49 protein-coding genes (1 of these 49 running past the window's edge) are annotated in these 57,671 nt (G+C 74.5%); 19 read left to right on the top strand and 30 right to left on the bottom strand.

Features of this window, described 5'->3' with window-relative positions; all coding sequences use genetic code 11:
- The first annotated feature begins 1 nt into the window (after position 1).
- The gene (locus OH807_RS34345) at positions 2-1,468 is read left to right on the top strand and encodes a sugar porter family MFS transporter (protein ID WP_406207162.1); all 1,467 of its coding nucleotides are present in this window, start codon (positions 2-4) and stop codon (positions 1,466-1,468) included.
- A gap of 135 nt (positions 1,469-1,603) precedes the next feature.
- Positions 1,604-3,013: a nitric oxide synthase oxygenase gene (locus OH807_RS34340; RefSeq protein WP_406207160.1), complete on the top strand. Its 1,410-nt coding sequence runs from the start codon at positions 1,604-1,606 to the stop codon at positions 3,011-3,013.
- Here OH807_RS34340 and OH807_RS34335 read toward each other — a convergent pair.
- On the bottom strand, positions 2,956-3,714 hold the full coding sequence (locus tag OH807_RS34335; protein WP_406207157.1) for a TetR/AcrR family transcriptional regulator: 759 nt from the start codon (positions 3,712-3,714) through the stop codon (positions 2,956-2,958). The genes OH807_RS34340 and OH807_RS34335 overlap by 58 nt on opposite strands.
- A gap of 133 nt (positions 3,715-3,847) precedes the next feature.
- On the opposite strand from OH807_RS34335, the gene OH807_RS34330 reads away from it, so the two are divergent.
- The 4 genes from OH807_RS34330 to OH807_RS34315 all read left to right on the top strand — a co-directional run bounded on the left by OH807_RS34330 (position 3,848) and on the right by OH807_RS34315 (position 8,747).
- The gene (locus tag OH807_RS34330) at positions 3,848-4,996 is read left to right on the top strand and encodes an acyl-CoA dehydrogenase family protein (RefSeq protein WP_406207156.1); all 1,149 of its coding nucleotides are present in this window, start codon (positions 3,848-3,850) and stop codon (positions 4,994-4,996) included.
- 107 nt (positions 4,997-5,103) lie between these two features.
- Complete coding sequence (locus tag OH807_RS34325; protein WP_406207153.1) at positions 5,104-6,291, top strand: thiolase family protein; 1,188 nt, start codon at positions 5,104-5,106, stop codon at positions 6,289-6,291.
- A gap of 139 nt (positions 6,292-6,430) precedes the next feature.
- Positions 6,431-7,189, top strand: coding sequence for a 3-oxoacyl-ACP reductase FabG (fabG, locus tag OH807_RS34320; protein WP_406207150.1), 759 nt, complete (start codon positions 6,431-6,433; stop codon positions 7,187-7,189).
- A 196-nt stretch (positions 7,190-7,385) separates the two neighbouring features.
- Positions 7,386-8,747, top strand: coding sequence for a S8 family serine peptidase (locus OH807_RS34315; protein ID WP_406207148.1), 1,362 nt, complete (start codon positions 7,386-7,388; stop codon positions 8,745-8,747).
- A gap of 122 nt (positions 8,748-8,869) precedes the next feature.
- Here the strand turns inward: OH807_RS34315 and OH807_RS34310 are convergent, their stop codons facing one another.
- Together OH807_RS34310 and OH807_RS34305 are read right to left on the bottom strand one after the other, a co-directional pair.
- Entirely contained in the window at positions 8,870-10,801 is a 1,932-nt protein-coding gene (locus OH807_RS34310; protein WP_406207145.1) for a hypothetical protein, read from the bottom strand.
- 505 nt (positions 10,802-11,306) lie between these two features.
- Positions 11,307-11,732, bottom strand: coding sequence for a winged helix-turn-helix transcriptional regulator (locus tag OH807_RS34305; protein ID WP_406207142.1), 426 nt, complete (start codon positions 11,730-11,732; stop codon positions 11,307-11,309).
- Between the two features lie 76 nt (positions 11,733-11,808).
- Between OH807_RS34305 and OH807_RS34300 the strand changes: the two genes are divergently transcribed.
- Positions 11,809-12,774 carry an NAD(P)H-binding protein gene (locus OH807_RS34300; protein WP_406207139.1) on the top strand — a complete coding sequence of 322 codons (966 nt, stop codon included), beginning with the start codon at positions 11,809-11,811 and terminating at the stop codon, positions 12,772-12,774.
- 27 nt (positions 12,775-12,801) lie between these two features.
- Here the strand turns inward: OH807_RS34300 and OH807_RS34295 are convergent, their stop codons facing one another.
- Together OH807_RS34295 and OH807_RS34290 are read right to left on the bottom strand one after the other, a co-directional pair.
- Positions 12,802-13,617 carry a response regulator gene (locus tag OH807_RS34295; protein WP_406207136.1) on the bottom strand — a complete coding sequence of 272 codons (816 nt, stop codon included), beginning with the start codon at positions 13,615-13,617 and terminating at the stop codon, positions 12,802-12,804.
- Positions 13,614-14,921, bottom strand: coding sequence for a sensor histidine kinase (locus OH807_RS34290; RefSeq protein WP_406207133.1), 1,308 nt, complete (start codon positions 14,919-14,921; stop codon positions 13,614-13,616). Before OH807_RS34290 ends, OH807_RS34295 begins: the two co-directional genes overlap by 4 nt.
- 88 nt (positions 14,922-15,009) lie before the next feature.
- Here OH807_RS34290 and OH807_RS34285 point away from each other — a divergent pair, with 88 nt between their 5' ends.
- From OH807_RS34285 to OH807_RS34270, 4 genes are all read left to right on the top strand, one after another.
- Positions 15,010-15,222, top strand: a complete 213-nt coding sequence (locus tag OH807_RS34285; RefSeq protein ID WP_406207130.1) for a hypothetical protein — start codon at positions 15,010-15,012, stop codon at positions 15,220-15,222.
- A 34-nt stretch (positions 15,223-15,256) separates the two neighbouring features.
- Entirely contained in the window at positions 15,257-15,868 is a 612-nt protein-coding gene (locus OH807_RS34280; protein WP_406207128.1) for a hypothetical protein, read from the top strand.
- A gap of 777 nt (positions 15,869-16,645) precedes the next feature.
- Positions 16,646-17,416: a hypothetical protein gene (locus OH807_RS34275; protein ID WP_406207125.1), complete on the top strand. Its 771-nt coding sequence runs from the start codon at positions 16,646-16,648 to the stop codon at positions 17,414-17,416.
- A gap of 59 nt (positions 17,417-17,475) precedes the next feature.
- A complete protein-coding gene (locus OH807_RS34270) occupies positions 17,476-18,627 on the top strand; it encodes a PIN domain-containing protein (protein ID WP_406207122.1) in 1,152 nt (383 codons plus the stop codon).
- Positions 18,628-18,805: 178 nt separating this feature from the next.
- Here the strand turns inward: OH807_RS34270 and OH807_RS34265 are convergent, their stop codons facing one another.
- The 18 genes from OH807_RS34265 to OH807_RS34180 form a co-directional block, all read right to left on the bottom strand.
- The gene (locus OH807_RS34265) at positions 18,806-21,403 is read right to left on the bottom strand and encodes a TniQ family protein (RefSeq protein ID WP_406207120.1); all 2,598 of its coding nucleotides are present in this window, start codon (positions 21,401-21,403) and stop codon (positions 18,806-18,808) included.
- Positions 21,400-22,536, bottom strand: coding sequence for an AAA family ATPase (locus tag OH807_RS34260; RefSeq protein ID WP_406207118.1), 1,137 nt, complete (start codon positions 22,534-22,536; stop codon positions 21,400-21,402). The genes OH807_RS34265 and OH807_RS34260 overlap by 4 nt, the downstream gene beginning before the upstream one ends.
- Entirely contained in the window at positions 22,533-24,353 is a 1,821-nt protein-coding gene (locus OH807_RS34255) for an integrase (protein WP_406207115.1), read from the bottom strand. The genes OH807_RS34260 and OH807_RS34255 overlap by 4 nt, the downstream gene beginning before the upstream one ends.
- Before the next feature lie 17 nt (positions 24,354-24,370).
- On the bottom strand, positions 24,371-24,721 hold the full coding sequence (locus OH807_RS34250; RefSeq protein ID WP_406207112.1) for a hypothetical protein: 351 nt from the start codon (positions 24,719-24,721) through the stop codon (positions 24,371-24,373).
- Positions 24,718-25,470, bottom strand: a complete 753-nt coding sequence (locus OH807_RS34245) for a TnsA-like heteromeric transposase endonuclease subunit (protein ID WP_406207109.1) — start codon at positions 25,468-25,470, stop codon at positions 24,718-24,720. The genes OH807_RS34250 and OH807_RS34245 overlap by 4 nt, the downstream gene beginning before the upstream one ends.
- A gap of 175 nt (positions 25,471-25,645) precedes the next feature.
- A complete protein-coding gene (locus OH807_RS34240) occupies positions 25,646-29,641 on the bottom strand; it encodes a BTAD domain-containing putative transcriptional regulator (protein ID WP_406207106.1) in 3,996 nt (1,331 codons plus the stop codon).
- Positions 29,641-30,024 (bottom strand): hypothetical protein, encoded by a 384-nt coding sequence (locus OH807_RS34235; protein WP_406207103.1) that lies wholly within the window; start codon positions 30,022-30,024, stop codon positions 29,641-29,643. Before OH807_RS34235 ends, OH807_RS34240 begins: the two co-directional genes overlap by 1 nt.
- A gap of 293 nt (positions 30,025-30,317) precedes the next feature.
- Positions 30,318-30,716, bottom strand: a complete 399-nt coding sequence (locus tag OH807_RS34230) for a TadE/TadG family type IV pilus assembly protein (protein ID WP_406207101.1) — start codon at positions 30,714-30,716, stop codon at positions 30,318-30,320.
- Positions 30,717-30,847: 131 nt separating this feature from the next.
- Positions 30,848-31,222, bottom strand: a complete 375-nt coding sequence (locus tag OH807_RS34225; RefSeq protein WP_406207099.1) for a TadE/TadG family type IV pilus assembly protein — start codon at positions 31,220-31,222, stop codon at positions 30,848-30,850.
- A gap of 35 nt (positions 31,223-31,257) precedes the next feature.
- The gene (locus OH807_RS34220) at positions 31,258-31,536 is read right to left on the bottom strand and encodes a hypothetical protein (RefSeq protein WP_406207097.1); all 279 of its coding nucleotides are present in this window, start codon (positions 31,534-31,536) and stop codon (positions 31,258-31,260) included.
- A gap of 68 nt (positions 31,537-31,604) precedes the next feature.
- Complete coding sequence (locus OH807_RS34215; protein ID WP_406207095.1) at positions 31,605-32,483, bottom strand: hypothetical protein; 879 nt, start codon at positions 32,481-32,483, stop codon at positions 31,605-31,607.
- Complete coding sequence (locus OH807_RS34210; RefSeq protein ID WP_406207093.1) at positions 32,480-33,487, bottom strand: type II secretion system F family protein; 1,008 nt, start codon at positions 33,485-33,487, stop codon at positions 32,480-32,482. Before OH807_RS34210 ends, OH807_RS34215 begins: the two co-directional genes overlap by 4 nt.
- On the bottom strand, positions 33,484-35,115 hold the full coding sequence (locus OH807_RS34205; protein ID WP_406207091.1) for a CpaF family protein: 1,632 nt from the start codon (positions 35,113-35,115) through the stop codon (positions 33,484-33,486). The genes OH807_RS34210 and OH807_RS34205 overlap by 4 nt, the downstream gene beginning before the upstream one ends.
- Positions 35,105-36,352, bottom strand: a complete 1,248-nt coding sequence (locus OH807_RS34200) for a hypothetical protein (protein WP_406207089.1) — start codon at positions 36,350-36,352, stop codon at positions 35,105-35,107. Before OH807_RS34200 ends, OH807_RS34205 begins: the two co-directional genes overlap by 11 nt.
- A 1-nt stretch (position 36,353) precedes the next feature.
- Positions 36,354-37,091, bottom strand: a complete 738-nt coding sequence (locus OH807_RS34195; protein WP_406207086.1) for an SAF domain-containing protein — start codon at positions 37,089-37,091, stop codon at positions 36,354-36,356.
- A 108-nt stretch (positions 37,092-37,199) separates the two neighbouring features.
- Positions 37,200-38,132 (bottom strand): hypothetical protein, encoded by a 933-nt coding sequence (locus OH807_RS34190; RefSeq protein WP_406207084.1) that lies wholly within the window; start codon positions 38,130-38,132, stop codon positions 37,200-37,202.
- On the bottom strand, positions 38,126-38,569 hold the full coding sequence (locus OH807_RS34185) for a hypothetical protein (RefSeq protein ID WP_406207082.1): 444 nt from the start codon (positions 38,567-38,569) through the stop codon (positions 38,126-38,128). Before OH807_RS34185 ends, OH807_RS34190 begins: the two co-directional genes overlap by 7 nt.
- A 318-nt stretch (positions 38,570-38,887) precedes the next feature.
- On the bottom strand, positions 38,888-39,757 hold the full coding sequence (locus OH807_RS34180; RefSeq protein WP_406207079.1) for a hypothetical protein: 870 nt from the start codon (positions 39,755-39,757) through the stop codon (positions 38,888-38,890).
- Positions 39,758-39,996: 239 nt separating this feature from the next.
- On the opposite strand from OH807_RS34180, the gene OH807_RS34175 reads away from it, so the two are divergent.
- The 3 genes from OH807_RS34175 to OH807_RS34165 all read left to right on the top strand — a co-directional run bounded on the left by OH807_RS34175 (position 39,997) and on the right by OH807_RS34165 (position 42,723).
- Positions 39,997-40,428 carry a pyridoxamine 5'-phosphate oxidase family protein gene (locus OH807_RS34175; RefSeq protein ID WP_406207077.1) on the top strand — a complete coding sequence of 144 codons (432 nt, stop codon included), beginning with the start codon at positions 39,997-39,999 and terminating at the stop codon, positions 40,426-40,428.
- A 115-nt stretch (positions 40,429-40,543) separates the two neighbouring features.
- On the top strand, positions 40,544-40,996 hold the full coding sequence (locus tag OH807_RS34170) for a MaoC family dehydratase (RefSeq protein ID WP_406207075.1): 453 nt from the start codon (positions 40,544-40,546) through the stop codon (positions 40,994-40,996).
- 329 nt (positions 40,997-41,325) lie between these two features.
- Positions 41,326-42,723, top strand: coding sequence for an MBL fold metallo-hydrolase (locus OH807_RS34165; protein ID WP_406211339.1), 1,398 nt, complete (start codon positions 41,326-41,328; stop codon positions 42,721-42,723).
- A gap of 75 nt (positions 42,724-42,798) precedes the next feature.
- Here the strand turns inward: OH807_RS34165 and OH807_RS34160 are convergent, their stop codons facing one another.
- From OH807_RS34160 to OH807_RS34150, 3 genes are all read right to left on the bottom strand, one after another.
- Positions 42,799-43,746: a DUF389 domain-containing protein gene (locus OH807_RS34160; RefSeq protein ID WP_406207073.1), complete on the bottom strand. Its 948-nt coding sequence runs from the start codon at positions 43,744-43,746 to the stop codon at positions 42,799-42,801.
- Positions 43,747-43,939: 193 nt separating this feature from the next.
- Positions 43,940-46,657, bottom strand: a complete 2,718-nt coding sequence (locus OH807_RS34155; RefSeq protein ID WP_406207071.1) for a DUF6493 family protein — start codon at positions 46,655-46,657, stop codon at positions 43,940-43,942.
- Positions 46,654-48,039: an SWIM zinc finger family protein gene (locus OH807_RS34150; protein WP_406207069.1), complete on the bottom strand. Its 1,386-nt coding sequence runs from the start codon at positions 48,037-48,039 to the stop codon at positions 46,654-46,656. Before OH807_RS34150 ends, OH807_RS34155 begins: the two co-directional genes overlap by 4 nt.
- Before the next feature lie 136 nt (positions 48,040-48,175).
- Between OH807_RS34150 and OH807_RS34145 the strand changes: the two genes are divergently transcribed.
- The 4 genes from OH807_RS34145 to OH807_RS34130 all read left to right on the top strand — a co-directional run bounded on the left by OH807_RS34145 (position 48,176) and on the right by OH807_RS34130 (position 52,179).
- Positions 48,176-49,087: an acyl-CoA thioesterase gene (locus tag OH807_RS34145; protein WP_406207067.1), complete on the top strand. Its 912-nt coding sequence runs from the start codon at positions 48,176-48,178 to the stop codon at positions 49,085-49,087.
- A 182-nt stretch (positions 49,088-49,269) separates the two neighbouring features.
- Entirely contained in the window at positions 49,270-49,920 is a 651-nt protein-coding gene (locus tag OH807_RS34140) for a TetR/AcrR family transcriptional regulator (protein ID WP_406207065.1), read from the top strand.
- Positions 49,921-50,194: 274 nt separating this feature from the next.
- Entirely contained in the window at positions 50,195-51,835 is a 1,641-nt protein-coding gene (locus OH807_RS34135) for a BCCT family transporter (protein ID WP_406207063.1), read from the top strand.
- Between the two features lie 164 nt (positions 51,836-51,999).
- Entirely contained in the window at positions 52,000-52,179 is a 180-nt protein-coding gene (locus OH807_RS34130; RefSeq protein ID WP_406207060.1) for a hypothetical protein, read from the top strand.
- A gap of 44 nt (positions 52,180-52,223) precedes the next feature.
- Here OH807_RS34130 and OH807_RS34125 read toward each other — a convergent pair whose 3' ends face one another.
- A complete protein-coding gene (locus tag OH807_RS34125; RefSeq protein WP_406207057.1) occupies positions 52,224-54,125 on the bottom strand; it encodes a DUF2398 family protein in 1,902 nt (633 codons plus the stop codon).
- A 309-nt stretch (positions 54,126-54,434) separates the two neighbouring features.
- Between OH807_RS34125 and OH807_RS34120 the strand changes: the two genes are divergently transcribed.
- Positions 54,435-55,184 (top strand): lysoplasmalogenase, encoded by a 750-nt coding sequence (locus tag OH807_RS34120; protein WP_406207054.1) that lies wholly within the window; start codon positions 54,435-54,437, stop codon positions 55,182-55,184.
- A gap of 89 nt (positions 55,185-55,273) precedes the next feature.
- Here OH807_RS34120 and OH807_RS34115 read toward each other — a convergent pair whose 3' ends face one another.
- From OH807_RS34115 to ggt, 3 genes are all read right to left on the bottom strand, one after another.
- Complete coding sequence (locus tag OH807_RS34115; RefSeq protein ID WP_406207051.1) at positions 55,274-55,885, bottom strand: hypothetical protein; 612 nt, start codon at positions 55,883-55,885, stop codon at positions 55,274-55,276.
- A 167-nt stretch (positions 55,886-56,052) separates the two neighbouring features.
- Entirely contained in the window at positions 56,053-56,856 is an 804-nt protein-coding gene (locus tag OH807_RS34110) for an exodeoxyribonuclease III (protein WP_406207048.1), read from the bottom strand.
- A 146-nt stretch (positions 56,857-57,002) separates the two neighbouring features.
- Positions 57,003-57,671: the final stretch of a gamma-glutamyltransferase gene (gene ggt, locus OH807_RS34105; protein ID WP_406207045.1), read on the bottom strand. 1,122 nt of this gene lie beyond the right edge of the window; 669 of the gene's 1,791 nt are visible here — the last part of the coding sequence; its start codon lies beyond the right edge, outside the window; it ends in the stop codon at positions 57,003-57,005.

The raw sequence follows: 57,671 nt of genomic DNA, 5'->3' as shown, positions 1-57,671 counted from the left end.
CGTGAGCGTCACCCAGCAGCCCGACGGGCCCACGAGGCCGACGGGGTCCACGAAGCCGGCCGAGCCCGGGGCGGCGGAGGTCGCGTCCTCCGACCGCCTCGGCTTCGTCGTCTTCATCACCGCCGCCGCGGCCCTCGGTGGCTTCCTGTTCGGCTACGACAGCTCCGTGATCAACGGCGCCGTCTCCGGCATCCAGGACCGCTTCGGCGTCGGTGACGGCGTGACCGGCCTGATCGTCTCCTCGGCACTCCTCGGCTCGGCGCTCGGCGCCGCACTGGCCGGCCGGTTCGCCGACCGGTACGGCCGGATCAAGGTCATGAAGGCCGGCGCGCTGCTCTTCGCCGTCAGCGCGGTCGGCTCGATGCTCCCGTTCTCCGCCTGGGACCTCGCCGGCTGGCGGATCCTCGGCGGTGCGGCGATCGGCATCGCCTCGGTGATCGCCCCGACCTACATCGCCGAGGTGGCGCCGACCCGCTACCGCGGCCGGCTCGCCTCCTTCCAGCAGGCCGCGATCGTCCTCGGCATCGCCATCTCCCAGCTGGTCAACTGGGTGCTGGCGGACGCCGCCGGCGGCGACACCCGCGGCCGCCTGCTCGGCCTGGAGGCCTGGCAGTGGATGCTGGGCATCTGTGTGCTGCCCGCCGCCGTCTACTTCGTGCTCGCCTCGATGATCCCGGAGTCCCCGCGCTACCTGATCGCGGCCGGCCGGCTGGACGAGGCCCGCGCCGTCCTCGGGGACGTCGAGGGCCGGACCGCCGACGCCGACGCCCGGATCGCCGAGATCCAGGGCCTGATCGCCTCCGACCACCGCCCGCGCTTCGGCGACCTGCTCGGCGGCCGGTTCGGCCTGCTGCCGATCGTCTGGGTCGGCATCGGCCTCTCGGTCTTCCAGCAGCTCGTCGGCATCAACGTGATCTTCTACTACTCGTCGATCCTCTGGCAGTCGGTCGGCATCGACCAGAGCAACTCGCTGCTGATCAGCTTCATCGGCTCGGTCATCAACATCCTCGGCACCGTGGTCGCGATCCTGCTGGTCGACCGGATCGGCCGCAAGCCGCTCGCCCTGATCGGCTCGGCCGGCATGGCGATCGCGCTGGCCGCCTGCGGCTGGGCGTTCTCCTCGGCCACCGGCAGCGGCGACGCCGTCGTCCTCCCGGACCTCCAGGGCACCGTCGCGCTGATCTCCGCCAACGCCTTCGTGCTGTTCTTCGCGATGTCCTGGGGCGTGGTGGTCTGGGTGATGCTCGGCGAGATGTTCCCCAACCGGATCCGCGCCGCCGCGCTCTCCGTCGCCGCCTCGGCGCAGTGGATCGCCAACTGGGCGATCACCGTGTCGTTCCCGTCGCTCGCGCGCTGGAACCTGTCGGCGACGTACCTGGCCTACGCGGGCTTCGCGGCGCTGTCGGTCCTCTTCGTGGCACGGTTCATGAAGGAGACCAAGGGCATCCGCCTGGAGGACATGGGCTGATCGGACCGTCCTACCGTCCTACCGTTCGGCCCCCGCACCCTAGCGCCCCCGGCGCCGGTCCGGGGGCCGAATCGTTCACTCCCTGCGGCGGGCCGCTCACCTCCGGTACTCCTGGTGGCCAGGAGGGATGAGTCCTTGATCTTCAACCGGCTTCGCACCCGCAGCGCCCGCAGGCCGACGGCCGCACCGGCCACCGCCTGCCCGTACGCCCACGCCCACCCCGCACACCCCGCGCACCCCACGCACCCCGCACCGGCGGCCGAGCCCGGTCCCGGGCCGACAGCCGGACCTGCCGGACCTGCCGGGCCTGCCGGGCTGGACCGCGCCGCCGACCGCGCCGCCGACCACCCGGTCGGCCGGCCGACCGGGCACGGCACCGGATCGCTCACCCCCCACGACACGGCGCCGGGACCGGGTGGCGGCCCGGGTGGCGGCCCGGGTGGCGGCCCGGGCGGCGATCACTTCACCGACCCGGGCGCGGCCGCCGACTTCGTCCGGCAGTACCACCGCGAGCAGCCCGCCGCCGGCGACCCGGCCGCCCGCCTGCGGGCCGTCCTGGACGAGATCGACCGCACCGGCACCTACGAGCACACCCCCGCCGAACTGGCGTACGGCGCCAGGCTCGCCTGGCGCAACGCCGCCCGCTGCATCGGCCGGCTGTACTGGCGCAGCCTGGTGGTCCGCGACCTGCGGCACCTGGCGTCGGCCGACGACATCGCCACCGAGTGCTTCGAGCACCTGCGGCTGGCCACCAACGACGGCCGGATCCGCCCGGTGGTCTCGGTGTTCGCCCCCGACCGGCCCGGCCGCCCGGCCGCCCGGATCGTCAACCAGCAGCTGGTCCGCTACGCCGGCCACCCGGGCCCGGACGGCGGCTGGACCGGCGACCCGGCCGGGGCCCAACTGGCCGCCCGGGCCCGGGACCTCGGCTGGAAATGCGGCGAGGAGCGGTTCGAGGTGCTGCCGCTGCTCGTCCAGGAGCGGCCCGGCGAGCGCCCCGAGTGGTACGAACTGCCGGACGACAGCACGCTGGAGGTCGAGCTCGTCCACCCCGACCACGCGTGGTTCGCCGAGCTGGGCCTGCGCTGGTACGCGGTGCCGGCGATCAGCGACATGACGCTGGAGATCGGGGGTGTCCGCTACCCGACCGCACCGTTCAACGGCTGGTACATGGGCACCGAGATCGGTGCCCGCAACCTCGCCGACGGCGACCGGTACGACATGCTCGCGACGGTCGCCGCGGGGCTCGGCCTGGACACCTCCCACGACCGCACGCTCTGGCGCGACCGGGCGCTGGTGGAGCTGAACGTGGCGGTGCTGCACTCGTTCCAGGAGGCCGGGGTGACGATGGCCGACCACCACACCGAGTCGGAGCGGTTCCTCAAGCACGTCGCCCAGGAGCGGCGGCTCGGCCGGCCCACGCCCGCCGACTGGAGCTGGATCGTGCCGCCCGTCTCGGGCGGGCTGACCCCGGTCTACCACCGGTACTACGACCCGGTGGACCCGGCGCTCCGGCCGGCCTTCGTGGCCCGCGAGCCCTGGTGAACGCGGCCGCGCCCGGGGGCCGTGCGCTCGAAGCGTAGGGCCAGACCGTCGAGGAGCGCCTCCAGCCCGGTCTCGAAGGCGCCCTCGTCGATCGCGCTCCGGTGCTCGGCCAGCCGGTGGGCCTCGCCGAGGTGCGGGTAGTCGGCGGCGTCGTACACCCCGGCGTCCTCGGGGAAGCCCGCCGCGAACGAGGCCAGCGCCGAGCCGGCGACGAAGTACCGCATCAGCGCACCGATCCGGGTGGCCTGACCGCGCGGCCAGCCGGCCTCCACCAGGCAGCCGAAGACGGCGTCGGCCAGCCGCAGGGCGTTCGGCCGGCGCCCCGGGCCCTGCGCGAGGACCGGGACGATGTTGGGGTGTGCGGCCAGCGCCGCGCGGTAGGAGCGGGCCCAGTCGCGCAGCGCCTCCGGCCAGGGCGCGGCCGCCGGGCCGGCCACCGCTTCAGGGTCCGCCACCGGCCCCGGGCCGGTGGCGCCGCGCGCGAACATCGACAGGTCGACCTCGCCGATCACGCTGTCCACCACCGCGTCCAGCAGGTCGTCCTTGGTCGCGAAGTGGTTGTAGAGCGAGGGCCCGCTGACCGACAGCTCGGAGGCGAGCCGGCGGGTGGAGAGCGCGGCCAGCCCCTCGGCGTCGATGAGCCGGAGCGCCGCCGTGACGATCCGCTCGCGGCTGAGCAGGGGGGTGCGCGGGCGGGCCATCGGCGTGGTTCCTCCGGTCGGGTGGGTGCGGACCGATTCTGGCAGGTGCCCCTTCCCAGCGTGCCCCGGTCGGGGCTACAGTCCCCGTAAAACTTGCAGCGCTAGTTTAACGGCCGCGGCCGAAGGGGTGTCGATGAACCTGGAGCTCTCCGAGGAACAGGCCGCCCTCCGCGACCTCACCGCCACCTTCGTCGACCGCGAGATCGCCCCGCACGCCGCCGCGTGGGACCGCGCCGAGTCCGTCGACCGCGCGATCGTCGGCAGGCTCGGCGCACTCGGCCTGCTCGGCCTCACCCTCCCCGAGGAGTACGGCGGCAGCGGCGGCGACCACCTCGCGTACTGCCTGGCCCTGGAGGAGCTGGGCCGGGGCGACTCCGCCGTCCGCGGCATCGTCTCGGTCTCGCTCGGCCTGGTCGCCAAGTCGATCAACGGCTACGGCACCGAGGAGCAGAAGCGTCACTGGCTGCCCCGGCTCACCTCCGGCGAGGCGCTCGGCTGCTTCGCCCTCACCGAACCCGGCACCGGCTCCGACGCCGCGAACCTCACCACGAGGGCCGTCCGGGACGGCGGCTCCTGGCTGATCAGCGGCACCAAGATGTTCATCACCAACGGGACGTGGGCCGACGTCGCCCTGGTCTTCGCCCGCACCGGCGAGCCCGGCCACCGCGGAGTGACGGCCTTCCTCGTCCCCACCGACCTGCCCGGCTTCGGCCGCACCGAGATCCACGGCAAGCTCGGCCTGCGCGGCCAGGCCACCGCGGAACTCTCCCTCGACGCCGTCCGGGTGCCCGACTCCGCCCGGCTCGGCGAGCCCGGCAAGGGGTTCACGGTGGCCATGGCCGCGCTCGCCAAGGGCCGGATGTCCGTCGCGGCCGGCTGCGTCGGGATCGCCCGGGCCTGCCTGGACGCCGCCGTCCGGTACGCGGGCGAACGCGAGCAGTTCGGCAAACCGATCGCCTCGCACCAGCTGGTGCAGGACCTGCTGGCCGGCATCGCCGTGGACGTCGAGGCCGCCCGGCTGCTCACCTGGAAGGTCGCCGACCACATCGACCGCGGCCTGCCGTTCGCCACCGAGTCCTCCGTCGCCAAGCTCTTCGCGAGCGAGGCCGCCGTCCGGGCCGCCAACAACGCGCTCCAGGTGTTCGGCGGCTACGGGTTCATCGACGAGTACCCGGTCGGCAAGTACCTGCGCGACGCGCGGGTGATGACCCTCTACGAGGGCACCAGCCAGATCCACAAGCTGCTCATCGGGCGGGCGCTCACCGGCGTCAACGCCTTCTGACGCTGCCGCCCGGCCGCCCGGCTGTTCCGCTGTTTCGCTGTCCCCACCCGCTGTCCCGCTGTTCTGCTGTCCCGCCCACCCGCTGTCCCGATAAGGAGCCCGACGACGTGCGTCCTGTCTACTTCGCCGCAGCCCGCCGCACACCCATCGGCCGGCTGCGCGGAGCGCTCGCCACGGTCCGCCCCGACGACCTCTCGGCCACCGTGCTGCGCGCCCTGCTCGCCGACCTGCCGGCCCTCGACCCCGCCCGCATCGACGACGTCTACTGGGGCGCCGCCAACCAGGCCGGCGAGGACAACCGCAACGCCGCCCGGATGGCCGTCCTGCTGGCCGGCCTGCCCGACAGCGTCCCCGGCGCCACCGTCAACCGGCTCTGCGCCTCGGGCCTGGAGGCCGTCACGATGGCCGCCCGGGCGATCGGCTCCGGCGAGGCCGACGTGGTGCTGGCCGGCGGCTGCGAGTCGATGACCCGCGCCCCCTTCGTGCTGCCCCGCCCCGACGAGGCGCTGCCGCACCGGATCGAGACCTACGACACCCGGCTCGGCTGGCGGCTCACCAACCCCCGGATGGCCGAGCTGCACGGCGTCCTCGCCATGGGCGAGACCGCCGAGGAGGTCGCCGGCCGGTACGGGATCACCCGCGAGCGCCAGGACGCCTTCGCCCTGCGCAGCCACCAGCTGGCCGGGGCCGCCCGCAAGGACGGGCACTTCGACGCCGAGCTGATCCCGGTCGAGCGGCCGGACGGCGTGACGGTCGGCCAGGACGAGGGCATCCGCGAGGACACCAGCCTGGAGAAGCTGGCCCGGCTGAAGCCCGCGTTCCGGGCGGGCGGCACCGTGACGGCGGGCAACGCCTCGCCGATGAACGACGGCGCGGCCGGACTGGTGCTGGTCAGCGAGGAGGCGCTCGGCGATCTCGGCCTCCAGCCGCTCGGCCGGTACGTCGCGGGCGCCTCGGCCGGCGTCCACCCGGACGTGATGGGCATCGGCCCGGTGCCGGCCACCCGCAAGGCGCTGGACCGGGTCGGCTGGACCGTCGGCACGCTGGAGGAGGCGGAGCTGAACGAGGCGTTCGCCGCCCAGGCGCTGGCCTCCGTCGACGGGCTGGGCATCGACCCGGAGCTGGTCAACCCGACCGGCGGTGCGATCGCCCTCGGCCACCCGCTGGGCGGCTCGGGCGCCCGCATCCTCACCACCCTGCTGCACCGGATGCGCCGCAACGGCACCCGGCGCGGGCTGGCGACCATGTGTGTCGGCGTCGGCCAGGGCACCGCGGTGCTGGTGGAATCCGTCTGACGGGCGGCGGGCGCAGCCGGACGGGCGGCGGGCGGGCCACCGCCGCCGCCCGCCCACCCGCCGCTCCCCCGATCGCCCCCCACTCGACTCGTCCCCCCATGACCCATCCCCCGTTCCTCAAGCAATCGAAGGAGTTGCCGTGACTCGTTTCGCAGGCAAGGTCGCCGTCGTCACCGGCGCGGCGCAGGGCATCGGCGCGGCCACCGCGCGCCGGCTGGCGGAGGAGGGCGCGACGGTCGCCGTCGTCGACCTCACCGCCGAACGCGCCGCCGGCACCGTCGAGGAGATCACCGCCAAGGGCGGCACCGCACGTGCCTACGGCTGCGACGTGGCCGACTACGACGCGGTGGCGGCCGTGTTCGCCGCGGTCGCGGGCGATTTCGGCGGCGTGCACATCCTGGTCAACAACGCCGGGATCACCCGGGACAACCTGTTCTTCAAGATGCCCAAGTCCGACTGGGACGCCGTCCTGACGGTCAACCTGACCAGCGCCTACAACTGCAGCCACGTCGCGCAGACGTACATGGTGGCGCAGAAGTACGGCAAGATCGTCTCGCTCAGCTCGCGCTCGGCCCTCGGCAACCGGGGCCAGGCCAACTACGCCGCCGCCAAGGCCGGCATCCAGGGGCTGACGGCCACCCTGGCGATCGAGCTGGGGCCGTTCAACATCAACGTCAACGCCGTCGCGCCGGGCTACATCGCCACGCCGATGACGGCCGCCACGGCCGAGCGGGTCGGCGCCACCGCCGAGGGCCACCAGGAGGAGGTCGCCGCGCGGACGCCGCTGCGCAGGGTCGGTCTGCCGGAGGAGGTGGCCTCCGTGGTCGCCTTCCTGGCCAGCGAGGACGCCTCGTACGTCAGCGGGCAGACCTTGTACGTCAACGGTGGGGCGCGCTGATCCTTCCTGACGTTTCGTCAGGTCGCCGTCCCCGGTGGTGGGTTACCTTCGCCTGGGACGGCCTTTACCTTTTCCGGTGGCCTGGCGCGACCATGCCGGCAGTACGAAATGACTATGGCATGATCATGTGGCAATCGATGGGATGGCCGGACCGACCCGACCGAACCAGGTCGGGCCCTGCGTCCCAAGGAGTCCCATGGGCAGCCCCGCCACCCTCCGCCGCGCCCTGGCCCTGCTCGCCGCCGGGGCCACCGCCCTCACCGCCGGCACGCTCTCCGTCCCGGTCGTGAGCGCCACGGCCTCCGGCAGCCTGGCCGGCGTGCACGTCCGCCCCGCCTCCGCCGGGCACATCAGCGCCACCGGACGCACCGCACCACTGCCCACCTCGCAGTGCGTCAGCGAGATCGGCATCCACTGCTACTCGCCGCTCCAGTACCGGACGGCCTACAACCTGGACCCCCTGTACAAGGAGGGCATCACCGGCAAGGGCCGCACCATCGTCATCGTCGACTCGTTCGGCTCGCCGACCATCCAGCACGACCTGGAGGTCTTCGACAAGCAGTGGGGCATCCCCGACACCCAGGTCGAGGTCGTCAAGTGGGGCAACGTCCCGCCGTTCGACCCGACCAACGCCGACCACACCGGCTGGGCCGGTGAGACCACCCTCGACGTCGAGTACGCCCACGCCGTCGCCCCGGACGCGCACATCGTCCTGGTCGAGACCGGCGTCGCCGAGACCGAGGGCACCACCGGCCTCCCCGAGATGATGGACGCCGAGAAGGCCCTCATCAAGGCCGGCAAGGGCGACGTGATCTCGCAGAGCTTCGGCGCCACCGAGAACACCTTCCCCGGCTTCGACAAGGGCGACTTCAAGTCCCTGACCGACCTGCGGTACGCCTTCAAGGAGGCCGCTGCCCACGACGTCACCGTGCTGAGCGCCTCCGGCGACAACGGCGCGACCGACGCCCAGGAGAACGGCGAGGACCTGTACCCGTACAAGGTCAACTCCTGGCCGTCCAGCGACCCGCTGGTCACCTCCATCGGCGGCACCCAGCTCAGCCTGGACGACACCGGCAAGCGCACCGCACCGGACAAGGTCTGGCACGACAACTACGGGGCCGGCGGCGGCGGCGTCTCCGGCGTCTTCGAGCGCCCCTGGTACCAGGCCGGCGTGGCGAACGTCACCGGCAACCACCGCGGCACGCCGGACATCAGCATGAGCGCCGCCGTGGACGGCGGCGCCTGGACGTACGAGTCGTACGACCCGAAGTCCGTGGGCTGGCACCTCACCGGCGGCACCAGTGAGGCCACCCCGATCTTCTCCGGCGTCGTCGCCCTCGCCGACCAGCTCGCCGGCCGCCGCCTCGGCCAGCTCAACTGGCGCCTCTACGGCCTCAACCTGCTCCCGCAGCAGTGGAGCGGCCTGGTCGACGTGACCACCGGCGACAACTCCTGGGACAAGGTGACGGGCTACCAGGCCGCCAAGGGCTACGACCTCGCCAGCGGCCTCGGCACCGTCGACGCCGCCAAGTTCGTCCACGCCCTCGCGGGCCGCTAAGCACTGAGCGCACCACCCCACGACGGAGGGGGAGGCCGGGCCACCCGGCTTCCCCCTCCGTCGTGTCCGGACGCGGGCGGGTGCCGGCCGGCGGGCCGGCCCGGTCCGCCCCCGACGGTTGCTCAGGAGGCCCCGGGGTGGGGCGCGGCGGCGAGGTGGGCGAGGTGGCGTTCGGCGGCCCGGAGCTTGCGGCCGTCGGGGCCGGGGAGGTGGGCGCGCAGCTCGATGATCTCGGGGGCGATCCGGATCGCCTCGGCGCGGTCCGCGATCGCGCGCCAGCAGGCCTCGGCATTGGTGGCCGCCTGCTGGGTCTCCGGGTGCTCCGGGCCACGGGAACGGAGCAGGGCCAGCGCGACCTCGCGGTAGATGTCCGCCGCCTCGATCGTCTTCCCGGCCAGCCGGCTCACGTGGGCGCGGACCTGACGGACCTGGAGCACCGGTTCGGAGACGGCGCCGTGCTCGGCGATCGCCTCCAGTTCGAGGGCGAAGGCCAGGTCGGTGGCGCCCGCGTGGTCACCGGCGTCGGCACTGCGGACGATCCGGCCGATCACCTCCAGGTAGTCGGCGCGCGGCTGCGAGGCGGCGGGCTCGGTGCCGGCCGGGGCGGCGGGCTCGGCGCCGGCCGGCGTGGCGGGCTCGGGCTCGGGCTCGGCACCCGTGGCGGGCGCCGGTTCGACGGCGGCCGGGGCCGCGTCCGACGGAGCAACGTCCGGGGCGGTGACGCCGTCCGGGGCAGGGGCAGCACGGGTGTGCTTGTCGAGGGTGACCGCGCCCTCCGGGGTGGGGCGCCAGGCGTAGGCCTTCGCCAGGTCGACCGGCCGGGCCGGGGCCGGGGCTGTCGGGGGAACGGCGGGCTTGAACAGGTTCACCGGTCCGTCGGCGGCCGACGCCCGCACCGCCACCGGGGCGCCGCCGGGCGCCGGTACCGAACCCGCCACGGCCGCCCCGAACCCCACCGCGGCGGGCTTGTCCAGGAGGACGGCGGGGCGCCGCGCGGGCGCCGCGTCCTGCGGCGTGACGTCACGAGGCACCGCCTCGCGTGGCACCGCGTCACGCGGCCCGGCGTCCCGTGCGGGCGCCGGACGCGGCGTCAGGGCGGCCGGGCGCGGGCCGTCGTACGACATGCTCTCCACCACGCCGTCCGTGCGGCGGGCGGTGTTGCGGAAGATCGGCCGGTTCGGCGCGTGGGTGGCGAGGATGATGACGTCCGGGCGCAGCACCGAGTACACCTGCTGGCGCAGCTGCTCCGGCGCGAGGACGGCGTCCGCGCCGGGGCGGCCGCCGTGCAGGGCCTCGATCAGGGCGCGGGTGAAGGTGCCGACCTGCTCCGGATCGGGGCTGACCACCGCCCAGAGCGGGAGGCCGTCGGTGAGCGGGGAGACGGTGCCCTGGAGGAACGGCCAGGCGTTCTGGTCGGCGCTGAGGTCCGCGATCACCAGGGTCAGCCAGTCGGCGGGCCGGTGCCGCAGCTCACCGGCGACCGCCTGCCAGGCGAGACCGTCCTGCCGGACGCTGCCGGGCTTGGAGTCGCGCAGGGTCAGGTGGAGTTGGCCGCCGCGCTTGTCGGCGAGCAGGTGCCCGCCGAGGTGGACGAGCAGCGGTCCGGGGTGACGGGCGGCGGCGCGCAGGTGGGCGAGCACGGTGTGCGGGTCGCTGGCACCGGGGAGGTGGACGGCGTCCACCGCGTCGGCCGAGAGCAGGACCTGCGGGGAGACGGCGGCGAGCATCGCGGAGAGCACCGGCGCCTGGGACGGTCCGCCGCGGCCCCAGGTGCGGCGGCCGGAGGTGCCGTAGCCGCCCTCGACCACCAGGATGCGTCCGCGGGGCGCCGCGCCGAGGCCGCCCGGCGCGGCGGCACCGACCGGGACGCCGTGGGCGGGGGTCGTGGCGGGCAGCGGCGGACCGGCCGGGTGCGGCGTGCCGTGGGCCGGCGTCGTGCCCGGAAGCGGGCCGGGACCGGGGGCCAGAGCGGGGAACGGAGCGGGACCGGGGGCCGGAGCGGGAGCGGGGAACCGCGGCGGCGTGGCCGAAGGCGGTGGAGCGAGCACGGACATGCCGGTGACGGTCCATCCGGTCTGCGGCACCGGCGGTGGTGGCGTCGGCGGGACGGCGGAGGAGGTGGCCGGCTCGGGCCAGGGCGCCACGCCGGGCCCCGACTCCGGCCCCTGCCCCTGTCCCTGCCCCTGGTCCGGCGTCCCGAAATCGGCTCCGGTCCCGGGCCCCGGGACGGGGAGTGACGGTTCGTACAGCGCAGCGGGGCCGGGTACGTGTTCCTCGTACGGGTTGCGCGGGTGCGGCGGCACGGCATCCTGCGGGGTGGCGTCGGCCACGGGATCGGGACTGCCGGGGACAGCCGTCGTCTCCGCCATCTCTGGTCACCGCCCCGCCCCGCCGTCCAGCGGCGTCTGACTGCCTTGCCCTGTGGTGTCCGCCACCACATCCGTCTGCGCCACCCTACGAGATCCCGGCGCACCCGAGCCAGGCCGGGGCGCGATCACGGGCGGACCAACAGCCGGCGCACGGTCGCGGACCGGTCCGGCCGGCCCGCCGGGCGCCGTCTCAGCCGGTCGCGGCGCCGCCGGTGGCCGCTGCGTCCCCGGCCGTCCGGGGTACGGGCGGGTGCTCCGCGGCGGCCAGTCGGTCCCGGTGCAGCTCCGCCCAGGCCCCGAGGCCGAGCACCGCCTCGTGGAGCGAGCTCCCGAGGGCGGTCAGTGCGTACTCGACCCGGTACGGCGCCCGGGAGAGGGCGGTGCGGCTGAGGTAGCCCTCGGCCTCCAGGGTGCGCAGGGTACGGGTGAGGATGCGCCGGCTCAGGCCGGCGACGGCCCGGTCCAGTTCGTTGAAGCCGTGCGGCCGCTCGGCGAGCAGACAGATCACCAGCGTGCTCCAGCGGTCGCCGAGCCGGTGCAGCACCCGGGTGGCCGGGCACTCGCTGCGGTCCGGCCCGGTGACCGGCCGGGCGACGGGGGCGGGCTCAGTGGACATCATTGTTCCTTCTTCCGGCGGCCGGGACCACTCGACCATGATCGACCCAAGAAGCCCTTCCCACCGAGGAGTTCACATGACCGCAGCAAACCCGGCACTCGCCGTCACCGGTGCGTCCGGCCGCTTGGGCGGGCTCGTGCTGGCCCGGATCGCCGAGCTGGCCGGCCCGGCCGCGGTGGTCGCACTCACCCGCAACCCCGGCGCGGTGACGGTGCCGCACGTCCGCGCCAGGCACGCCGACTTCGCCGACCCCACCACGCTGCCGGCGGCACTGGACGGGGTGCGGCGGCTGTTGGTGGTCAGTACCGACCGCTCCCCCGGGCGGCTGCGGCTGCACGCCGCGGTGATCACGGCGGCGGCCACCGCGGGCGTCGAGCACCTCGTGTACACCTCGGTCGTCCGGGCCGGCGAGCCCGGCAACCCCGTGGCGGAGGCCGCCGACCACGGCGCGACCGAGCGCCTGCTCGCCGACTCCGGCGTGGCGCACACCGTGCTGCGGTTCAACGTCTGGTCCGAGATGCTGACGTACTCCCGGCTGGCCCACCGGGCGGTCGCCACCGGCAGCCTGCCCAGCAGCGCGGGCGACGGCCGGACCGGCTTCGTCTCCCGCGGGGACACCGCCCGGGCGGCCGCCGCCGTCCTCGCCGCCGACGGACCCGTCGACCTCACCGGAGCCACCGGGCCCACCGGGCTCACCGGCCCCACCGCGCTCACCGGGCTCGTCGAAGGCGGTGACCGGCCCCCGGTCCTGAACGTCACCGGGCCCGGCGTGACCGACGCCGAGGTGGCGGCCGCGCTCACCGAGGCCACCGGCCGCCGGGTGCGGCACCACCCCGTCGCGGACGACGAGGTGCCCCGGGCCCTCACCGCCCTGGGGCTGGCCGAGCCGGTGGCCCGCGGCTGGGGCGAGAACGACCCCGCCCGCCGGGCCGGCTGGTTCGACGTGCCGGTCGACGGTCTCACGCACCGGCTGCTCGGACGGGCCCCGACGTCGCTCGCCGCGTTCTTCGCCGGGCACCGGGCGGAGCTGCTGGCGGGCTGACGCCGTCGCGAGGCGCGGCGGCGCGCGTCAGCCGGTGAACCCCGGCACCACCAGGCCGGACTCGTACGCGATGACCACCGCGTGGGTCCGGTTCTGCGCGCCGAGCTTGGTCAGCACGTTCCCGACGTGGGTCTTGACCGTCTCCATGCTCACCGTGAGCGCCCCCGCGATCTCCGGGTTGGAGAGACCGGTGGCCATCAGCCGCAGCACCTCGTCCTCCCGCCCCGTCAGCGCCGCCCGCGGCAACGCCGCGGCGGAGTCCAGCGGGCGAGCGGCGACCATGCGGCGCAGGGCCGCCGGGAAGAGGATCGCCTCCCCCGCCGCCACCACCCGCACCGCCTCCGCGATCCGGCGGACCGGAAGCCGTTTCAGCACGAACCCGCTGGCACCCGCGCCGAGCGCGGCGGTGACGTAGTCGTCGTTCTCGAACGTGGTGATCACCACGACCTTCGGCGGTTCGGCGGTCTCGGCCAGCAGCTGCCGGGTGGCTTCGATCCCGTTGCGGCGCGGCATCCGGACGTCCATCAGGACCACGTCCGGCCGCAGCAGCCGCGCCTGTTCGACCGCCTCGACGCCGTCGGCGGCCTCGCCGATCACCGCGATCCCCGGTTGCAGGGCGAGCAACGTGCGCAGGCCGCTGCGGGTCACCTCGTCGTCGTCCGCGATCAGGACGGTGACGGGGGCGCCGTCGGCGCCGGCACCGGCACCGGTGGGACGGACCGCCTCGGCAGCAATGGCCGGGGCGCCGCCGGCCGGGGCACCGACAGTCGCGGAGTCGACCGGCGCGTGGTCGGTGGTGGCGGGGCCGGCGCCGACGGCCGGGCCCGCGTCGGAGCCGATCATGCCGGCAAGCGTAGCGGCAGCCGGACCGCCAGCCGCCAGTGCTGCGGCCCCTCCGGGCCGGCCTCGATCTCACCGTGCAGCAGCCGCACGCGTTCGGCCAGCCCGGTCAGGCCGTGCCCGGAGGTCGGGAAGGCGCTCCGGCCCTTGCCGGCGCCGGCCGGCGGCGCGGTCCGGTTGACGACGGTGTTGACGACGGTGAGCTCCAGTCCGTCCGGCGCGGCCGCCACCCGGACCTCGACCGGACCGCCCGACCCGTGCCGCAGCGCGTTCGTCAGCCCCTCCTGGAGGATCCGGTACGCCGCCCGCGAGACCGTCCCCTGTACCTGCGCCAACTCTCCCGACAGGACGGGCTCCACCACCGCGCCCGCGTGCCGCAGCCGGTCGAACAGCTCGGGCAGATCGGCGAGGGTCCGGGTCGGCGCCGTCCCCGCCTTCTCCTCGCGCAGCACGCCCAGCACGTAGTCCAAGTCCTCCAGTGCGGCCCTGGTCGACTCCTCGATGCTGCGCATCGCGGCCCGCGCCGCCACCGGGTCGGCGGAGAGCACCTCGCCCGCCACCGCGGCCTGGATCGTCGCCGCCGTCAGGGTGTGGCCGATCGAGTCGTGCAACTCGTGGGCCAGCCGGTTGCGTTCGGCCAGCGCCAGCTCCCGCTCGGCCGCCAGCGCGAGCCGCTCCGCCGAGGACGGACCCAGCAGCCCGGGCGCCGACCACCGCAGGATGCCGGTCACCGCGGCGCACACCACCGCTGCCAGCAGCAGGCAACCGAGCGCCATCGCCCACCCGGACCAGCCGTCGTCGGCCCGCATCGACCAGCCGAACAGGCTCAGCCGCGCCTGGGAATCGAGCCAGCCCCCGGGCAGGGTGACGCCCATGATGACGAGCAGGCCGCTCGTCATCCCGCCCGCCCAGCCGAGCGCCACGTGCAGCAGCAGCCAGAGCGGAGTCCGCCAGTGGTCGGCCCCGGACGGCACGACCGGCGCCGGCGTGGCGGGAGCCGGCCCGGCCGCGGGCGGGCCCGCGGGCCGCCGGCGGGCCACCGGATCCGGCAGCGGCACCCCCAGCAGGCGGCGGGCGCCCACCACCAGCACCCGGCGCGTGGTGCGGGCCAGGCCGAGCAGGCCGACCAGCACGGCCCAGACCAGCAGGACCAGGGCGACCCGCACACCGTAGGGGCCGGAGCCCCACACCACCGCCGGAATCATCGCGAAGGGCAGCAGCGGCAGGCTCGCCAGGGCCCCGCACCAGGCGAACAGCGCACCCGCATACGTGGAGCCGCGCAACAGCGGCCGAATTCCCATGATCATGGTCGGCAGTATGTCCGGAACGGCCCGTGCCGACCTCCCCCGATCGGGGGAGCCCGTTCTCCCGCAGCTCGGAGTAGTCGGGCCGGCCTTGGGCGTCGTCGCCCTGCGGACGGCCGGGCGGACCGGCGCCGGCCGGGGCAGGGCCGTGGCCGGCCTGGTGACGTCGGCGCTCACGATCGTGCTGTCCCTCCTGGCCGCCGCCCTGCTGGTCTGGTACGCCGACCACACCCGGGCGTGCCACCGGCCCGACAGCTTCCAGCAGTACACGCAGTGCGTCCACGAGCAGCTGGACCGGGGGTGACCGGCGCCGGGAGGCCGTGATCCAGAATCGGGGCATGAACGTACCCGAGCTGTTGGAAGCCGCCTGCCTGCTCGTCCCCGAGGAGATCGCCACCGAGAACAGCATCACGGTGAACGACGTCTGGGAGTACCTCACCCAGGACGAGTGGGAGGTGGCCCTCGAACTCCTGGAGGAGCTCGGCGACGTACGCCCGCTTCCCCTCGGCTTCTGGGAGACCCTGGCCAGGGCCGCCGAGCAGCTGCGGCTGGAGCGGAGCGCGGCCTGGTGCCACTGGCGGTGCTACGAAGCCCGCCACGGGATCATCCGGGCCGAACTCACTCTCCCCCCGGCCGCCGAAGCCCGCCGGCAGACCCCGATCCCCGGAGCCGGCGTCATGCGACCGATGTGGGACATCGGGCATCGAACCGCGACCGGCGGGGCGGCCCTCGACATCGCCCGGCTCTGGGTGGAGTTCTCGCCCCTCCTGGAGCCGGGCGGACGGTCCTCGGTGCGGCTCGCCCCGCTCGACCCCTCGCGGTGGACGCACCTTCGGCCCGGCCAGGTGATCACCATGCACGAGGACCGTCCCGTGGCCGGAACGGCGGTCGTCCTGGCGGTCCGGCCCGCCACGGCCGCGCCCGCCGCACGGAGTGAGCCCGCCCCTTGAGCGTGGGCGGGCTCCGTACCGTCCTGCCCCGGACGGCACGGACGGCCCGGACGGCACGGACGGCCCGGACGGCCCGGACGGCACGGACGGCCCGGACGGCACGGACGGCACGGACCGTCCGGGCGCGGAGGACCGCAGTGACCCTGGACCCTTCGGCCCGTGTAGGTTCCGCGACTCGATGCGCACTGGTTCCTGCGGAAACGTCGGAATCCGAACGGTGTGAGCACTGGCTGGGTCGGTGGATACTGCGCAATCGCTGACTCCCCAAGCAGGGAAGGTTGGCATGGCTGACTACGCAACGCCACCAGACTCGGATGCGAACGTCGGTTGGCTTTGCCCTCCAAGGTGAGCCTGCCGAGGATCAGAGACGCCTCGCCAGGGATCTCGCCGTAGGCTGCCCTCACCATGTAGCGCCCTGACGAAAGCTCGATGTGGGAGTGTTCCTCACCGACGATCGAGTCACCCCGCGTCGTAATCGCTGGCCTCCAGGTGGGAAAGCACCCGGACGAGCTTCGAGCCGTCACCGAACACTGCATCAAGCACCCTGTACAGGGGAAGACCTCGCCGGGGCAACGTACGAAGGACCCCAACGGCCGGACTGGACGGGTGAAGGCATCTTCCAGGCCCCTGCCCCGGAGCCTACCCAGGCGCTGCCGAGCCAGATGACGGCAAGTCAGACCCAACTGCCCTAAACGGAGTAGTGTCTGCGCCCAGGCAGCATGCGAGCTGCGGCAGCGGGTGGCTGTCGGCACATGCAGGCTAGGGAGGCGTTCAGCCGTGACGCAGGACAAGTTCGACCATGAGGATGAGGCGTTGCAGGCCCTTGTCGATGGCCTCGTCGCGCGTGGCCACGAGGTAACCCTAGCTGGACACCCTGACCGCGACCCAGGCCATCCCCTGACTGTGGATGGAATCCTCGTGGTCGACGGCATCGACTGGGCTGTCGACCACTGCCTCCTCTCTCAGGACAACCGGTTGATCCCCGCAGCGGACGAGGCCGTCAAGAAGCTGACGGGGGACCTGGAAGCCGTTGCCCATGAATTCGGGTGCGCGCTGGTGGTCTCATTCCAACCGCAGGATCGGGCGCTGGGACGGGCAACGATCGACGCCTACTACAGATCGGTCATCCAGCTGAGCCGCGAAGCGGCAGCCTCCGGCCAATCGAAGTTCGGCGACGACGGCTTCACCTCCACGCAGATCGTCCCAGGTCCCGTCGGGGTCGACCTGATCAGCATTGCGAACATAACCGGGAATGCTCGCCTCGACACGCAGATCGCCCAGGGCATCGGCGGAGCTCTGGAGAAGAAGCTGACCAAGCAGCTTAAGAACGCCAAGGACGCCGGCTACCCGGTAATGCTTCTTCTCGACCAACATCCTCGTCCAGGCAGCCGGAACGGTACCGTCTGGCTGACGAACCACGGAAACACGGTCCTCGCAGCGGTGAAGCCCGTTCTGGACCTGCACGCCGGGATCGTGGATCAACTGTGGTACCGACCGCTCAGCGGCCCGGTCCAACTGCTGCAGGACGGCAACATCCCGAGGCCCTGAGCGGTTCACGCGCCGACGTCGTGCTGGACTTCACCGAGCAAGGAAACCGAAGCAACCGAATGATCATTCTCGACACCTCGGCAGTCACGAAACAGGGACCCAGGAGCCCGCTCTGGGAAGTGTTCGCGGCGCTCCGTAGTGGTGGAGTGCAGGTGGCCATCCCCGAAGTGGTGCTCTATGAACTGCTCGCGCAGCGCGAACGGGAGTATCGCTCCGCCCTCGACGCGGCCAGCTCATCGTACGACGCGCTGTGGGCCTTGCAGTTCACAAGCGAGGATGGCATCCCGCGCTGGCCCGCAGCGGCCAGGCCCGAACAGCATGTGGAGGAGTGGGAGAAGCGGTACAGAAGCGCTCTGATCGTCTTGCCACTGACGCTCGACGCCGCACGCGAAGGCCTTCGGCGCGAGGCGTACCGGTTGCGCCCGGCACGCGCGAGCGGCAAGAGCGCGATCGGCAGCCGAGACGCGGCCATCTGGATGACCGTGGTGGAGCAGGCGAGCCAAGGAACCGAGCCGGTGCACTTCATCAGTCTCAACAGCAACGACTTCGGACCAGATGGCAAGCTCTTCCCCGATCTTCAGCGGGAGGCTGGCGAAGCCGGCGCCGAGATCGCCTACTTCAACGACCTGAACAAGGTCTTGGAGAAGTTCTCGACCACCTCCACCGTGGCTGCCGACGACACGGATCTCAATGCCAAGGTGACCGCCCCCACCACAGCTGCTTGGTTGCACCAGTTCGTCGTCTCGCAGGTCGCCTCTGGGCAGTTCAGTGCTGCGACCATCGACTTCGATGACCACGAAGGGGTCTTCCTTGACTGGGAGGACTACTTCGAGTTGATCTCCAGTCCTGAGGTCCGCGTACTCAGCTGGACCAGTGGGGCGCGCTACGGCCTTGCTGACGGCACGTCGACCTGGGCCGCAACGGTTCGGCTGCTGGTTGTAACCTACGCGCGCCGCCTTCGGTATCCGCAGGACTCCGCACTCGCGGCCTTCACCATCGACGTGCGCTTGCTGTTCGGCACCGACACCCTGACCGCATTGTCGGCCAGCAGCACTCAGGGCGTGGCTGACGACGACTACGCCGATGCCTACGAGGCCTCCTTGCGCTACGCCGACCGGTTCCGCGGCGAGATCGCAGCTCCGGCGCACCAAAGCAACCTGCGCCGCGCCATGCAGCGACCGCCCGCGTCGAAACTGGTAGACGGGAGCTGATGACCTGCCAGATGAGTGCTTGCGGGTAGTTGCGTCGGTTAGTTTGCTGAGCAGAAGTTGATCACTGGCCAAACGCTTCTGTGTGACGTGGGCACTCTCATCCATCTGTTCGCCAAGCTGCTAGCCAAGGCCTGCAGCTCCGCATCGGCGCTGCGAGTCGGGTTCGGGCCAGGGGCAGTCACTGGAGACGATCTGCGGGGCCGGCCTCGCTGGCGGCTCTCAGGAGGTGGCGGGCCTCGTCGATAAGAGCCTGGCCGCGTTCGGTGGCGGTCAGCGGGGTGGCGCGGTGATAGATCGGGAAGCCGACGCTCCGTTCGATGTAGAGCACGCGCTGCCGCAGTGCGGTGTCGTTGCCATCGTAGAGGTCGCGGGCAGCTGCGGCGAAGCTCTGGTATCCGGGGACGGAGACGATGAGTTTCAGGCGCCGGAAGGCTCCGGTGCCGTTGGCGACGGCTTGGAGGGCCGGGCTGGGCGGCTGAGGCAGCACGGCCATGAGGGTGCCGAGGGTGCTGTAGTGGCCGGGGGCGCGCAGGAGGATCCCCCATTGCTTGGCCAACTGGGTCAGGCGGAGATGGGAGATGCCGGCTTCACGGACGAGCGCCATGATGCTCCGTCGTTTCTCGATGTATTCGTGGTGGAGCCAGTCGCGGGTGACGGTCGGGCGGGAGCGCAGTAGGACGCCGTCGTGCTGGAGGAGCCGGCGGACGATCGCGGGGCTGCAGGATGCCAGATGGGCAATATGGCTCAGCGAGAGCTGCTGGTTCTCGTACAGGTCGTGAAGTTGTTCGGGGGCGAGCAGGCCAGTGCGACAGTCGGCCAGCGGTTTGCCGTTGGCTGGCCTCGGGGGCAGGCCGGTGTCAGTGGCTTCGCAGTGGAGCCGCACGTGCTCGGGGGTCAGATTCAGGTTCTGGGCGATCGCGTGTACGGATTCGGTGGTGGCGAGCAGGTGTTGGAAGGTCTCGGGGTCGATGGCCGAGGGGGAGGCACCGGGCCCGCGGAGGTCGCTGACCCACTCGTCGGGTGGTTCCCAGGTGACGGGTTCGCTGATGGCGTGCCGGGTGAGGTGGTGCTGGGCCTGCTCGCGCAGGAAGAACCGCAGCTCGCGCGGGGCTTGGAAGCGGAATTCCCGGATGCGCGCGGTGTAGGGGCGGCGCTGGTCTTCGGGGCTTCGGCGGTCCTCCCCGGTGAGCAAGGCAAGGATGTACCAGCGCATGACGGACGTGCGGTCGGAGCCGCCAGAGCTCCAGTTGTGCTGGGTTCGTAGGCGGGTGTAGGCGTCGAGGTCGACGGTGACGGTGTCCGGGGTGAACAGAGCACGTCGGCGGGCGTAGTCGATTGGGGAGCCGTGCTCGTCGAGGGCGTAAGCGAGTTGCGCCAGCGCGGAGGCGAGTGGGGTGTGGTCGCGGCCCTGGTAATGGCGGCGTTCGACGGCATCTCGGTCGGTGTGGATGCGGTGATTGCCCAGAAGCGGGCCGACGCGTTCGAAGTTGAGCTCGGGAGGGCCGCCGGTCAGCAGAAGGAAGCTCGCGCAGCCGCGGCGGAATGCGGCGATTCGCACTCTGTTCTGCGACTGCTCGGCGGTTGGGGTGACGGGCAGCAGGCGCATCGTCCAGCCCGGCCAGAGTAACGCTGGGACCATGGCGGCGCGGCGGCGAATTTCCTCAGCGCTCCGGTTCGGCCAGCGCGGGGTCGGGCTGGCGCTGCCGTACCGGAGGCGGGCGTGCAGGTCGGCCTGGACATCGAGCTGGGCCAGGACACGTGGGACCAGCCCCGGTGCAGTGCGAGTCCAGCGTGCTGCCAGCGAGCCGATGTTCGTCTTCTGGCGCGGGGTCAGCAGGGTGCGGTCGGCAGCAAGGATCCAGTCGAAGATGGCCTCGTGGTCGCGGTGGCCGGGGTGGAGGGCGATACGCGCGATCGCGGCGCCCAGGGCCGCGTTGTGAGCGTCGTGGGGACTGCTGTCGCGAGTGAGAGCGGGTAGGGTGCCACCGCATTCGGCGAGGACCGCGTGCGCGACGGGCGGCGCCTGGTCGGGGATGCTGTGCAGGCCGCGGACCGCACGCCGGGCGAGCGCATAGAGCTGTCTCAGCTCGGTAGCAGCAGCGGGCCGCTGTGCCGGGACACTGGCCAGGAGAACGGTTAAGTGATGATGCGCAGTCAGGACCAACCCGTCGGCGGGCAGCGGAACGGCCGGGGTGACAGTGAGGTCGGCGCCGCAGGCCACCCGGCGGAGGGCGGAGCGCGCGAGCAGTTCCGGGTTATCGCGGGTGCAGGAACTCGGGCCGGGGCCGAGCCGGCGCTCCCGCCAGGGCTTGGGGGAACGCCCGCACGCTGGACAGGAATCCACCAGCAGTACCTGGTGACGCGGACAGGCGAACGCCCAGGGCAGGCACCAGGCGATCGGACCGCGGCCACCGCTGGCGTGCAGGCAGGCTGGGCAGTAGCGCGGCCGGGCCCCGCCGAAACGCCAGGCAGGGGCCAGGGCCATGCGGCGGCGGTCGTTTACCAGCGTGACCGCCAGGCCGTCGTAGGGCTCCAGCGTCATGGACTCCAGTTCCCGCCGCGGCAACCCGGTGGCTCTCCCGATTGCCTCGGCCTCGTGGGCGAACATCCGGATTGTGAGCGAGGCAGCCTTGGTCCGCGGCAGCCCGATGTGGTCCAGGAAGCCGTCGCTGGTGGTGCGCAATCGCCGAGCGTAGGCGGCGATCCAGCTCTCCAGTGCCTCGCCCGGCTGCGGCGCGAGGAAGATCGGGAGCCGACTCTCGGTCCACGCGCTCACGCTGACCGCCTGCGCTGTCCGGTCCGGACGCCGGGTCGGGTGGTCAGCAGTCCCGCCTCGATCGCCGCGGCCAGCTCCCGGCGGGCCTCCTCGGCGGCCGCGTCGTTCTTGACCTGGTCCATCAGCTCAACGTCCAGACGCTCGCGGCCAGTTCGGATCGCTCGCAGACAGCCTCGGTTGATCAGCGCCATCAGCGAGGCAAAGTGCCCGGTGGAGCGGGAGTAGAGGTAGTCAGACAGGTCGTCGGCGAGCATCCCGGGATACTTCTCCGCCAGCACCAGCATGCGCTCGATCGTCTTCAGCAGTGTGCGCCACTCCCGGCGCCCGGCCTCGTCCTCGACCTGGAACGGCAGCAGTGTCAGCGGAGTGGTGCGGCGCCCGAACTGGGCCAGCGGCGCGTCCTGTGGCAGGAAGCCCTCACGCAGCAGTCCGCGCTGCTGCACCCCCACCCCGACGTAGATCAGCGTGACTGGGAAGACGTTGGCCAGGTATTTCAGCTGGTTGGCCATCCGGATTGCGTTGCTGCGCGAGCCGGCCAGGAAGTGGACGTCGTCGATGACGATCGCGACGGTCCTCATGCTCAGCACCGCGTCTACGGCCCGCTCGGCGAGCGTATCGGCGTTGCCGGACACCGGGAGCCGGTAGAAGCGGCAGATTGCCGCGTTCAGGCCGCGGATCTGCGTGTTCCCGGTGAGCGCGATGTAGATCACTGGGATCCGGCGGTGTCCGCTGGGTGTGGTCTCCCCGCGCAGGGCGATCTGCTTGCGGTGGAGCGAGCGCGCGTAGTCGCGCACCGCCGTGCTCTTGCCCAGTCCCGGATAGGCGTCCACCAACGCGGCCGGCTTGGTCTTGTCACCGTCCTGCCGGTTCGACTCCACGATCTCCCCCAGGTCCGCGTGCAAGGCCAGCAGCTGAGGCGTGTGGATCGGGCCAATGTTGGCGTGCCAGACCTCCCGTCGGTCGTTGTGCCTCAGCAGCTCTCGTGGTGACAGGTCCACGAGCTGAGCACGGGTCAACTGCATGGGCTGCACTCGATCCGGCCCGTTGACTTCCTGCAACCATCCCTCAAGCCGGGTCGGGGAGTACTGTCGCTCATCACCCTCGAACGGCTCCTCGCCGGTCCCCGCGCTCAACTGGTCTCCCAGGTATCGGAGTAGAAGTCGTCCTCGTCAAGGACGGCAGACATGTCGTTCTCGCCGGGGAAGGCGGCGTCGCACTCGTCTTCCTCGTCGTCATCTCCGCCCAGATCAGCGTCAGCGGGCTGCATCAGCTGGAGGTCGGGCTGGCTGCGGCTGTCGGCCTGGCCGTCCGGCGGCCCGGTGAGGGCAGCGATACGGCGGACGGACGGAAGCTCGGCGACCTGGTCACTCTCGGACTGGGGCGCGTCGTCCTGCCCGACCAGCCGCAGCCGTTCCTGGGAGAGCCGCACTGCCATGCGCCGCTCGACCCGGTCCACCGTCAGTCCCGCACCCCACCACTCGAGTAGCTCGATCAGGGCGCGCTTGGTGTCGGGAAACCGGTGTGTCCTGGCCGCGAGCTGACGGGCATAGACCATCGCCTCATGGCTCACCGGGCCGTTCAGCGCGTCGGCATGTTCCCACTTCAGCGGGTGCCACTGGCGGTTCTTGGGGTCCTGGAAGTAGACCTTGGTGATGTCGCCGCGGTCCACGGCGATCGGCCACTTGCCAGCGTCCACCCCTCGGTGCGGACTCATCTGGTTGCGGTAGTCGTTGAGGGCATCGCCGTTGTAGCGCAGGCCCTCGATCTCGACCCCGTAGTGCTGGACGGTCGTCCAGGTCTCCTCCAGGAACTCCAGCGCCAGGTGGGGTCGGGCCGGGATCGTGAGCGTCCCGGCTCGTGTGACGCCGTGTTCGAACATCTCCAGCGGGCTCAGCTTCAGTCCGGGGACCTCTGGAACACGGAGTCCTCGGTGGTGCCGCCGGTGATAGATCTGGGTGATCCACTCGCGGATGATCGCCTCGAGTTCGTGGAGGAAGAAGAATGCCTGTTCTTCCACCTTCTCACCGCGGCTGTGCACGTCGGAGCCCTTGTAGCCGGGCAGAGCAGCCAGCAGCCCCTCGCCCAGGGTTTTGAACCAGCGCTCGACCGGCTTGTCGGTTGGCGTGTAGGGACGGGCTGGTTGCAGCGAGATGTCCAGCTTCGCGCAGACGCTCTGGATGTGGTTCGACACGTAGATCTTGCCGTGGTCGAAGATGATCGTCTCGGCGGCTACGGACGGCAGCAGTGGGTGACCGTCCCGGTCGACCAGCTTCTCGGCGTCCACCACCACCGTGGACGGAAGCCCGCAGTACGGCAGCGGCTCACCACCGTCCGCCGGGACCTCGCGCGGTCTGACTGTCTCGAACAGCACCCCGGCGACATCCACCGACTTCGTCGACACCGGGGTGAGCCGAAGCCCGGTGATGACCCTGCTGTAGAGGTCCATGGCGACGGTGAGTTCGCACTGCACCCATCGGCAGGTCACCGGTTCCATCGCGAACACGTCCAGTCGGTTGGTGTCCAGCACCACGTACTCGCCCGGCCTTGTGGCCCGCAGCCGACGGTAGACGCCCTGCGGACGGTTCGCGATCGACCGCTTTCCCTTCGTGCTGCCCTCGAACGCGTTCGTGCCCTTGGCCAGCTCCCTCAGCAGTTCGTAACCCGTCGTACGGGCCGGGATCGGGACGGTGTCACGGCCATGGAGCTCGGCCAGACGCTCCTCGATCTCGGTCAGGATCAGATTCCGCACCGGCCTGCTGGACTTCACATGTCCCTTCAGCACGGCCCGCGCGGTATCCACCCAGCGCTGGTCCACCCGGTCCAGCACGTTCCGGGCAGGCCGCTCGCTCACTAGCCCGGCCGGCCCGAACCGTTTGACCCGTGCAACCCATCGTCTGACCGTTGCCGGATCGACCCCCAGCTCTGCTGCCTTCGCCGCATATCTGTGCATCAACGGTACCCCGGGTGCTAGTCCGGGCGAGGCTCACCATCCAAGGCCAGCTCAGCGGACCCGAGCTTGTATCCGGTGCAGACCTCCTGAACGTGCCGGACCCGGGCCGTCAGAGCGTCGTCTTCGGCGTCCTCCAAGCTGCCGAGCACTGCGGCCGCGGCTGTCTCGTCCTCCGGCGTATCCACCAGGACTTGCATGGTCGGGTGTGCGAGCAGGACGGAGATATCGACCTGACGCCACCTCGGAGTTCCGGTTGCCGGAGCCTGTTGCAACAAGATCCGGCGGCCTTCAATCTCGGCGACGGTGAACTGCTCTCCGTCGAAACTCAGCCGGAGTCCGGGCCGAAGGGTCGTCGTCCAGGCACTCACGCGGACCTCCGCAGCACCGACTCGCCCGAGAGTGGACGGGACAGATCAGTGGTCAGCCGTCCGGACCAAAGCAACGCCATCACCGCCGGACGGGCCTCGTGGACGGGCCGTCCGGCGGCCAGATGTCGCTCGGCGACTGCCAACTGATCGCCGTCCTCGATTTCCTGCCAGGCCCGCTCGACGGCAGCCTTGGGAACGACACCGGGGCGCCGGTAGGCCGCCAGGAACCGCACGTTCTCCAGCACCACCCGGTCCGCACCGGACCAGATCTCGTACTCCCAGCCATGCCCTTCGACCAACTCGCCCGGCCAGGCAAGGGCCTCGGCGACCTCCGGGTCCGTGAGACGCTCCGCGGGTTTGACGTTGACCACCCGGACCGTGCCCGATCTCATCACCAAGAGGAAATCCGGCACGTGTCTCCGCACCCGGGCCCCGACCCGAGCAGCCAGCCAACAGGGCTGGGCGAAGATCCCCCGTACCGAGGGGTCGAAATCAGCGAGCAGCAATCGCGCCAGTTCAAGACGGCTCTCGTAGACAACATGCCCGCCCGTCGTCGCGCAGGCGTAACTCCCCGAATAGTGAGCCTGCCCGTGTACCGAACGCACCCGACGCCACGACACCGAAACCACGAAGTCAGCCAACCGCAGCTGAGAGAAAGGTACTTCGCGTACCGACTCGTCCTCGTACCGGACCGATGCCGTCGGCACCCTGCTTCGACTGCGGGGATCGCCCGCGCTCCGTACGGCCATGCCAAGCACCGTACGGAGCCACGCACCCACCCCGCCTGGCCGGACCACAAGACGTCGACAATCGACAGTTACGGTCCGCAACCATTGCGCACCGACCCACGGAATTGCGCATCCAGTGCGCATCGAGCGTCGACATTGCGCATCAACTCGCGGACCCTACAGCCCGCCCCCGCTCTCAGGTGCCGGACAGGAGGTCGCGGAGCAGGGCGACGGTGTCGGCGTCGAGGTCGCGGCCGGTGCGGCGGCTCAGGGCGTCCAGGCGGTTGACGGCGCGCAGCAGTTGGTCACGGGCGCCGGCGGAGGCGTAGGCGTAGAAGAGGTCCCGGTGGAGGAGTTCGACGTCCGGGGCTACGGCGAGGCCGCGGAAGACGGCGGCCTCGGCGCTGCGGTGGTCGCCGTACTGGAGGCGGCGGGCGGCGAGTTCGTGGGCGGTGTCGACGATCGCGGCGATCATGTCCTGCCGTTCGGCCTCGGCCCACCCGTAGGCGGCGGGCGGAGCCTCGGCGAACGGGGCGCCGCGGACCAGGGCGAGGGCGTGGGCGAGGGCGGCGTCGGCGGTGGCGCTGGTGCTGCGCATGCCGCGGCGGTAGAGGCCGCGGAACTCGTCCCAGTCGCAGGTGACGGTCGGGGCGAAGGTGTAGCCGTCGGGGGTGTCGGTGGGCAGGAACGCCCGGCCCTCGGCCGAGCTGCCGAACCAGGCTGCCAGGTCGGCGAGTTTGGCCGGGAGCGGGCTCTTCCCGTCGGCGGCCGTGGGGTGCGGGTCGAGGTGGGCGGCGCCGGGGTGGAGGTCGTGGTCGAGGGCGTTGTGGTCGGCGCCGGGGCGCAGCGCGAGGTAGGTGGCGAGTTCGGTGAGCCGGGGCAGGGCGGCCGGTTCGGCGGTGCCGGCCGCGCCGGCCACGTCGACCGGGCCGAGCAGCCGGATCCGCGGGGCGGTGCGGACGGCGTGCGCCTCCGGGGAGCGGAGGATGGCGAGCAGGTCGTCGCTGTCACTGCGGACCGGGGTGGTCCGGGCGACGGGCGCGGTGGTGGCCGGACCGGAGGCCGGCTCGAACGCCGGCTCCGCGGGCGGGGCCGGCTCCGCGGACGGCACCGGTCGGCCGAGGAGGCGCGGGTCGGTACCGGTCGGCGCGGGGGCGGCTTCGTGCGTCGGCAGCGGCTCGGCCGCGGACACCGGAGCGGGAGCGGGAGCGGGAGCGGCCGGAGCGGGAGCGGGCGAGGCGGGCTCCGCGGGCGGGAGCGGCCGGACCGGCGTCACCGGCTCGGTCCCGGCCGGGAGGCGGAGGTTCTGGGTGGTCTCGTCCAGATCCGTCTCCTCCTCGCCTCCGCCGAAGCCCGCACCGGCTCCCGCACCGACACCACCACCGGCGCCACCACCGGGACCATTGCCGGAGCCGGCACTCGAACCCGGACCCGAACCGGCCCCGGTCTCCGGGGCGGCGGGCGGGACGGCCGGGGTGGCGGCCTGGCGGCCGAGGCCGTTGGCGAGGAATCGCGAGGCGGGCCCGCCCGCGGCCGGCGCCGCCGGGTCGGTGCCCGCGAACGGGCTGGCCCCCGTACCGATGACCCGGGCGAGCAGACGCGGACCGGCGGCCTCCGGGCTGCCGGGGTCGCCGTCGGCACCGCCGGCCCCCGGGCCGGTGCCGGGCACGGCACCGCCCGCGAACCCCTCGCCGAGCCCGCCGGTGAACCCGCCCCGGAAGCCCTCCGCGAGGCCGTCGCGGGCACTGCCACCGGCCCCCACCGCGGCCAGGACCGGCACGGAGCTGGGGAGTTCGGCCGGTTCGAGGTCGATGCCGGGGCCGTCCAGGGTCCACGCCGGGGCGGGGTGCTGGGTGGTGTCGTCGGCGGCCCGGAGCAGCTCGGCGACCTGCTCGTACTGGCCGCCGGTCAGGCGCTGGAGCTCCAGGGTGAGGTGCAGGCCGGGGATGGTGGCCTGGCCGGTGGCGGGCAGCGTCCAGCGGGCGACCGGGCCGGTGCCGCGCTCGGGCGCCCGGGTGATCACGGCGACGCACGTCCGGGGGCGGGCGTCGAGCAGGCGGCCGAGCTCGGCGGGGACGTCGCCGCCGGGCTGCTGGGCGCAGAGCACGATCTCCGGGATCCACGACTCGTCGGCCTGGCCGCGGCTGCGCGCGTCGCGCGGGCTGGACGCCTCGGCGGCGACCAGGGTCGCGCGGGCCTTGGCGGTCCGCGGGCCGAGGGCGGCGATCGCCGCCTCCAGGGTCGCGTGGCGGTGGACGCGCTCGGCGGCCGGTCCGCTGATCGGCAACTCCTCGGCGAGGTCCACCAGGTGCAGGTGGAGCCGGTCGGCGAGCGGGCTGTGGGCGAGTTCGACGGCCAGCGTGCGCAGCACGTCGCGGGCGTCGTCGGGGTGGCCGGAGAGGTGGAGCAGCCGGACGGTCTCCAGGTCGGCGAGGACGACCGAGCCGTCCGGTCCGGTGCCGAGGGTGACCAGTGCCGGGTAGGGGGCGGCGGACTTGCGGGCCTGGGAGGGCGAGAGCAGGTCGGTGTTGTCGGCCGCGCACCACCAGACGTTGGGGGCGTGGGCCGCACGGAACGGCGCGATCGGGGTGGCCGGACCGGAGAGGTGGAGCTCGACGGTGTGGCCGGGAGTGACCCGGGCGGCGACGATGGCGGGCAGCCGCTTGCCACCCCGGACGGTGTTGCGGGCCATGGTACGCAGGGCCCGGTCGAGCAGGTCGAGGCCGCGGTCGTCCTGGCGGGTCTTCAGCTCGGCCTCGAAGGCGGCGGCGGGCGCGGCCGGCAGGGCGATCCGGTGGCGGGGGCGGCGTCCGCGCAGCTGCGCACCGCGCTTGTGGGCGACGGTGCCGATCATCATGGCGGCCAGCAGGACGCCGACGGTGGAGGCGGTGAGGGCGACGCTGTAGTCGTCGCTCGGCGCCTCCTCGGCGTGGGCGGCGGGGGCCGGAGCCTGGGGGGCGGGGGACGCGGGCGTCCCGGTGGCCGGTGCCGGGGTGGCCGGTGCCGGGGGCGCGGACGGCGCCGGGGCAGGATCGGGCGCCGGGTCAGGAGCAGGAGCAGGCGCGGGTGCCGGAGCAGGGGCGGCCGCCCCCGGGACGGTGAGCACCATCCCCGGCACGACCACGTCCGGGTCGGTCAGGCGTTCGCCGTCCGGCGCCTGGGCGCCCTTGTTCGCCTCGAACAGCTGGGGCCAGGCCTCGGCGTCCCCCAACTCCCGCTGGGCGATGGCGGACAGGCTGTCCCCGGCGGCCACCGTGACGGTGCCGTGCCCGGCCCCGCCGGCCGGGCCGCTCCCCGGCTGCGGCGCGCTCGGCGCCGGGGTGGGCGCCGGTGCGGGTGCGGGTGCCGGTGCGGGTGCGGGTGACGGCGCCTTGGCATCGTCGGCCTTGGCGTCACCGGGCATGAGCAGTTCCCAGCCGGGCTGGATCGGCCGCTCCGCGTCGAAACGCGTGCCCGAACCGTCCATCGCCCGGCCGTCGTTGAGCTTGGCGATCTCCACCCACCGCTCGCCCGAGCCAAGTTGGCGCTCGGCGATGGACCAGAGGCTGTCGGCGGGCCGGCTGTCCCGGACGGTGTAGGTGGTCTGCTGGTCGGCGGCGGGGGTGAGGGCGGGCGCGACCGGCGCGGCGGGCAGCGCGGCGCGCTGCGCACCGACGGTCACCTCGGCCGGGGCGGTGGCGGCGTGGGCCCGGTCGGGTGTGGCGGCGAAGGAGGCGCCGGCCACCGGGAGCAGCGCGATCACCGAGCCGACCAGGCCGGCCGCCAGCCGCTGGCTCCAGCCGAAGGCCGGGATCCGCCGGGCGATCCGCCCGCGCAGCTGGGCCGGGATCTCCAGCAGGACGGAGGCGGCGAAGCAGAGCCAGCCCAGCCAGCCGACCGCGACCAGCAGCCAGAGGAAGAGCCGCCCGTCGTCGGGGCTGGTCAGCGCCTGGCCGACGCCGTCCGGGGCGAGCTCGCCCATCGCCGCGACGGCCTGGGTGCCGTACAGCAGCAGCGCGGGCACCCCGACCAGCAGGGCGAGCAGGGTGAGCAGCGCCGCGAGGGCGGTGAGCAGGGCCCCGCCGCGGCCGCCGCGGCGCGGTGGCAACGGCGCCGGGCGCCGGCCGGGCGCGGGGGCGCCGGCCCGGCGGGCGGGCCCGCCGCGGGCCCGGTGTCCGGCGCGGGCTTGGTCCTTGGCACGTGGCGCGACCATCAGTCGGTCTCCGCTTTCTTGACTCCGTGGACGAGGGTGGCACTCCCCTTGCCCGTAACCTTCCGCTTGCCGAGCTCGCCGAGCAGGGCCGGCTTGAATTCGGCCTCCACCGTGACGGTGACGACCGTTCCCTCGGGCGAGAACGTCACGTCCTTGGCCTTCAGCCGGTAGAGCGCGAGGTAGTTGTCGACGGTCTCCCGGACGTACTTCTCCTGGACCCGGTACCCCTCGCCGCGCAGGACGGCGGCCTCGTCGAGCTGCTGGCCGCCGACCCGGGCGGCCTCCTGGGCGTAGCCGTCGACGCGTTCGGCGACGCGCAACCGGCCGCCGGCGTCCAGGACGAGGGCGATCACCAGGACCAGCACGGCGGCGCAGATCGCCACGAAGAGGGACGTCGCGCCCCGGTCCGAGCGCCCCCGCCCCCGCACTGCCCCCATCCGTACCGCCCGCCCCCGGACCAGCCGCCCCGCCCGCTCGCGGACGACACGGCGCCGCGGCCGTTCTCCCCCGGGCCTGCGCGCCATCACGCCCCCTCCCGCACGTTCGTCTCCCCACCGGTCCCCATCGGAACCGCTCCGCCTCGCAACTGCCGTTCCCCCGGGAGCTCTCCGCTTGCGTTTCCCCCGCCCGGAGTGTCCCCAACCCCCGCCCGGACACCTCGTCCGCACCACCCGGCTCACCCGCCCCGGTACCGGTCCACCACCGAGATGAAGGTGCTGACGAGGGACTTCGTCCCGGGTGCGCCGGCGACGAGCACCAGGTCGCTCACGGGCACCTCGCACACCACGGTCACCTCGACCGTCGCCAGCGCGACACCGTGGCTGTCCAGGCTGCCGGCCTTCCAGCTGGCGTCGCTCCGCCGGCACGCCACGCCCTGCTGGCGCAGGGTGTCCAGGGCGGTCTGCCGGACGAGCTCGTCCCGCCCGTCGGCGCTGCGGGTCAGCGATGCCGTCCGGGCGGCCGAGCGGGCCGCCGCCTCCACCGCACCGGCGGAGGTCTGCACCCGGCCGGCGGCGACGGCGGCCAGGATCAGCACGACGACGCCCGGGGCGACGATCGCCGCCTCGATCGCCACCCCGCCGCCGTCCCGTCCACGGGGTGACCGGGCGGCCCGCCGGGCGAGGAGCCGACCCCAACGGGAGGGCCGGGCGGCACCGGTCCGCCCCCCGTCGTCGCCGCCGGGCCGCACGGGGCCGCCGTCGCGCGTCACGGACCCACCACCGGCGGCGCCACGAACCGCTCGCGCGGCGCCTCGGCGGACTGCACCAGGGGCGACTTGAGGAACGGGAGCACCGACGGCGCCTTCACCTCCACCGTCACCCGGATCCGCTCGGCCGTGCTGTCGTTCGTGCGGACGTCGTACTGGCGGATGCCCTGCCGGCCGAGGAAGTCCCTGGCCTGCCGCGCCGCCGCCTCGTTCTTGACCCCGTCCTCCTGGCCGCCCTGCACGCGTCCGGCGTCCACGCCCTCCCGGGCGGCGGTGAGCGCGACCTGGCGGTAGTACCACCACATCGACGTCTGGACGACGAGCAGGATCAGGACCAGGACGACCGGGAAGACGATGGCCAGGCTCAGGCTCATCGACCCGCGGTCGCCCCGGCGACGGAGTCGCTCCCTCACGTGGCCGCGCCCCCACCGGGGAGGTTCGGGTCCTGCTCGACCTTGGTCACGACCTTGTCCTTCAGCGCGTACAGGGCCACCGCGACGGCACCCGCGACGAAGACCAGCGCGATGATGGCGAGCGCGAGTTCGATGCTGATCGCACCGCGGTCGCCGCGCGCCCGGGCGGCCTTCAGCCGGCCGGCCCGGAACTGGAAGAGCAGCAGCGCGAACTGGACGGGTAGCAGCGCGGGCCGGATCAACCGGCCTGCCAGGGACTTCAACTGCTCGGACATTGGGGTCTCCCGGGGGTTGGGGTGTGGTGTCGGCTGCCCGTTCGCCAGGTCGGGTTCGGCATGACCTGCTAGGCGAGCATCTGGTGGAGCGCGGGGAAGACGATCAGAACGGTCATCAGCAGGGTCAGTGCGGCCCCGGGCGCGACCATCCGTTCACTGTCGGCGTTGGCCCGGGCGAGGTCCTCCGCGAGCAGTTCGCCGCGCAGGCCCTTGGCGCGGGCGCGCAGGGTGTCGTAGACGGCGGCGCCGTCGGTACCGGAGAGCCGCATGATGTCGGCGACGTCCTGCAGCGGGGTCAGCCCGAGTTCGACGGCCAGCGCGTCGAGGCCGGCCCAGGGCGGCAGGCGGTCGGTCGCGGCGCGCTCCAGGGCGTCCCGGATCCGGCGGAAGACGGTGCCGCGCCCGACGGCTGCGGCGCGCCGCAGCGCCTCGGCGGGGCCGAGGTCGGCGGCCCGCTCCAGCGCGACCAGCTCCAGGTAGGCCGCGATGCCGTGCAGGTACTCGGTGCGCGCCTCCTTGGCCTCGCCGCGGACGATGGCGTCCGGCACGAAGAAGAACAGACCCGCCAGCAGCGGTCCGACCAACAGCGGCAGCGCGAACGGCAGGCCCATGTCGAGCAGCACGGACATCGCCGCCAGGTAGGCCGGCAGGACGAGGCCGATCGCGGCGAACAGCAGCTTGTGCGCCATGAACCGGGCCGGGGTGCGGCCGATCAGCGACAGCTCGCGGTGCGGGATGCGCACGCCGCGCAGGCCGACGGAGCGCTCGCCGATCCGGTCGAACCAGCGCGGCCGTTCGTCCGGGTCGGGAGTCCGGTCGGCGGGCGCACGGTGCAGCCGGTCCAGGGCCTGGCCCAGGTCCGGCGGCGCGGGCCGGAGTTCGGAGATCAGCAGGGCGAGGCCGCCGGCCGCGGCCGCGCCGGCCAGCACGGACCAGGGGGAGATCATCGCGCCTCCCCGAACACGGCCTGCTCGCCGGCCGGGCCGTCGGCGTCGCCCCGGCCCTCGCCGCGGTCCGCCTCCGTGCCCCGGCCGGTGCCGCCGCGGCCGCCCGCCCGGCTGCGCCGGTCGGCCTCCAGCAGCCGGGGCACCGGCGGGTGCGAGGCCAGCGCGCGCATCCAGGCGATGATCGCCACGAACAGCGCGGAGACCACCCCGAGCACGACCTGCCCCAGCACCGAGCCGTAGGGCGCGGTGTAGTCGGTGTTGAACGAGCCGATCACCACGACCAGCACGATGATGCCGACCAGCCAGCGGATGGTGGTCCGGTGCTTCGCCCGGTCGGCCTCGATGGTGCGGCGCTGGCGGACCTCCTCGCGCACCGACTCGGCCATGTCGGAGAGCGCCCGGGCCAGACCGGGGCCGCTGTCCCCCGAACGCAGCAGCAACGCGGCCAGCACCTTGTCGGCGGTGGCGTCGGAGACGCTGTCGGCGAAGGCCCGCAGCGCCTCCTCCGGCCGCCAGCGGGCCTGGAGCCGGGCGGCCAGCTCGCCGACCTCCTCCTCGATGGCGGCGGGCGCGGTGCGGCGGCTGGTGACGATCGCCTGGTTGAGGCCGACCCCGAGCAGCAGCACGTCGGCGATCCGCTGGGTCCACTCGGAGAGCGCCTCCAGCCGTTCGATCCGGTGGGTGTCCGGACGGGTGGTGTCGAACAGCCAGGGCAGGCCGAAGACGCCCAGCGGCACCAGCAGTGCGGTCAGCGGGATGCCGGTGAAGAGCCAGCCGAGCGGCGCGCCGGCCAGGACCAGCGGCAGCTGGACGCGGCGCAGCCGCACCAGCCTGGCCGAGGCGGTGCCGGGGGTGCCGTACCAGAACGCGTGGACGCGGCCGGGCGGCCGGCCCCCGTCGGCGGCCGGATCCCCGCCGGTGTCCGCGCTGCCGCGGGCCCAGGCCACCAGACCGGCCAGGCCGAGCGCGACCAGCAGGCCGCAGAGGGTGAACAGCAGCATCATCGGGCACCACCGCCGATCCTCAGCTGGAGCGGCTCGGCCCAGCTGCCGTAGCGGGAGCCGAGCAGCGAGGCGTCGAAACCGGCCCGGCGCAGGTCGTCCAGGCAGTTCGGCGGGGTGTGCGGGACACCGCGCGGCTCGCCCAGTTCGGGGCGCGGGCCGAAGACGGTGTTGAGGGCGGGCCGGCCGCTCTCGCCGAGGCCGGTCACCTCCAGGACGTGCGAGACGAAGCGGTGGCGCCGGCCGCCGACCGCCGTCTCGTCGACCATCGAGACGTGCACGATGAGGTCGACGGCGTTGGCGGTGAGCCGGTAGGCGAGCGCGTCGGTCATGTGCGAGCCGTACTCCAGGCAGAGTTCGGCGATGCGGTCGACGACCATGTGCGGACCGCGGGCGTGCAGGGTGCACATCGAGCCGCCCTCGCCGTTGGTCATGACGCGCAGCATCGGGACGACCTCGCCGGAGCGGACCTCGCCGACGATGATCCGCGACAGCGTCATCCGGAGCGCCGCCGGGATCAGGTCACCGATCGTCAGCTCGCCGGCCATCCGGCCCTCGACCCGCTCGCCGTTGCCCTCCCGGGCCTCAATCGGGACGACCTGGCGCAGGTGGCCGAGGGTGTGCAGCCAGAGCTCGAACTCCGACTCCAGGGTGCCGATCCGCTCGTCCGGCGGGATCTCGGCGGCCATCGCGCGCAGCAGGCTGGTCTTGCCGACGCCCTGGGTGCCGGTGATCATCACGTTCTTCCGGGCCCGGATCGCGGCGGCCAGGAAGGCAGCCAGGGTGGCGTCCACGGTGCCGAGCCGGACCATCTCGGTCAGCGTCGCCGAGGCCACCCGGTGGCGGCGGATCGCCACGTACGGGCGCGGGGTCACCTCGGTGAGCGCCTGGAGGCGCATGCCGCCCTCCAGGCGCAGCGCGAGGGTGGGGCTGGCGGTGGAGAGGCTTCGCTCGCCGCCGCCGTGCTGGCGGGCGAGGTCCTGGAGCAGCTCGACGAGTTCGGCGTCGGTGTCGGCCACCGGCGGTACCTGGCGCAGGGGTTGGTGCACCCGGGAGACCCAGACGTCGTCGCAGCCGTTGATCAGGATGTTCTCGATCTCCGGGTCGTCCAGGTAGGGCTGGAGCCGTCCGGCCCGGAAGAGCAGGTCGAAGACGGCCTCGGCGAGGGCGCGGTCCTGGTCGCGGGTGGGCGGGATGCCGTGGGCCTGGGCGTAGGCGTCGGACCAGCGGGCGACGGCCTCCTCGATCAGCGCCCGGCCGCGCTGGCGGCGAGTGGCGCGGTCCGGTTCGGTGCCCGAGCCGGCCGTCAACCGGGTGATCTGCTGGTGGAGTTCGGCCGCGACCTGGCGCTTGAGCTCGCGTGCCACCTGCGGGTCGACGGCCGGCCGGGTGCCGGCGCCGCGCCGGTCGAGCGAGGGCAGCTGGGAGGGCACGGCGGTCGGGGTGGCGGCGCCGCCCTGGGCAGACTGGACGGGCTGGGCGGGCTGGGCCGCCGCGAACGGCTGCGTCGGCTGGGCGGGTTGGGCCGGCTGGGCCGGCGGGAACGGCTGTGCGGCCGCCGGCCGGGGCGCCGCCCAGGGCAGTGCGGCCGGATCGGTCGCCGGTGGCTGGTGCAAGGGGCTACCGCGCACGGAGCACCTCCCCGTGGTCGAGGTGCGGCTGCTGCGGGGCGCTCCCGTACGACGGCGGCGGCGCCGCCGTCCGGTACTGCTCGGGCTGGACACGGCCGTACTGCGCCGCACCCCCCTGGTCGTACGACGGTCCCTGATCGTACGTCAGACCCTGTTCGTACGACGGCTGCTGGTCGTACGAGGGCTGCCGGCCGTACTCCGGCGCGTACGCCGGTCCGGCCTGCGGCGGCTGGACGTGCGCCGGGAAGGGCGCGGGGGCGGCCGGCTGCGGCGCGAGCCCGGCCAGCGGCGCGACCGGTCCGGTGGTGATCACCGGCGGGACGGGCGGCACCTGGCCGTACGGCTGGGGCGGCTGCGGCGCGGGCGGGGCCGGCGGCCCGGTGAACGGCTCGGCGCCGGGCCCGGCCGGTCCCGCGGGCGCCGCGGTGAGCCGGGCGGGCCCGGCCGTGGGCGCCAGTCGCTGCCGGCGGCGGCGCACCAGCAGCTGCACCTCGTCCGCGGCCGAACGGGCGGTGCGCATCAGCTCCGAGCGGATGAACCGCCGGTCGGTGATGTCCCCGCCGTCCGACAACACCCGCGCGGTGCGCGGTGCGTGCGGCAGCAGCCCGAGCACCGGCAGCCCGAACTCGCGCGAGACCTCCGCTCCCGAGTACGGGCCCTCGGTGACGAGCAGCAGGCCCAGCGCGTCGGCGCCGGTGCCGGCCGCGGCGAGGTCCTCGGCGAGGACGGACAGTCGCGGCCGGACGGCGCTCAGCCCGCGCAGGGTGGTGCGCACGGTGACGGCGACCACGTCCGCCCGGCGGGCCAGCACGGCACTGGTGCCGCTCGCACCGGAGCGGCCGAGGTCCAGGATCACGTCGTAGCCCTGCGGCTCCAGCCCGTGCAGCACCTCCATCAGCGGCTCCCAGGTGTAGGCGAGCCCCGGCGCCTGGGTCGGGTCGGTGAGGCCGGGCAGCAGCAGCCGCTCGGCGTTGCCCTCGGGCGAGAGGTCGATCAGCTGCTCCCAGAGCGTCTGGGCGAGCAGCCCGCGGCGGTCCGCGACGGCCAGGTTGCGCAGGCCGTACACCGCCTCGACCCGGCCCTCCAGGGCCCCGGCCAGCACCGCGCCGCCGTCCGGGTCGCACTCGACCAGCAGCATCCGGCGCCCGGGCCCGAGCGGCCAGGCCAGCAGCAGCGCCAGCGCCGTCGTGGTGGCCCCCGGTGCCCCGGGGCCGCCGACCACCGCGATCACCGCCATCTCAGGCCCCACCCGCCCCGGGCGACGCGGTGGCCGCCGTGGACGCGGCCGCCGTACCGGCGCCGGAGGGGGCGGCCGTACCGGACGGCGCGGGCGTCCCGGCGGGCGTCCCGGCCGCGCCGCGCGGCGAGAGCACCACCTGGATCCGGCCGCCGGCCACCCAGGAGGCCAGCCGGGCGGCGTCCGCGGCCGGCACCGACACGTCCACGACCTGGCTGCCGTCGGTGTCCGTGCGGCCGACCGTGACGACGACCGCGCCGAGCGAGTCGGGCCGGCCGTTGTCGGGGGTGTAGACCACCAGGATCGGCATCCCCGGCTGCAGTCTGGCGGCCGGCAGCTGGGACCGCCTGGCCGCGACACCCACGATCAACTGGCCCGGCTTCACGCTGAGTTCCTGCGCGACGTCGGCCTTCAGCAGCAGCGCGCCGCGCCGCAGGTCGGTGGTGGCCCGCAGCCCGACCGCGCTCGGCCGGTCCACGGCCGCCACCGGCTTGAGCACCGGGTCGGTCGCGATCCGCGCCACCACCAGGTCGGCGTCGGTCAGCACCTGCCCGTACGGCACGTCGCGGGCCAGCGCCAGGACGGCGACCCGCTGCCCGGTGCTGTTGTAGAGCACCGCGCCGCCCAGCCCGCCGGCGGCTATCAGGGCCACCGCCATCGCCAGCACAGCCGGCCGCCGCCGCCGTGCCCGGAGCGTCCGCCCCGGGGCGTGCGGCGTCGCCGGTCCCTGCTCAGGCACCACCACGAACACCCCCGGTGTCGCTGTCTGTACGGTTCTCCACCGGGTTCCGGCCTCTCCCACGTCGTTCGGACACGTTGTGGCGCTGCCGCGCCGCTTTCCCGCCGGTCAGTTGAGGACCTGCACCTCGGCCACCTTCACCGTGACGTCCCCGAACGTGGGCACGTCGATCGGGGCGATCTTCTTCGGGCTGCCGGTGACGGTCACGTCGCCGACCCAGTTGGCCCTGACCGTCCCGGCGAAGACGCCCTTGGCCTTGACGGCCGAGCCGGTGGTGAACTCGTGGCCGCAGGTGGGCGACTTGGCCGCCCCGTACTTCTCCTCGTACGGCGTCCCGGCGGCGTTGGGCCCCGAGCAGGTCTCGGTCCGCCCGTCGCCGAGGTCCCACTCCACCGAGGCCAGCCGCGGGGTCACCCGCACCGTGATCCCGCCCGCCGAGGCCTCCCCCGGGGCCGGCACCGCGAACTGGTCCAGCCAGAGCCAGACCGGGACGCCCACGACGGCGGTGCCGGACGGTGCCAGCCGCGGCTTCGGTACCGGGAAGGTGATCTTCGCCCGGGCGTCCTGGGCGAGCTTGGCCGGGTCCGGCGGCGGCGCGGCGGGCGCCTGGGCGAAGAACTTGGGTTCCGGGGCCCCCTGCGTGCCGTCGGGGTAGCGGCAGGTCTCGTCGTAGACCGAACCCTCGGAGGGCTGGTGCCCCTGCCAGGCCGCCGCGCCGACCGCGGGCTGCGGCTCGGTCCGCGTGTAGTAGCAGCCGGTGGCGCTGCTGAACCAGCCCAGCACCGGGTCGTGGCAGGGCCAGTCCTGGCCGTTCCACGAGCAGATCTGGGCCGTGCCGCCGCCCCCGCCGCCCGAACCGCCGCCGCCGCCGGGGGTCGGTGTGCTTCCGGGGCCGTGGCCGTCGGCACAGATCGCGTTCACCTCGCACCGGGTGGCCCCGCCGTCGGGCGTCGGGTCCGCCGCCGCGGGCGTCGCGGGGAATAACAGCATTCCGGCGACGAGCAGCCCGTGACCGGTGATTCGCCGTACCGGTTTCAGCATGTTCGGTCCACCTCCCGCTTGAACTCCTGGATCAGCCATCGTGTCTGGAACTTCCGCGCGGAAACGGTCGCGACGTACCGGGTCAGCCGTTGCGGTGGATCCTTTACCGCGTGCGTGGTGGCGTCGGCCTGGTGCCAGCCCGTCACATCGAGGCAGTCCTCGATCACCGCGGTCTGCGGATCCGCCCCGAGGTCGACACTCCTGACCACCGGGGAATTCCGCGGACTGCCGATCATCACCAGCTTGGCCGCGTGGAGTTGACCGAGATTGACGAGGGCGTCGCGCAGTGCCGTTCCGGTCGCGTACGTCTCCAGTGCGGAGCCGTCGGAATCCGGCTGCCCGTAGGCCTCCGCCTGCGCCTGCCACCAGTCCTGATACGTCTTCAGCAGCGCCCGCCCCTGCGCGCCCTCGGGCCCGTCGGTCGGCGCGATCTGCACGTTTGCGGAACCACCCGAAGGAGTTACCGGATCCACTCCCGCACCAGTGGTCGCACCCGTGCCCAGACGATCGACGGAACCACCGTCACCACCGGCCGCACAAGAGATCGGCAGCATCGCCAAAATCAGCCCGGCGACCCCAACCGCCCCAGGGCGCAACACATTTCCGCGCCGCCGCATAGCCCCACCTCGTCGCGACCGACCCCGTCCGTGGCCCGTGGTCGCCAGAAGAATTCCGCTGTCCCGCCGGTGTTGCTGCGAGGGCATCGATTCTTCGCCAACCCGCCCCTTCACGGCAACACCCCGGGCCCCCTGACCTTACGCGGACGGCGGATCGGTCGGGGCACTTTCCCGCCACAGAACGGCCAACAGTTCTTCGGAAAGCGACAATCCGGCCAATGCACCCCGAACCGCGGCCCGATTGCGCATCAACAGGCGCCCGCCCTGCGGCGGTACGAGCAGGCGTGCGCCGGGAGCACCGCCGCCCGCCGCGGCACTCTCCGGGTCGCCGGCCTCCAGCAGGGCGGCGACGGCGGGCTGGAGGTCGAGCGGGGCGACGGCCGCGGGCGCCCCGGGGACGCCCTCCCGGAGCACGGTGGTCAGGGTGCGGCTGAACGATCCCTCACCACCGGGCAGGACGGCGTCCCGCCCGCGTCTGCCCGCGGTGTAGCGGCCCACCCGGCCCCAGAGCGGGACCCTCGGGTAGCTGAGCAGTTCGCCGGCGCCGTCCTCGCCACCGCCGCGTTCGAGCGCGGCCCAGGTGTCCCGGTCGGCGACGGCGTCGACCAGCAGCAGCGCCTCCTCCTGGTCACCGTGGACCATCGCGCTGACCACCCAGTCCCAGGCCAGGCCGCGCCGGTAGGCGTTGTCCGCGGTGGAGCCGCCGGTGACCAGCGCCAGCCGCCGCCCGCGCGGATCGGCGACCAGCTGGCCCACCAGGCAGACCACCAGCCAGCGGCCCGGCCGGGCGGCCGCCTCGCGCACCGCGGTGAGCATCGTGTTGGCGTCCGCGCCCGGATCCACCACCGCGACCCGGCAGCCCGCCGAGCCGGCGTCGAAGCACATCCCGGGCAGCACGTCGGCGAGCAGCCGGGCGCCGGCCGCGGCCTGCACCGACCCCCCGAAGCCGCGGTCCGGCCCGCCGTCCGCCCCGATCACCACCAGATCGACCCCACTGACCACCCGCACCGCCCCCTTCTCGCCGGCCCCGCCGTACCCGGGGACCGCCCACCGCACCACCGCGTGCTCCGGCCGGCCGCGCGCCCCGGACCTCCGGGTGCGCCCGCACCGACCGTGCCACCGGCACGTACCGCACCGCCGCCGGACAAGCTACCGCCCCGGGGCCCCACGGGCGGGGCTCCCGGCCCGGTCGCTCCAGGACCATGGGCCCTATCGGTGCCCGCGCGGGCAGGAGGACGATCGGAGCCATGGACCGTGACGACCGTGTGGAGCCCCTGAGCGAGGCCGAGTGCCTGCGGCTGCTCAGCACCGTGCCCGTCGGGCGCGTGGTGTACACCGAGCACGCGCTGCCGGCCGTCCTGCCGGTCTCCTTCGAGGTCGCTCCGGACGGGCGCCTGCTGCTCGCCGTGCGCCGGGACAGCACCGCCGCGCGCGGGTTGGACGGCACCGTCGTCGCCTTCCAGGCCGACCGGCTGGACCCGGCCACCCGGACCGGCTGGAGCGTGCTGGTGCACGGCCGGGCGGACGTGGTGCGCGAACCGGAGCCGGCCGGGCCGACGCTGCACGCCGGGCTGCGGGCGTGGGCCGGCGATCCGGACCCGCTGTTCGTCGCCCTGGTGCCGGAGCTGGTCAGCGGCCGGCACCTCCGGCCCGCCGGCCACGCCGTGCAGCGGTCCTGACCCGGCGCGGGAGCGCGGGGCCGGCGGGCGGGCGACGACCGGCTCCTGACAGGTGACTCGCGAGTAGGCATACTCTGCCGGAGTCCGCACCCCCACCTGTCACCAGGAGCGCACCATGACGACCTTCGCCTCCCTCGCCGACCTCACCGCGGCCGTCGGTACCGAGCTGGGCACCAGCCGGTGGCACACCGTCGGACAGGAGCGGATCGACCTGTTCGCCGAGGCCACCGGGGACCACCAGTGGATCCACGTCGACCCCGAGCGGGCGAAGGAGAGCCAGTTCGGCTCGACGATCGCGCACGGCTACCTCACGCTGTCGATGATCCCCGTGCTGGCCAAGGAGTGCTACGGCGTCGAGGGGGTGCGGATGGCGCTCAACTACGGCTCGGAGAAGGTCCGCTTCCCCGCGCCGGTACCGGTCGGCACGGCGATCCGGGCCACCGCCGAACTGCTCTCCGCCACCGAGGTGCAGGGCGGCGTCCAGGTCGTCGTCCGGTTCACCATCACCAGCACGGCGAGCACCAAGCCGCACTGCGTCGCGGAGACGATCACCCGCTTCTACGCGTAGCCCGCCCCGGACGCCCCGCACCTCTGACGCCCGCACCCCTGACGCCCCGCACCCCTGACGCCCGCTCGCGGACGCCCGGGCCCGCCGGGCCGCCCCGTGTACGCCGAACGGCACGCGCGAGGCCGCCCACCGGGTCCGGACGGGCCACTGCGAGTAACCTCCGACAAGATGGTTGTCGTACCGAATCGGCCCTGCCGCCGTGGGTGCGCGCCCCGGCATGCCCGGTAGCCGTAGCCGTCCTTGGAGGTACCGTGCCACGCCCCGTCCCCTGGTACTCCCGCGTCGCCGGCCTGACCTCGCAGTTGGCCGGCCCGCCGACGCTCGGCGGGCTGCCGAACCTCGCCGGGCTGCCCCGCGCAGCCTGGCACCGGATCCGGACGGACGCCTTCGGCGCCGACCCCAAGGGCGAACGGCTGGCCCGGATCCACCGCTCGCCGCAGTTCGCCGACGGCGCCTTCCGCAACCCGCTGCCCACCCGCCGGATCGTCTACGAGCGCAGCCCGCTCGAAGTCACCCGGGCACAGCTGGCCGCCGACAAGACCCGCCGGGTGCCCGCGGCCGCCGTACCGCTGCACCGGCTGCTCCCCGTCGAGCTGGCCGCCCCGCCCGCCTCCGGCCTGCGGCTGACCTGGCTCGGCCACGCCACCGTGCTCGCCGAGCTCGACGGCCGCCGGGTGCTCTTCGACCCGGTCTGGGGCGAGCGCTGCTCACCGTTCGGCTGGACCGGCCCCAAGCGGCTGCACCCCGTCCCGCTCCCGCTCGCCGAACTCGGGCCGGTCGACGTGGTGGTGGTCTCCCACGACCACTACGACCACCTCGACATGGCCACCGTGCGCGCCCTCATCGGCACCGGAGCGGTCTTCGCCGTGCCCCTGGGCGTCGGCGCGCACCTGGAGCACTGGGGTGTCCCCGTCGACCGCATCGTCGAGCTCGACTGGTGGGAGTCGGCCGAGGTCGCCGGGCTCACCCTGACCGCCACGCCGGCCCGCCACTACTGCAGCCGCGGCCCGCGCACCAGCGCGCTCTTCCTCTGGGCGTCCTGGGTGGTGTCGGGCAGCGCGCACCGGCTCTTCCACAGCGGGGACACCGGCTACTTCCCCGGTTTCGCCGAGATCGGCCGCCGGCTCGGCCCGTTCGACGCGACGATGATGCAGGTCGGCGCGTACAGCGACTTCTGGCCCGAGGTCCACATGACGCCCGAGGAGGGCGTCCGGGCCCATCTCGACCTGGGCGGCGAGCTGCTGCTGCCGATCCACTGGTGCACGTTCAACCTGGCCCCGCACCCGTGGGAGGAGCCCGCCGAGCGGGTCGTCGCCGCGGCCCAGGCGCTCGGGGCGCGGCTCGCCGTGCCCCGGCCGGGCAAGCCGTTCGAACCGGTCGACCCGCCCGCGCTGCGGCTCTGGTGGCGGGCGGTCGCCGCGCTGCCGCAGGCCGACGAGGAGCTGATCGTCACGGGCGCGCTCACCCCGGGCGGGCTCGCTCCGGGGACCGGCCCGGTGACCGTCGCCGGGAGCGCTGCCACGGGTGGTCCCGCGACCGGCAGCCCGGCCCCGGCATCGGCATCGGCAGCGGCCCCGACGCCCGGCAGCGCCCCGGTCGGCGCCGCCACGACGATGGGCGGCTCGACCGCCGGCGCAGCCGCAGCAGCAGCCGGCGGCACAACGGCGAACAGCGGCCCGACGGCCCGACGGAAGGCGGCGGCCGAGGACGACGGGGTCACCGTCTGAACCACCCGGCCGGCCGGCGCCACCGGGGCGCGAGCCCGCGACTTCCGGGCCCGGCCCCGTCCGCCGCCCCGTCACTCACCCCGCCGTCCGCTCCCGGGCCCGGCGGCGGATCAGCCGCCAGGCGCCCTGCTGCACCAGCAGCGTCAGCACTCCGGCCACCACGATGCCCAGCATGTTGAGCAGCAGCTGGGCGCTCGAACCCCAGAACTGCCGGAAGTCCCCGTAGCCGAGCGCGACCGCGGCGTTGGCGGCGGCCGGGACGGTGGTCACCGAGATCGCGACGCCCACCAGCATCCCGGCCTTGGACGAGGTGAGCGAGAGCAGCCCGGCGATCCCGGCCAGGAAGGCCACCACGAACGACGTCGCGTCCGGCTGCCAGATGAACGAGGTGTTCGGCCGGGCCCCGTCGAACAGCCCCCGGTCGAAGAGCCCCAGAGCGTCCATCAGCAGCGAGAAGCCGACGGTCAGCGCGATTGCCACGGCGAACCCCGCCACCAGCGCGTTCAACGAGCGCAGTGCCGGCCTCGCCCGCCGCTGGACCACGGCGACGCAGAGCCCGGCCAGCGGCCCGAACTCCGGACCGACCGCCATCGCACCGACCACCAGGACGGCGCTGTCGAGCACCGCACCGCAGGCGGCCAGCATCGTGGCGACGGTGAGGAAGGCCAGGTAGACGCCGGTGAGGGTGGACTCCTCGTGGGTGATCTCGGAGACCGCCTCCCAGACCAGCGCGTCGGCGCCCTCCCCGGGTGCGAGCCGCTCGGCCTCGTCCGCGGCGGCCGACATCGTCAGCTCGATCGCCTCCACGTCGATCGCCCCGCGCTCCGTGACTCCGGTCTCCCGCAGCGCCGCGAGGACTTCGTCCGCCGACTCGCGCGCCACGTCGCAGAGCACCACGTCCCCGGCGGGGCGGACGGCCGCGTCGGGCAGCAGCACGATGTGCGTCACCCCGACGGAGTCGTCCAGGCAGGTCAGCACGGAGTCGCGCAGGTCGGTCGGCACGATGAGACGCAGGTGCAGCACGGAAACTCCGGGCGATCGGGCGGGCCGGCCGGCGGGCGGGCAGGCGGAGGGACGGTGCGCCCACCCTAGAACCCGGCACCGCCGGGCTGGGCCCCCACCCCGACGCCGCAGCGACGCCGACCCGCGCACCCGCGCGTCCACCGGACGCGCGGGTGCGGCGGCAGCAGCGACGGCGATCAGGCGACCACGACGGTCAGCCGGCCAGCAGGTCGCGCAGCGCGCGGGCCTCCTTGACCAGCCGGCTCGCCCCCGGCCGCCCCGCCGCCGCGTCCACCTCGGGGACCGGCCCGCGAGCCCCGCAGCGGCGGGCCGCATCGACGGCGACGGCGAGCACGTCACCGGCGCCCCGGACGGGCTCGCCCGCGAGGAGGGCCGGGAGTGCGGGGGCCAGCACCGACCAGACGGTGGCGCAGGCGCCGGTGCCGGCGGCGGTGGCCACGGCCTGGCCGAGCCGGTTCGGCTTCACCGTGCCCCGGGTGACGAGATCGCCGAGCTCCCGCCCGAGCAGCGCGGCGTCCAGCTCACCGCGGGCGGCGAGGACCAGCAGCGCGTCCACCGCGGCCGTGCGGTCCTCCGGGTACCGCGCGCCCAGGCCGTAGGCGAGCGCGAGGTGGAGGGCGGGGCCGGCCGGGCCGCCCGTCTCGGCGAGCACGGGCAGCAGCTCCGCCGCGCCGCGCCGCTCCCGGTCGGCGGAGTCGGCGAACCAGTCCAGCCAGCGGGCGGCCTGCTCCTCCCGGTGGTGCGGGAGCATCGCCGCCCAGTGCGCGGTGGGCTGCCAGAGCCACTCGTTCTGCTTCCGGGCCCGGGCGACGCTGGGCTCGGTCCGGTCGAGCAGGGCGCGGAACTCCTCGCCCAGCCGGCCGAGGGACGGGCCGTGCGGGCCGGTGCCGAGGCCGGGCTGGGCCACGAGCACCCGGTCCAGCTCCTCCCACCAGCGTTCCCAGGAGCCGTGACCCTGAAGGCGCCCGCCGCGCGGACTCCGGCCGGGGGCGAAGACCACCCGCTCCGACGGCTGGTGCGGCAGCCCGCCCTCGGCCAGCCAGTGCGCCAGCCAACGCCCCTCCGGCGAGACCAGGCACGCGGCGGCGGCGAGCACGGCGGTGTCGGTGGTGGGGGTGACCCTCAGCAGGGCCGCGTGCAGGTCCGCCGCACCGGGGCCGACACCCGCCGCCTCGTACCCGGCCAGCCGCTCGACCAGGACGGCGGCCTCCAGAGCCCCGGTGGCGTCGGTGGGCGTGGCGAGCAGGAACGGCGGCGGGGCCGCGTGCACCTGCCAGGCCGCCTCCTCCAGACGGGCGGCGAGCACGTTCCCGTACGGCGTGTTCTCCTCCCGGTGCAGGGGCGACCGGCCCTTGCCGCGCAGGCGGTCCCAGAGGCCGCGGGTCGAGACCTGGCCCGCGACGGCCGTCGCCACGTACAGCACGTCGCCCGGTCCGCAGTCCTGCCAGCGGTGGCCGCCGTGCCACTGGTGGACCCGCAGCACCGGCGCGAGCGCCTCGGCGAGCGCGGCGCGGTCGCGGTACGCGTGGCGGACGAGGCCGTCCAGGGTGCGTTCGAAGTCGGCCACGCCGGGCTGCCCGGCCGCCAGCAGCGCGGACAGTTCCTCGGCCACCTCGGCCGGCGAGGCGATCGGCTCGCCCAGCGGCTGCGGCACCGGGGCCGGCGGGAGCAGCTCGCACCACTCCTCCGCGGGCCCCGCGCCGCCGACCGGCGCGCCCAGCAGTTGCCCGGCGCGCGCGTGGTGGGCCGGGTTCAGCCCCTCGGCGGCGAGCCGAAGCCCGGGCAGCACGGCCTCGCCGGCCGCCGCGAGGTGACGGGCCACCACGTTGAGCGCCCGTTCCTGGAGGGCGGTGTCGGGGTGCCCGAAGGCCTCGGCCGCCGCCAGCACCACGGGGCCGGCGTGTTCCCGGGAGCGGCGGGCCGCCTTGTCCAGCCAGCTGAGCTGGGCGCGGACGAGCTTCTTCTCGGCCCGGAACAGCACCACCGACGAGGCCTCGGCCAGTACGTCCGGCCCGACGAGCCCGGCCGCGTCCAGCGCGGCCAGGGTCTGCTGGGCGTGGGCGGCCACCACGGCGAGCCCGTCCAGCAGGGCGACGAGGCTGCGCAGCCGGGCGGCGTACTCCTCCGGCGTGGGCGCGAGGGCGGCCAGGACGGCGAGGAAACCGCGCTGGTCGGCGGGCTTGCCGCCGCGCACCAGCCGGGCGAGGCAGCGGTCGAGAAGGTCGGCCCGGTCCAGCTCACCGCCGGCCGCCAGCGCGGCGACGGCGTCCGGCCAGTGGTCCCCGGGGCGGTCGGTGAACCGGAATTCGAGCCGCCAGCCGATGTCCGCGAGCTCGAACACCCGGGGCACCAGGACCGGCGTGAAGCTGTCCGCGCGCATCCGCTCCAGCAGGGTCAGGCCCCGGCCGCGCCGGCCGTCGCCCGCCGCGAGCCGCTCCAGCCACTCGGCGGCGAAGACGTCCGTCGCGGGCACCGGGCAGCCCGTCCGCCGGACGATCTCCTCGATCAGCGGGTAGAGGTCCCAGCTCCAGCCCGAGCCGCGCCGGGCCGCGAGCCGGCCGGCCACCTCGGTCTGCCACTCGTCCGGCTGGGCCCGGACGACCTGGGCGAGTGCGGGGTGGCGGGCCCAGCTGCGCCCGGCGAAGTCCCGCCCGGCGATCCAGGTGGCGGCGCCGGCCGGGCCGGCGTGGCAGCCGGCCCCGGCGACGAGCAGCGCGCCCAGCCGCTGGTTGGCCTCCGTCGACCAGTCGCCTCGGCTCTCCTTGCGCAGCTCCTTGAGCACGGGCAGGCAGGCCCGCCGCTCGGCCGGGCCGAGCGCGGCGACCAGGGCCGGCAGCTGCGGTGTGCGGGCCTCCCGGACGGCCGTGAGCAGGCGCTCGACGCCGCCCGACGGCTCGACGGCGGCGCTCATCGGGCCGCCTCCACCCGGTGCGCGGCGCCCTCGCGGACCATGCCGACCGCCAGCGCGTGCTTGCACGGCCCGCGCCCGCCCCGGTACTTGGCCCACCAGAGGCAGGTGCAGCTCAGCACCCCCGCCGCGTCCGCCCGGACCCGCTGGACGTGCTCGTCGACGGTCACCGTGGCGAGCCCGCCCGGCTCCAGCCGGACGGCGCCGGCCGCGACCAGCGCCCGGGCGGCCCGCAGCCGGGGGTTGTGGGCCTCGGCCCGGCCCGCGTCGTAGGGCAACTGGCGGTGGAAGTACGCGGCCTCGGCGGTGTCGTAGCCGATCTGCCCGGCCGTCCCGAGCCGGGTGAGCGCCGCCCGGACCCGCGCCGGGGTGAGCCCGGCCTGCCCGGCCAGCTCGGCGATCTCGATCCGCGGCTCCCAGGCCAGCAGGACGGCGACCAGCTCGGCGTCCTCCCCGGCGGTGCCGGTGGCCAGCGCACCGAGCACGCCGCCCTCGCCGGAGAAGCCGCGGGAGGCGTCCGGGGAGAGGGTGAGGGTGAGCCGCATGCCGGGCAGCACCACCTCCCAGGCCGAGGCCGCCGGGCCGTCGCCGGCCACCGGGCCGTAGATGCGCAGGGCCAGCGCGTGCCGCAGCACCCGCTGCAGGGCGGCCAGCCGCTCCGGGCCGGGCAGGCAGACCGCGCCGGGCACCGGGCGGGTGGTCGGGCGCAGTGTCCGCCCGGCGGGCACGACCCACTGGGTCGTCCGGGTGCCGGAGCGGCCGCCGCCGCGCGGCAGCGAGCGCAGGAAGCGGACGGCCTCGGCGGCGGGCAGCTCGGCCCGCAGGTCGAAGCCGGCCGCCGTCACCTGGGTCTCGGCGAAGCCGCGCAGCCAGCGCTCGGGCAGCGGCACCTTCTTCTCCACGACCGGCCCGTCGAAGGTGGTGACCTCCAGGGCGTCCGGCCCGACGGCGAGGTGCAGCGGCTCGGCGGGGCCGATCCGGGTGAGCGCCTCGCGCAGCGGGTTGTTGACGTCGACGTTGGTGGTGCCGTGGCCGATGTCGTCGCCGTCCAGCCCGGCCCGGAGCACGTCGAGGCGGGCATAGACGCCGCAGCAGCCGGAGAACGACTCGAACCGGAGCCGGTCGCCGTTGGCGGTGACCACCGGGTCGAGCGAGGCGCGCAGCTGCGGCTGGTAGTAGCGGGCGGCGGCGACGTCCGCGACGGCGAGCAGGGCGGCGGCGGCCGGCGCCGGATCGGCCAGGAAACCCGCGAAGAAGCGCGGGTTGGCGACCGCCCCCAGCGGGGTGGCACCGCCGGAGGTCTCCAGGGCGAGGCGCGGTCCGGCGGCGTCGTCGTGGACGGCGGAGGGGCGCAGATAGGCGTACGCGTGTGCGGCTTGCGACATGCCGAGGACGCTAGGCGCGGGCACTGACACTCCGTCGGCCCCGGCACCGTACTGGAACAGGTTCTAGCCGCGTTCGGACCCGAAGGGGTTACCCAGGTCACACCGGTGCACGGTCGACTTCTGCCACTATGGGCTCGTGACCGACGTGACCCAACAGGAGAGACGGGCCCCCGACAGTGCGGGCCCGTTCGCCGAGCTGCTGCGGATCGAGCGGCTGGACGAGAACACGTTCCGGGGCCGGTGCCACGCCGGCGCCCCGATGCGCGCCTTCGGCGGCCAGGTCGCCGCGCAGGCGCTGACGGCCGCCGGGCACACCATCGGCCCGGACCGCGAGGTGCACTCGCTGCACAGCTACTTCCTGCTCCCCGGCGACCCGACCCGCCCGATCCGCTACGAGGTCGACCGGGTCCGCCAGGGCATGTCGTACGCCACCCGCCGGGTGACGGCGGTTCAGGGCGGAGAGGCGATCTTCACGCTCTCCGCCTCCTTCAAGCGCCCCGAGCCGGCCGCCGACCGGCACCGGGAGATGCCGCCGCTGCCCGGCCCCGAGGAGCTGCCGGACGCGCTCTCGCTCTGGGACGAGGAGGCGCGCGCCGAGCTGGCCCGCACCGGCGGCTTCGGTTCGCTGGACCTGCGGTTCGTGCCGGCGGACGCGCCCGGCGTGCCGGCGGCCGTCCCGGGCATGCCGCAGCAGTTCGTCTGGTTGCGCACCACCGCGCCGCTGCCCGACGACGACCGGCTGCTGCACGTCTGCGCGCTCACCTACCTGTCGGACCTCACGCTGGCCTCGACGGCGGGGCTGCACATCCAGCCGAACTTCTTCCAGCGGACCGGGCCGTCGCAGCTGATCACGGCCTCGCTGGACCACGCGATGTGGTTCCACCGCCCGTTCCGGGCCGACGAGTGGCTGCTGTTCGCCCAGCGCAGCCCGTCCTCCTCGGACGGCCGGGGGCTGTCGCTCGGCGAGTTCTACGACCGCGGCGGGCGGCTGGTGGCCTCCGCCGTCCAGGAGGCCCTGCTCCGGGAGCGCCCCGTCCGGCCCCGGTGACCGGCGCCGGGTCCCTGTACCCCGGCGCCGTGCCGCCGCCCCGCCCCGCCGCCGCCCCGCCGTCCGCGTCCCTCCGGTGCCGCCCGGCGCCGGGGGCCGGTGGCCCGGTGGCCGACGGGCGAACGAGGGGCGGCCGGTCGGTGTCATACTCCTGAGCGGCCCTGAGCCGTATCATGGTGCGGGTGACCAAGGTTGACCTGTCACCACGGCCGGTTGAGGCGATGTCTCCGCGTCAGCTCGAACGCCGCGAATCACTGATCGCGGCCGCGCTCGCCCTGGTGAACGAGATCGGCGTCGAGCGGCTGCAGATGAAACAGGTCTGCGAGCAGTCCGGAGTCGCCCTGGGGACGGCGTACCGCTACTTCTCCTCCAAGGACCACCTGTTGGCGGCCGCCATCGCGGAGTGGCACCGGCTGCTGCTCGCCGACCTGGTGGCGGAGCTGCGCGGACCGCGCGCCGGGCTCGGCGCGACGGACCGGGCGGTGCGCTTCGTCCGCGGCGGCATGCGCGCCTACCAGCGCCAGCCCGGGCTGGCCCGGCTCCGGGTGGCCGTCGCCGCCTCCACCGACCCCTTCGCCAGCGAGGCGCTGCAGGGCATGGCCCGCGCCGACAGCACGGCGCTCCAGGTGGTGATGGTCGAAGTGCCGGCCGCCGCCAGCGACCTGGTGCGCCACATCGTCGGCCATGCCTGGCAGGGCGAACTGACGGCCTGGGTGACCGGCCGGACGACACTCGGCGACGCCCGGCGGCGGCTGGAGGACGTGGTGCGGCTGGTGCTCGCCCCGTACGAGACGCCCGAGCCGGCCCCGTACGAAATCCGGCCGACCCGCTAGCCCCCGGGCAGCGCGGCCCCCGGCCCGGTACCGGCCCGGTACCGCCGACCGCACGGTGCGCTGCGGCGCGGCGCGCGCCGCAGAGCCGGCCCGGGCGCGCGCCCCTGCCCTGCGCTGCCACCACCACGTGCCGCCGTCGCGCCGTGCCCGCCACCGGGTTGCCCGCCACCGGCGTGCCCTCCCCCGCCCCCGCGGGCGAACTGGACATAGTACGACATGTATCCCGTTTTCGATCATGTCGCCGACCGTCCCGTACGCCGTGAGAGGCACCCCCATGAGCAGCCAGCCGCCGGGCCCCGACGAACCCGCCGCGACCCTCCCCGTCGACCGGGTGGTCTTCGGGACCAGCGCCGTCCTGGTCCTGGGGGTGGTCGCCTGGGGCATCTTCGCCGAGGACTCGCTCGGCCGGACGTCCGGCAGCGCGCTCGGCTGGGTGCTGCACAACTTCGGCTGGCTCTTCGTGGTCGCCGCCGACGTGTTCCTCGTCCTCACCGTCCTGCTCGCGTGCAGCCGCTTCGGCCGGATCCGGCTCGGCCGCGACGACGACCAGCCGGAGTTCTCCACCCTCGCCTGGGTGGCCATGATGTTCAGCGCGGGCATGGGCATCGGGCTGATGTTCTACGGCGTCGGCGAGCCGCTCCAGCTGTTCGCCGAGCCGCAGCCCGGCTCGGGGCTGGAACCGCAGAGCGCGGCCGCCGCCCAGAGCGCCCTGGAGTTCTCGCTCTTCCACTGGACGCTGCACCCCTGGGCGATCTACGCCGTCGCCGGCCTGGCACTGGCCTACACCACCTTCCGCAAGGGCCGGGGCAACCGGATCTCCGCCGCCTTCGTGCCGCTGATCGGGCAGCGCGGCGCGGACGGCTGGGCCGGCCGGGCGATCGACCTGCTGGCCGTCTTCGCCACCGTCTTCGGCTCGGCGACCAGCCTCGGCCTCGGCGCCCTCCAGGTGGCCGACGGCCTCGGCTACATCTCCGACGTGCGCAACACCGAGCACGTCCAGCTGATCATCATCGGCTCGCTGACCGCCGCCTTCGTGCTCTCCGCCTTCTCCGGCGTGCACAAGGGGGTCAAGTGGCTCTCCACCTCGAACGTCGTGCTGGCCTCGCTGATCATGCTCTTCGTCTTCGTCCTGGGCCCGACGGTCTTCGTGCTGGACGCCATCCCGTCGACGGTCGGCGGCTACCTCTCCGACCTGGTCGCGATGTCCACCCAGACCGGCGCCTTCACGGACGAGAGCTGGCTCGGCACCTGGACGATCTTCTACTGGGCCTGGTGGCTCTCCTGGGCGCCGTTCGTCGGCACCTTCATCGCCCGGATCTCGCGCGGCCGCACCGTCCGGCAGTTCCTCGTCGGCGTGCTGCTGGTACCCAGCGGGGCGACGGTCATCTGGTTCTGCGTCATGGGCGGCACGGCGATCCGGCTCGACAGCACCGGCGCCGTCGACCTCGTCGCCACCATCCCGCAGGGCCCGGAGGCCTCCCTGTTCGAGATGCTGCGCTCACTGCCCGGCGGTTCGGTGACCAGCGTGGTCGCCGTGCTGCTGGTGATGACCTTCTTCATCACCAGCGCCGACTCCGCCTCGCTCGTGCTCGGCTCGCTCTCCAGCCGGGGCTCGCTGCACCCCCGCACCTGGCTGGTGGTGGTCTGGGGCGTGCTGATGGGCGGGGTCGCCGCCGCCCTGCTGCTCGCCGGCGGGCTCACCGCGCTGCAGAACGCCACCATCCTCGTCGCGCTGCCGTTCGTCGTGGTGATGCTGTTGCTCTGCGTCTCCCTGGTGAAGGAGCTCCGCGAGGACCCGGCGGCCGGCCCCGCCCGGTTCCACCCCGCCCACGGTCTGCGGGACGCCGTCCGGGTCGCCGTGGGCGACGCCATGGCCGACGCCCGGCGCGGCCCGCCGCCACCTCCGGCCGACTGACCCGGGCCGACCGGTCCTGTGCCCGGGACGGGACGGGCACAGGACGGCCCGGGCACGAGGACCGGCCCTCCCGGGGCCCTGTCGGCACGAACCGACGCCCGCGCCCCATTCGGACTTCACCCACGCGTAGCGATCGTTCACACCGCCCTGGAACGCTCCGTGACATGAACGCCATCCCTCCGGCGGCCCTCGACGAACGGCGCTTCCCGCTCCCCCAACGTCACCGCCGCTTCCTCGCCTGTGCCGCCGTCCTCGCCTCCCTCGCCCTCGGCACCCTCGGTGTGGGCGCCACCGTGGAGACCGTCCAGCACGACACGGTGACGGCGGCCACCGCGAAACGGTGACGCCACCGGCGCGGCACGGATGAGAACGGGCCGCCGGGGCGGTGTCAGACCCGCTGCTCCGCCAGCGGCCCCGCCGGGGCGGGGATCGTCACCGCGGGTTCCCGGCGCGAGTGGCGGCCGGTACCGGGGGCCGGCAGGAGGTCCGCGGCCGGCGCGTAGCGGGCGGCGGGCGCCCGCAGCAGCCAGCCCGGGGGCCGGGTACCGCGCGGGGCGGGGGTGATCAGACCCATCCGGTGGAGCAGGTCCAGGGTGTCGCGGCGCAGCGCGGTGCGGTCGGCGAGGTAGTCGCGCCGCCAGCCGGCCGGCAGACCGTACTCGTCGGCGAGGTCCCCGAGGACGCCGTCTATCAGCGCGTCGGGGATCGGGACGGCCGGCACCGGGACGTCGGTCTCGGCCTGCGCGGTCTCGCCCGGCAGCGGCCGGACCTCCTCGACCAGCCGTTCGACCAGCAGCAGGGCGACCTGGGCCGGGGTGTCCGCCCCGGGCAGGGCGAGGTCGGTGAGCTCGTCGGCGGGGTCGAGCAGGGCGACGCCCTCGGCCCGCAGCTCGGCCTCCAGGCCGAGGAAGTCGGCCAGGGCGGCGGGGCCGCTGTCGCGGTGCTCGCGCAGCCAGGCCCGCTGCTCCTCGGGCAGGTCGGCGGCGAGGACGGCCGGGGTCTCGGCGAGGCGGCGGCGGACGGCCGTGCCGGGTTCGGCCCCGGCGGCGCGGCGGATCAGGTCGGCGGCGTCGGCGGCGAGCGCGGGCGGGCCGGCGGGGACGGCACGGGCCAGCTCCCGGTCGACCGTCAGAACGGCGGCCCCCGGCGCCACCTCGGCCGGGTCGGCCGGGTCGGCCGGGTCGGCGAGGTCGAGCAGGCCGGCCGGGTCGGCTGCGGCCGCCAGGTCCGCGGGTATGCCGGTGAGCACCTGCCAGTCGGCCAGGGCGGCGAATGCCATCGCGAGGTCGGCCGGGGCCGCCGTCCAGTCCGGGCCGGGCGCCGCGGCACGCATCGCGGCGAGCAGCCGTCCGAGCGGGAGCTGCTCCGGGGCGTCCACCAGCAGGGCCAGTGCGAGCGCCAGTTGGGCGTAGCCGCCCGGGGTGAACGGGGCCCCGGTGGCGGGGTGGTGGAGCCCGCGGGTGGCTCCGGCGCCGAGGCCGGCCTTGCCGAGCCGGGCATGCCGGGGGCCGACCACCAGGCGGTAGCCGAGCAGGGTGTCGAACCGTTCGGCGAGCCAGGCGAGATGACGGTGGATCAGCGGGAAGCCGTCGGCGTGCGGCCCGGACGCGGTGACCAGCGGGTGGGCGAGCAGCAACCGGGCGGCGATCCGGCGTTCGGCGGCGGAGCGGTCCGGCGTACGGTCCGGGGCACCGGCCGCGGACCGGGCCGGTTCGGGCTTGCGGTGCTTGCCGGGGCGGCCCGGCTTGGCGCCCGAGCGGACGGCGGGCAGCGCCGCCGCGTCCCGCCGGGCCCGGCGGGGGCCGCGCGCCGGGCGGGCCTCGCGGGCGCGCTGCGCGACGGGCGCGTGCGCGGTGGGGCCGTGCCACCAGCTGACCTCGGAGTCGGCCGGGCCGCCGACGCCGCCGGCCGGCTCGGCGGGGACACCGAAGTGGCGGGCCGGGTAGAGGCCGAAGGAGGCGGTGCAGAGGTCGTCTGCGGTGCCGGGGTCGGCCTCGCCGAACCAGCGGGCGAGCCGGAGCAGCCCCGGGTCGGGCGAGAGTTCCGGGCTGGACGGGAGTTCCGGGCCGCCACCGTCCGCACCGGACGGGAGTTCCGGGCCGCCACCGTCCACACCGGACGGGAGCGGGGAGCCGGCGCCGGTCACGGCGGGCTCCTGCGGAGCGTCAGGACCGGCTTCGCGTACGGCGACGGCGGCGTCGGTGGTGCCTCGCCCCGCCCCGCCCGTGCGCTCGTCCGACGTGCCGCCGGCCACCCGCGTGGTGCCGGCCGCGTCCTCCTGCTGCTCCATGTCGTGGACCAGAGTAGACGGTGGGCGCGGCCCCCGGTGGCCGCAACCGGCCCTCGCGCAGAATTGGCCGGACGGATGCGCCGCGGTCCGGCCGGTCCGGCCACCGTCCGGCGCGTGCCGTCGCCGCCCTGCCGCGGTGCCGGTGCCCGTCGGCGTGTCACCCCGGCGGCGCGGCCACCGCTACGCCCCGGTAACAAGCCCTTCCGTGCGCCCGGCCGGTCGCCTAGGGTGCGGACGAACGGGCCGCCCGCCCCCGCACGCACCCGGACCCCCGTCCGGACGCCCCACCCACCCGGAGGACACCCCCGCATGAGCATCCGTACGACCACCCGCGCCGCCCTCGGCGGGCGCCTGCGCTCCGCCACCGGACTGCTCACCGGTTTCGCCGCCACCTCGGCGGCCCACCTGGGGGCGCTGCTCACCGACACCGGCGCCCTGCGGCACGCCACCAAGCCGGCCCTGATGCCGCTGCTGGCCGCGCACAGCGTCACCGCCGCCACCGCGGCCGGCCGGGAGGCCCCGAAGCTGCTGGCGCCCGCCCTGCTGCTCAGCGGTGGCGGCGACGTGCTGCTCCAGCTCGGCAACGAGACGGCGTTCCTGGCCGGCATGGGCTCGTTCGCGGCGGCGCACGTCTGCTACGTGACGATGTTCGTGCAGGGCGGCGCGCTGACCGACCGGCGGCGCGCCCTGGTGGTCGCGGCCGCGTACGCGACGGCCTGGGCCGCGATGATGACGCAGCTCTGGCCGGACCTCGGCGGCCTCCGGGTACCGGTGGCCGGGTACAGCCTGCTGCTCGCCTCGACGGCGGTCACCTCGGCCGGGCTCGGCCTGCGGACGGGCCTGGGCGGGGCGCTGTTCCTGCTCTCCGACACCCTGATCGCCACCAAGCTGGCCAAGTGGCGGGAGCTTCCGGGCCATCAGTTCTGGATCATGGCGACGTACATCCTGGCCCAGTACCTGCTGGCCACCGGCCTCCTCCGCGCCACCGAACCGGACGCGGGGCCGGCGGCGGCACCGGGCCGGGCCGCGCTGCGGGCCCCCGCGCCCGCCACCGCCTGAGCGGCGCGCGCAGGACGGCACGGCGCGGCGCGTCGGACGCGAAGGTGCCGCCGGGCCCGGCCCGGCGGCACCTTGCGCGCGGCGCTCCTTCAGGCGGAGCCGGCGCCGCCCCGCCGCCGCAGCAGCCAGAACCCGCCGATGCCGGCGGCGACCAGCGCGGCGCCCCCGGCCAGCTCGGCCGGGTCGCCCGCGACCGAGCCGCCGAGGCCGGTCTTCACCGCGCCGTGCGGGGCCACCTGCTGGCTGCCCGCGCCCGACTGGCCGAGCGAGCCGGCCCACTCCCCCGCCGCCTGGCTCCACGACCCGAGGCCCTGCGCGGGCGAGGACGCGGACGAGGAGGCCGCCACCGTCGTGACGGTGACGCTGGTCGAGAAGGCGCCGCCGTCGGGGCAGGTGCCGTCGACCTTGCTGTCACCGCCGGACTTGCTCGCCAGCCGGGCGGAGCCGGTGTGCTTGCCGTCCGAGCCGAGCGTGAGGGTGGCCGGACCACCCTCGAAGGCCTGGGAGTTGGCGGTGATGGTCTTGGCGTTGGGCTTGTCGGACTTTTCGCAGGAGACCGTGACCGTCACGGTCTGGCCCGGTGCGGCCTGGGACGGGCTGACCGAGGCGGCGCCGTCCTTGGCCAGCGCGAGGGGGGCCGTCAGGCCGGTCAGCACCGCCGCGCCGATCAGAGCGGCGGCGGCCGTACGCGTGGGGCGCATGCCGGAACCTCCGGGATTCTCGGGCGCAGCCGGGGACTCCGATGTCCACGTGATCGAACAACCACACCCAGTCATTCACCGACGGTAGGCAGCCTCCCCCGGGGCGGCCACCGCTCTGGACCGTTCGGGGGAGGGCCGGTCACCTGCCGTGACGGGTGCGGCGCGGCTCAGAGGTCCAGGTCGACCACGACGGGGGCGTGGTCGGAGGTGCCCTTGCCCTTGCGGGCCTCGCGGTCGACGTAGCTGTCGGTCACCGCGTCGGCGAAGGCCTTGTTGGCGTACGTGAGGTCGATCCGCATGCCCCGGTTCTTCGGGAACGCCAGCTGGCGGTAGTCCCAGTAGGTGTACGGGCGGTCGTACTTGAGCGGGCGCGGCACGACGTCCTGGAGGCCCGCCCCGGCGAGCGCGGCGAGGGCCGCGCGCTCGGGCGGGGTGACGTGGGTGAGGCCCTCGAAGGCGGCGACGTCGAAGACGTCCTCGTCGGTCGGGGCGATGTTGAAGTCCCCGAGGACGGCGAACGGGCGCGGGCCGGCGGCGTCCTCCAGCGAGGCCAGGCGCAGCGCCTCCAGCCACTCCAGCTTGTAGCGGTAGTGGGCGTGGTCGACCTCGCGGCCGTTGGGCACGTACACCGACCAGACCCGGACGGGGCCGCAGGTCGCGGCGACGGCACGCGGCTCGACGTCGGGCAGCAGGGCGTCGTCGGCGAGGTAGCCGGGCTGGCCGGGGAGGTCGCGCACGACGTCGTCCAGGCCGATCCGGGAGACGACGGCCACGCCGTTCCAGCGGCCGGTGCCGTGCGCGGCCGTCTCGTAGCCCAGCTCGCGCACCGGCTCGTACGGGAAGGCGTCGGCGCTGCACTTGAGCTCCTGGAGGCAGAGCACGTCCGGCTTGGCGCTCTCCAGCCACTCCAGGAGCTTGGGCAGCCGCGCGGTGACGGAGTTGATGTTCCAGGTGGCGATGCGGACGGTCACGGCGGGCGGCCTTCCCGATGGTTCGGACGACGGGTGGGCGGCCCCGGCACGGCCTGGGACGCCCACCTCGAATCTACCGAACGGCACCGACAAACCCGGCCGGCCGCGGCGCCGCCGGCCCGGGGGCGACGCCGGGCCGCGCCGGATCAGGGCGCGGGCCGCACCACCGCCGCCGCGCCGCCGCCGCGCCGCACCGGCTCGGCAGCCGCGACCCAGCGGCCGTCGGGCAGCCGCTCGACGCCGGTCGCGGCGCCGATCTCGGGCGTGCTCGTGAAGACGTGGCCGAGCGCCTCCAGCCGGGCCCGCTCCGGCAGGTCCAGGAAGGCCGGCTCGGCCTGGGTGGCGGCCGTGTTGCGCTGGCTGGCGCGGGGCGCGGCGATCGCCTGCTCCAGGCTCAGGCCCCGGTCGAGGCGGCCGAGCAGCACCTGGAGCGTGGTGGTGATGATGGTCGCGCCGCCGGGCGAGCCGGCCGCGAGGACGGGCTCGCCGTCGCGCAGCACGATGGTCGGCGAGAGCGAGGAGCGCGGGCGCTTGCCGGGGCCGGGCAGGTTGGGATCGGGCACGCCGGGCACCAGCGGGGTGAAGTTGAAGTCGGTGAGCTCGTTGTTGAGCAGGAAGCCGCGGCCCGGCACGGTGATGCCGCTGCCGCCGGTCTGCTCCAGGGTGAGCGTGTAGGAGACGACGTTGCCCCAGCGGTCGGCCACCGTCAGGTGGCTGGTGCTGAGCCCCTCGTAGGGTTCGGCGGCGGGCGCGGGGCCGGCGCTCGCGCAGGCCTGCGGGTGGCGCGGGTCGCCGGGGGCGAGCGGGCTGGCGAG

This window comes from Kitasatospora sp. NBC_01560 (assembly GCF_045208415.1).
Classification (GTDB): domain Bacteria; phylum Actinomycetota; class Actinomycetes; order Streptomycetales; family Streptomycetaceae; genus Kitasatospora.
Note: the sequence above shows the minus strand (reverse complement) of the source record. Positions and strands in the feature narration are given on the sequence as shown.

Bases quoted from the DNA above. Each gene is read 5' to 3' on its own strand.
- OH807_RS34215 (WP_406207095.1), bottom strand. From the start codon at position 32,483: ATGATCTCCCCCTGGTCCGTGCTGGCCGGCGCGGCCGCGGCCGGCGGC.
- OH807_RS34200 (WP_406207089.1), bottom strand. From the start codon at position 36,352: ATGGCGGTGATCGCGGTGGTCGGCGGCCCCGGGGCACCGGGGGCCACC.
- OH807_RS34240 (WP_406207106.1), bottom strand. From the start codon at position 29,641: ATGGTCGCGCCACGTGCCAAGGACCAAGCCCGCGCCGGACACCGGGCC.
- OH807_RS34310 (WP_406207145.1), bottom strand. From the start codon at position 10,801: ATGTCCGTGCTCGCTCCACCGCCTTCGGCCACGCCGCCGCGGTTCCCC.
- OH807_RS34190 (WP_406207084.1), bottom strand. From the start codon at position 38,132: ATGCTGAAACCGGTACGGCGAATCACCGGTCACGGGCTGCTCGTCGCC.
- OH807_RS34300 (WP_406207139.1), top strand. From the start codon at position 11,809: ATGACCGCAGCAAACCCGGCACTCGCCGTCACCGGTGCGTCCGGCCGC.
- OH807_RS34115 (WP_406207051.1), bottom strand. From the start codon at position 55,885: ATGCGCCCCACGCGTACGGCCGCCGCCGCTCTGATCGGCGCGGCGGTG.
- OH807_RS34255 (WP_406207115.1), bottom strand. From the start codon at position 24,353: ATGCACAGATATGCGGCGAAGGCAGCAGAGCTGGGGGTCGATCCGGCA.
- OH807_RS34225 (WP_406207099.1), bottom strand. From the start codon at position 31,222: ATGAGCCTGAGCCTGGCCATCGTCTTCCCGGTCGTCCTGGTCCTGATC.
- OH807_RS34245 (WP_406207109.1), bottom strand. From the start codon at position 25,470: ATGGCCGTACGGAGCGCGGGCGATCCCCGCAGTCGAAGCAGGGTGCCG.
- OH807_RS34290 (WP_406207133.1), bottom strand. From the start codon at position 14,921: ATGATCATGGGAATTCGGCCGCTGTTGCGCGGCTCCACGTATGCGGGT.
- OH807_RS34175 (WP_406207077.1), top strand. From the start codon at position 39,997: ATGGACCGTGACGACCGTGTGGAGCCCCTGAGCGAGGCCGAGTGCCTG.
- OH807_RS34330 (WP_406207156.1), top strand. From the start codon at position 3,848: ATGAACCTGGAGCTCTCCGAGGAACAGGCCGCCCTCCGCGACCTCACC.
- OH807_RS34220 (WP_406207097.1), bottom strand. From the start codon at position 31,536: ATGTCCGAGCAGTTGAAGTCCCTGGCAGGCCGGTTGATCCGGCCCGCG.
- OH807_RS34335 (WP_406207157.1), bottom strand. From the start codon at position 3,714: ATGGCCCGCCCGCGCACCCCCCTGCTCAGCCGCGAGCGGATCGTCACG.
- OH807_RS34150 (WP_406207069.1), bottom strand. From the start codon at position 48,039: ATGTCGCAAGCCGCACACGCGTACGCCTATCTGCGCCCCTCCGCCGTC.
- OH807_RS34155 (WP_406207071.1), bottom strand. From the start codon at position 46,657: ATGAGCGCCGCCGTCGAGCCGTCGGGCGGCGTCGAGCGCCTGCTCACG.
- OH807_RS34315 (WP_406207148.1), top strand. From the start codon at position 7,386: ATGGGCAGCCCCGCCACCCTCCGCCGCGCCCTGGCCCTGCTCGCCGCC.
- OH807_RS34270 (WP_406207122.1), top strand. From the start codon at position 17,476: ATGATCATTCTCGACACCTCGGCAGTCACGAAACAGGGACCCAGGAGC.
- OH807_RS34170 (WP_406207075.1), top strand. From the start codon at position 40,544: ATGACGACCTTCGCCTCCCTCGCCGACCTCACCGCGGCCGTCGGTACC.
- OH807_RS34130 (WP_406207060.1), top strand. From the start codon at position 52,000: ATGAACGCCATCCCTCCGGCGGCCCTCGACGAACGGCGCTTCCCGCTC.
- OH807_RS34280 (WP_406207128.1), top strand. From the start codon at position 15,257: ATGAACGTACCCGAGCTGTTGGAAGCCGCCTGCCTGCTCGTCCCCGAG.
- OH807_RS34135 (WP_406207063.1), top strand. From the start codon at position 50,195: ATGAGCAGCCAGCCGCCGGGCCCCGACGAACCCGCCGCGACCCTCCCC.
- OH807_RS34120 (WP_406207054.1), top strand. From the start codon at position 54,435: ATGAGCATCCGTACGACCACCCGCGCCGCCCTCGGCGGGCGCCTGCGC.
- OH807_RS34305 (WP_406207142.1), bottom strand. From the start codon at position 11,732: ATGTCCACTGAGCCCGCCCCCGTCGCCCGGCCGGTCACCGGGCCGGAC.
- OH807_RS34295 (WP_406207136.1), bottom strand. From the start codon at position 13,617: ATGATCGGCTCCGACGCGGGCCCGGCCGTCGGCGCCGGCCCCGCCACC.
- OH807_RS34210 (WP_406207093.1), bottom strand. From the start codon at position 33,487: ATGATGCTGCTGTTCACCCTCTGCGGCCTGCTGGTCGCGCTCGGCCTG.
- OH807_RS34125 (WP_406207057.1), bottom strand. From the start codon at position 54,125: ATGGAGCAGCAGGAGGACGCGGCCGGCACCACGCGGGTGGCCGGCGGC.